The sequence below is a fragment of the Bacillus sp. DHT2 genome, assembly GCF_026241455.1.
Taxonomy (GTDB): Bacteria; Bacillota; Bacilli; order Bacillales; family Bacillaceae_G; genus Bacillus_A; species Bacillus_A pseudomycoides.
In genome coordinates this window covers 57,672-115,342 of sequence record NZ_JAPHWH010000008.1, presented here as the reverse complement: position 1 = coordinate 115,342, position 57,671 = coordinate 57,672, and the positions used below count along the sequence as shown (strand labels likewise).

At 35.3% G+C, this 57,671-nt stretch carries 50 protein-coding genes, 1 pseudogene and 2 riboswitches (2 of these 53 cut by a window edge); of the genes and pseudogenes, 13 read left to right on the top strand and 38 right to left on the bottom strand.

Going from position 1 to position 57,671, the window contains the following annotated elements; all coding sequences use genetic code 11:
• The 6 genes from thiE to ORL93_RS18895 all read right to left on the bottom strand — a co-directional run.
• Positions 1-36 carry the 5' portion of a thiamine phosphate synthase gene (thiE, locus tag ORL93_RS18920; RefSeq protein WP_097795259.1) on the bottom strand. The gene continues 639 nt to the left of window position 1, outside the view, so the window shows 36 of its 675 coding nt (coding positions 1-36); its start codon is at positions 34-36; its stop codon lies beyond the left edge, outside the window.
• Positions 37-42: 6 nt separating this feature from the next.
• On the bottom strand, positions 43-861 hold the full coding sequence (thiM, locus tag ORL93_RS18915) for a hydroxyethylthiazole kinase (protein WP_368493498.1): 819 nt from the start codon (positions 859-861) through the stop codon (positions 43-45).
• A gap of 60 nt (positions 862-921) precedes the next feature.
• A riboswitch (TPP riboswitch) is annotated at positions 922-1,031 on the bottom strand.
• Positions 1,032-1,332: 301 nt separating this feature from the next.
• Positions 1,333-2,280, bottom strand: coding sequence for a siderophore ABC transporter substrate-binding protein (locus ORL93_RS18910; protein ID WP_018782593.1), 948 nt, complete (start codon positions 2,278-2,280; stop codon positions 1,333-1,335).
• 73 nt (positions 2,281-2,353) lie between these two features.
• Entirely contained in the window at positions 2,354-3,112 is a 759-nt protein-coding gene (locus tag ORL93_RS18905) for an iron ABC transporter ATP-binding protein (RefSeq protein WP_018782594.1), read from the bottom strand.
• Positions 3,106-4,008 carry an iron chelate uptake ABC transporter family permease subunit gene (locus ORL93_RS18900; RefSeq protein ID WP_371389030.1) on the bottom strand — a complete coding sequence of 301 codons (903 nt, stop codon included), beginning with the start codon at positions 4,006-4,008 and terminating at the stop codon, positions 3,106-3,108. Before ORL93_RS18900 ends, ORL93_RS18905 begins: the two co-directional genes overlap by 7 nt.
• 58 nt (positions 4,009-4,066) lie before the next feature.
• Positions 4,067-5,020, bottom strand: a complete 954-nt coding sequence (locus tag ORL93_RS18895) for an ABC transporter permease (RefSeq protein ID WP_033796964.1) — start codon at positions 5,018-5,020, stop codon at positions 4,067-4,069.
• A gap of 663 nt (positions 5,021-5,683) precedes the next feature.
• Here ORL93_RS18895 and ORL93_RS18890 point away from each other — a divergent pair.
• Positions 5,684-7,876, top strand: coding sequence for a DNA topoisomerase III (locus tag ORL93_RS18890; protein ID WP_097795256.1), 2,193 nt, complete (start codon positions 5,684-5,686; stop codon positions 7,874-7,876).
• 34 nt (positions 7,877-7,910) lie between these two features.
• On the opposite strand, the gene ORL93_RS18885 is transcribed toward ORL93_RS18890, so the two are convergent.
• The 11 genes from ORL93_RS18885 to argR all read right to left on the bottom strand — a co-directional run bounded on the left by ORL93_RS18885 (position 7,911) and on the right by argR (position 22,930).
• Positions 7,911-10,679, bottom strand: a complete 2,769-nt coding sequence (locus ORL93_RS18885) for a YhgE/Pip domain-containing protein (protein WP_265959373.1) — start codon at positions 10,677-10,679, stop codon at positions 7,911-7,913.
• A gap of 310 nt (positions 10,680-10,989) precedes the next feature.
• A complete protein-coding gene (locus ORL93_RS18880) occupies positions 10,990-11,781 on the bottom strand; it encodes an endonuclease/exonuclease/phosphatase family protein (RefSeq protein ID WP_265959372.1) in 792 nt (263 codons plus the stop codon).
• Between the two features lie 3 nt (positions 11,782-11,784).
• A complete protein-coding gene (locus ORL93_RS18875) occupies positions 11,785-13,422 on the bottom strand; it encodes a PTS transporter subunit IIBC (RefSeq protein WP_006093301.1) in 1,638 nt (545 codons plus the stop codon).
• Between the two features lie 189 nt (positions 13,423-13,611).
• A complete protein-coding gene (locus tag ORL93_RS18870) occupies positions 13,612-15,276 on the bottom strand; it encodes a glycoside hydrolase family 13 protein (RefSeq protein WP_265959371.1) in 1,665 nt (554 codons plus the stop codon).
• 445 nt (positions 15,277-15,721) lie between these two features.
• Positions 15,722-16,405, bottom strand: a complete 684-nt coding sequence (locus ORL93_RS18865; RefSeq protein WP_003194745.1) for a hypothetical protein — start codon at positions 16,403-16,405, stop codon at positions 15,722-15,724.
• 138 nt (positions 16,406-16,543) lie between these two features.
• Complete coding sequence (locus tag ORL93_RS18860) at positions 16,544-17,233, bottom strand: Crp/Fnr family transcriptional regulator (protein WP_018766527.1); 690 nt, start codon at positions 17,231-17,233, stop codon at positions 16,544-16,546.
• Positions 17,234-17,431: 198 nt separating this feature from the next.
• Complete coding sequence (gene arcC / locus ORL93_RS18855) at positions 17,432-18,394, bottom strand: carbamate kinase (RefSeq protein WP_018782601.1); 963 nt, start codon at positions 18,392-18,394, stop codon at positions 17,432-17,434.
• Positions 18,395-18,431: 37 nt separating this feature from the next.
• On the bottom strand, positions 18,432-19,847 hold the full coding sequence (gene arcD / locus ORL93_RS18850; protein ID WP_006093297.1) for an arginine-ornithine antiporter: 1,416 nt from the start codon (positions 19,845-19,847) through the stop codon (positions 18,432-18,434).
• Between the two features lie 95 nt (positions 19,848-19,942).
• Positions 19,943-20,941 carry an ornithine carbamoyltransferase gene (gene argF, locus ORL93_RS18845; protein ID WP_026008635.1) on the bottom strand — a complete coding sequence of 333 codons (999 nt, stop codon included), beginning with the start codon at positions 20,939-20,941 and terminating at the stop codon, positions 19,943-19,945.
• Positions 20,942-20,971: 30 nt separating this feature from the next.
• On the bottom strand, positions 20,972-22,204 hold the full coding sequence (gene arcA / locus ORL93_RS18840) for an arginine deiminase (RefSeq protein WP_265959370.1): 1,233 nt from the start codon (positions 22,202-22,204) through the stop codon (positions 20,972-20,974).
• A gap of 276 nt (positions 22,205-22,480) precedes the next feature.
• Positions 22,481-22,930, bottom strand: a complete 450-nt coding sequence (gene argR / locus ORL93_RS18835; protein ID WP_018766526.1) for an arginine repressor — start codon at positions 22,928-22,930, stop codon at positions 22,481-22,483.
• Positions 22,931-23,327: 397 nt separating this feature from the next.
• Here argR and ORL93_RS18830 point away from each other — a divergent pair, with 397 nt between their 5' ends.
• From ORL93_RS18830 to ORL93_RS18815, 4 genes are all read left to right on the top strand, one after another.
• The gene (locus ORL93_RS18830; protein ID WP_097795246.1) at positions 23,328-24,662 is read left to right on the top strand and encodes an FAD-binding oxidoreductase; all 1,335 of its coding nucleotides are present in this window, start codon (positions 23,328-23,330) and stop codon (positions 24,660-24,662) included.
• A 192-nt stretch (positions 24,663-24,854) separates the two neighbouring features.
• Positions 24,855-25,577: an amino acid ABC transporter ATP-binding protein gene (locus ORL93_RS18825; protein ID WP_265959369.1), complete on the top strand. Its 723-nt coding sequence runs from the start codon at positions 24,855-24,857 to the stop codon at positions 25,575-25,577.
• Between the two features lie 145 nt (positions 25,578-25,722).
• A complete protein-coding gene (locus tag ORL93_RS18820; RefSeq protein WP_097795245.1) occupies positions 25,723-26,508 on the top strand; it encodes an ABC transporter substrate-binding protein in 786 nt (261 codons plus the stop codon).
• Positions 26,509-26,623: 115 nt separating this feature from the next.
• Positions 26,624-27,316, top strand: a complete 693-nt coding sequence (locus ORL93_RS18815; protein ID WP_003194725.1) for an amino acid ABC transporter permease — start codon at positions 26,624-26,626, stop codon at positions 27,314-27,316.
• A 163-nt stretch (positions 27,317-27,479) separates the two neighbouring features.
• Here ORL93_RS18815 and desB read toward each other — a convergent pair whose 3' ends face one another.
• On the bottom strand, positions 27,480-28,565 hold the full coding sequence (gene desB / locus ORL93_RS18810; protein WP_097795244.1) for a Delta(10) desaturase DesB: 1,086 nt from the start codon (positions 28,563-28,565) through the stop codon (positions 27,480-27,482).
• Between the two features lie 621 nt (positions 28,566-29,186).
• Here desB and ORL93_RS18805 point away from each other — a divergent pair.
• The gene (locus tag ORL93_RS18805; protein WP_265959368.1) at positions 29,187-30,713 is read left to right on the top strand and encodes an FAD-dependent oxidoreductase; all 1,527 of its coding nucleotides are present in this window, start codon (positions 29,187-29,189) and stop codon (positions 30,711-30,713) included.
• A gap of 28 nt (positions 30,714-30,741) precedes the next feature.
• On the opposite strand, the gene ORL93_RS18800 is transcribed toward ORL93_RS18805, so the two are convergent.
• From ORL93_RS18800 to ORL93_RS18760, 9 genes and pseudogenes are all read right to left on the bottom strand, one after another.
• Complete coding sequence (locus ORL93_RS18800) at positions 30,742-31,515, bottom strand: nucleotidyltransferase domain-containing protein (RefSeq protein WP_006093288.1); 774 nt, start codon at positions 31,513-31,515, stop codon at positions 30,742-30,744.
• A gap of 173 nt (positions 31,516-31,688) precedes the next feature.
• On the bottom strand, positions 31,689-32,798 hold the full coding sequence (locus ORL93_RS18795; RefSeq protein WP_098161233.1) for a PRK06851 family protein: 1,110 nt from the start codon (positions 32,796-32,798) through the stop codon (positions 31,689-31,691).
• Between the two features lie 107 nt (positions 32,799-32,905).
• Entirely contained in the window at positions 32,906-33,286 is a 381-nt protein-coding gene (locus ORL93_RS18790) for a hypothetical protein (protein WP_003194716.1), read from the bottom strand.
• Positions 33,287-33,552: 266 nt separating this feature from the next.
• Positions 33,553-34,133, bottom strand: a pseudogene (locus tag ORL93_RS18785) (ATP-binding protein); the annotation flags it as partial.
• 300 nt (positions 34,134-34,433) lie between these two features.
• Positions 34,434-35,699, bottom strand: coding sequence for a hypothetical protein (locus ORL93_RS18780; protein ID WP_018766517.1), 1,266 nt, complete (start codon positions 35,697-35,699; stop codon positions 34,434-34,436).
• Positions 35,700-35,982: 283 nt separating this feature from the next.
• Entirely contained in the window at positions 35,983-36,651 is a 669-nt protein-coding gene (locus ORL93_RS18775) for an LSm family protein (RefSeq protein ID WP_098161235.1), read from the bottom strand.
• Positions 36,652-36,878: 227 nt separating this feature from the next.
• Positions 36,879-37,334 carry a spore coat protein gene (locus ORL93_RS18770; protein ID WP_373926171.1) on the bottom strand — a complete coding sequence of 152 codons (456 nt, stop codon included), beginning with the start codon at positions 37,332-37,334 and terminating at the stop codon, positions 36,879-36,881.
• A gap of 22 nt (positions 37,335-37,356) precedes the next feature.
• Positions 37,357-37,893, bottom strand: a complete 537-nt coding sequence (locus ORL93_RS18765; protein ID WP_098161237.1) for a spore coat protein — start codon at positions 37,891-37,893, stop codon at positions 37,357-37,359.
• Between the two features lie 485 nt (positions 37,894-38,378).
• On the bottom strand, positions 38,379-38,618 hold the full coding sequence (locus ORL93_RS18760; protein WP_006093276.1) for a helix-turn-helix domain-containing protein: 240 nt from the start codon (positions 38,616-38,618) through the stop codon (positions 38,379-38,381).
• 179 nt (positions 38,619-38,797) lie between these two features.
• Here ORL93_RS18760 and ORL93_RS18755 point away from each other — a divergent pair, with 179 nt between their 5' ends.
• The gene (locus ORL93_RS18755; protein WP_003205643.1) at positions 38,798-39,166 is read left to right on the top strand and encodes a hypothetical protein; all 369 of its coding nucleotides are present in this window, start codon (positions 38,798-38,800) and stop codon (positions 39,164-39,166) included.
• A 308-nt stretch (positions 39,167-39,474) separates the two neighbouring features.
• Here ORL93_RS18755 and ORL93_RS18750 read toward each other — a convergent pair whose 3' ends face one another.
• Positions 39,475-40,524, bottom strand: a complete 1,050-nt coding sequence (locus ORL93_RS18750) for an NAD(P)/FAD-dependent oxidoreductase (protein WP_265959366.1) — start codon at positions 40,522-40,524, stop codon at positions 39,475-39,477.
• A 337-nt stretch (positions 40,525-40,861) separates the two neighbouring features.
• On the opposite strand from ORL93_RS18750, the gene ORL93_RS18745 reads away from it, so the two are divergent.
• The 3 genes from ORL93_RS18745 to ORL93_RS18735 are packed head-to-tail and all read left to right on the top strand — an operon-like array spanning position 40,862 to position 43,866.
• A complete protein-coding gene (locus ORL93_RS18745) occupies positions 40,862-41,785 on the top strand; it encodes an iron-hydroxamate ABC transporter substrate-binding protein (RefSeq protein ID WP_006093271.1) in 924 nt (307 codons plus the stop codon).
• Between the two features lie 48 nt (positions 41,786-41,833).
• Positions 41,834-42,868 carry a FecCD family ABC transporter permease gene (locus ORL93_RS18740; RefSeq protein ID WP_029427565.1) on the top strand — a complete coding sequence of 345 codons (1,035 nt, stop codon included), beginning with the start codon at positions 41,834-41,836 and terminating at the stop codon, positions 42,866-42,868.
• Positions 42,865-43,866 (top strand): FecCD family ABC transporter permease, encoded by a 1,002-nt coding sequence (locus ORL93_RS18735; protein ID WP_018782613.1) that lies wholly within the window; start codon positions 42,865-42,867, stop codon positions 43,864-43,866. Before ORL93_RS18740 ends, ORL93_RS18735 begins: the two co-directional genes overlap by 4 nt.
• 57 nt (positions 43,867-43,923) lie before the next feature.
• Here the strand turns inward: ORL93_RS18735 and ORL93_RS18730 are convergent, their stop codons facing one another.
• The 6 genes from ORL93_RS18730 to ORL93_RS18705 all read right to left on the bottom strand — a co-directional run bounded on the left by ORL93_RS18730 (position 43,924) and on the right by ORL93_RS18705 (position 50,105).
• Positions 43,924-44,565 (bottom strand): L-fuculose-phosphate aldolase, encoded by a 642-nt coding sequence (locus ORL93_RS18730; protein ID WP_006093266.1) that lies wholly within the window; start codon positions 44,563-44,565, stop codon positions 43,924-43,926.
• Between the two features lie 36 nt (positions 44,566-44,601).
• Positions 44,602-45,387, bottom strand: coding sequence for a DeoR/GlpR family DNA-binding transcription regulator (locus ORL93_RS18725; protein WP_018782614.1), 786 nt, complete (start codon positions 45,385-45,387; stop codon positions 44,602-44,604).
• A 265-nt stretch (positions 45,388-45,652) separates the two neighbouring features.
• Positions 45,653-46,693: an S-methyl-5-thioribose-1-phosphate isomerase gene (mtnA, locus tag ORL93_RS18720; protein WP_097795234.1), complete on the bottom strand. Its 1,041-nt coding sequence runs from the start codon at positions 46,691-46,693 to the stop codon at positions 45,653-45,655.
• 12 nt (positions 46,694-46,705) lie between these two features.
• A complete protein-coding gene (mtnK, locus tag ORL93_RS18715) occupies positions 46,706-47,935 on the bottom strand; it encodes an S-methyl-5-thioribose kinase (RefSeq protein ID WP_040119090.1) in 1,230 nt (409 codons plus the stop codon).
• 366 nt (positions 47,936-48,301) lie between these two features.
• The gene (locus ORL93_RS18710) at positions 48,302-48,910 is read right to left on the bottom strand and encodes a class I SAM-dependent methyltransferase (protein WP_098161242.1); all 609 of its coding nucleotides are present in this window, start codon (positions 48,908-48,910) and stop codon (positions 48,302-48,304) included.
• An 88-nt stretch (positions 48,911-48,998) separates the two neighbouring features.
• Positions 48,999-50,105 (bottom strand): M20 peptidase aminoacylase family protein, encoded by a 1,107-nt coding sequence (locus ORL93_RS18705; RefSeq protein WP_018782618.1) that lies wholly within the window; start codon positions 50,103-50,105, stop codon positions 48,999-49,001.
• Positions 50,106-50,341: 236 nt separating this feature from the next.
• Here ORL93_RS18705 and ORL93_RS18700 point away from each other — a divergent pair, with 236 nt between their 5' ends.
• A complete protein-coding gene (locus ORL93_RS18700) occupies positions 50,342-51,451 on the top strand; it encodes a mandelate racemase/muconate lactonizing enzyme family protein (protein ID WP_098161243.1) in 1,110 nt (369 codons plus the stop codon).
• 14 nt (positions 51,452-51,465) lie between these two features.
• Entirely contained in the window at positions 51,466-52,161 is a 696-nt protein-coding gene (locus tag ORL93_RS18695) for a GNAT family N-acetyltransferase (RefSeq protein ID WP_265959365.1), read from the top strand.
• Positions 52,162-52,231: 70 nt separating this feature from the next.
• On the opposite strand, the gene ORL93_RS18690 is transcribed toward ORL93_RS18695, so the two are convergent.
• From ORL93_RS18690 to rlmD, 4 genes are all read right to left on the bottom strand, one after another.
• Positions 52,232-52,939 (bottom strand): M48 family metallopeptidase, encoded by a 708-nt coding sequence (locus ORL93_RS18690; RefSeq protein ID WP_097795232.1) that lies wholly within the window; start codon positions 52,937-52,939, stop codon positions 52,232-52,234.
• Between the two features lie 121 nt (positions 52,940-53,060).
• Positions 53,061-53,594, bottom strand: a complete 534-nt coding sequence (locus ORL93_RS18685) for a YehS family protein (protein ID WP_003205667.1) — start codon at positions 53,592-53,594, stop codon at positions 53,061-53,063.
• A 597-nt stretch (positions 53,595-54,191) separates the two neighbouring features.
• Positions 54,192-55,181, bottom strand: coding sequence for a tRNA dihydrouridine synthase (locus tag ORL93_RS18680; protein WP_265959364.1), 990 nt, complete (start codon positions 55,179-55,181; stop codon positions 54,192-54,194).
• Between the two features lie 261 nt (positions 55,182-55,442).
• Positions 55,443-56,819 carry a 23S rRNA (uracil(1939)-C(5))-methyltransferase RlmD gene (gene rlmD, locus ORL93_RS18675; RefSeq protein ID WP_265959363.1) on the bottom strand — a complete coding sequence of 459 codons (1,377 nt, stop codon included), beginning with the start codon at positions 56,817-56,819 and terminating at the stop codon, positions 55,443-55,445.
• A 121-nt stretch (positions 56,820-56,940) separates the two neighbouring features.
• Positions 56,941-57,042, top strand: a riboswitch (purine riboswitch).
• 399 nt (positions 57,043-57,441) lie between these two features.
• Here rlmD and ORL93_RS18670 point away from each other — a divergent pair.
• On the top strand, positions 57,442-57,671 hold the start of the coding sequence (locus tag ORL93_RS18670) for a NupC/NupG family nucleoside CNT transporter (RefSeq protein WP_018766499.1). 967 nt of this gene lie beyond the right edge of the window; the window shows 230 of its 1,197 coding nt (coding positions 1-230); it begins with the start codon at positions 57,442-57,444; its stop codon lies beyond the right edge, outside the window.

Sequence of the window (57,671 nt, the reverse complement as noted above, 5' to 3'; positions counted from 1 at the left end):
CATTTGCTGTTGATTAATGCGCGCCATTTCCCTCATCCTTTCTTACTGCACCTCTTGGATATTTCCATATTGTTCAATATCATCCACAGTAATGTTTGCTAGCTGATTCAAAAATTCGATTTGGAAACTGCCCGGTCCTAGCTCCACGGTTTTTGCAGCAGCGATTTCTGCTGCTACCCCATAAAACGTTAATGCAGCAACTGCTGCTTTCACATAATCTTTTTCAACCGCTGCAAATGCTCCCATTACAGAAGTTAACAAACATCCCGTCCCTGTAACTTTCGTTAAGATTGGATGGCCGTTACGAATGATAAAAGTTCGCTCACCATTTGTTACAACATCTTCTTTTCCGGTAATAACCACGACTGTATCTAGTTCATCTGCTGCTTGTTTCGCAATTCCTACAACATCTCCATTTCCAGCACCAACATCAACACCTTTAATTTCCCATTTTTCATTGATAACATTAGCAATTTCCGCTGCATTCCCGCGAATCATTGCTAATTTCACTTCACTTGGAATATGTCTTGCTACTTCAGTTCGGTAAGAAGTAGCTCCAGCACCAACTGGATCAAATAATATTGGTACATGATGTGTATTCGCAGACTTTCCAGCAATTAGCATTGCTTCTACTTCTTCAGGGCGAAGCGTACCCATATTTAAAACAAGTGCTCCTGCAATGCTAGCCATTTCAGCCACTTCTTCTTTTGCATACGCCATAACTGGTGATGCTCCTACTGCAAGTAAACCATTGGCCGTAAAATTTGTCACAACAACATTTGTAATATTATGCACAAGTGGATTAGACTCTCTTACTACTTCTACTACTTTTGCAATTTCTTTTATATTCATTCTTTTCATCTCCTAATTTAGTAATGGGAGATACACAAAAAGACACTTCGCGTATGCAAAGTGCCTGAATATGTGCTTTTACACTCTCCCTACGCTGGCATTATCCAACAGGTTCAAATGGTCAACGACAGATTAGCCGTACTCTCAGTTTGCTTCCGCAAACTCCCATGTGTTTTCTTATTCATCTAATTCAGAGTCTACTCTTATTCTCTTAAAATAACAAGTTACAAGTTTTTGTCATCTTAATATGTAAGTACAAATTGAAAAAACGATAAAAACCCTTTTTTTAGGTGGGAGAGACCATCCGGCCATACATAGAAGCGGTCAAGTCCTCTTTTAGCCCCATGCCAAGTTCAAACAAAATGAGAGCGGGTCACTTTTTGTTCTTCGGAGCAGCGACTTATATATTGAAAAATCAAAATGGATTTATATATATAAAATAGTGATAGGAAATTAAAATCCCTACCACTATCTTTCATATTATTTTAAGCCTTTAGATACTTCTTTCACCATTTCTGATACAGACTCAAGTCCGCCACCAGATAGGTACCAGTAGTTTGCATCTAAATAGATTACATTGTTGTTTTTCGCAGCATTTGTTTTGTTAACAAGTTCATTTTCAACTACTTGCTTCGCAGAAGATTTACCACCAGTAACAACACCGCTATCGATTACGAATAAGTAATCAGGGTTCTTTTCGAGAATATATTCAAATGATACATTATTACCATGAGTAGATGCTTGAATCTCTTTATCCGCAGGAATTACTCCAAATACATCATGGATAATACCAAAACGAGATTCCGGACCATACGCACTTACTTTACCGTCATTTGCTTTAATAACTAAACCTTTTTTGTCACTTTTCGTAGCTTTTTCATTTAATGCTTTTACATCCTTTTCAACTGCTGCAATTTCTTTTTTCGCTTTATCTTCTTTTCCAAAGATTTTTGCTAACATTTCTGTGTTGTCTTTAAATGATTTCATATAATCTTTAGTATCTTGTTCTACATAAATTGTTGGAGCAATTTTTGAGAATTCTTTATATGAATCAGCTTGTCTTGCAGAAATAATAATTAAATCTGGTGCAATTTCGTTAATTTTTTCAAAATCTGGCTCTTTTAAACCACCAACGTTTGTATACTTTTTATCTTTATATTTAGAAAGGTACTCTGGTGTATTCTTTTGTGGTACACCAGTTACTTCAACACCTAATTTATCTAATGTATCTAAGGAACCAAAGTCAAATACGACAACTTTTTTCGGGTTAGTTTTAACTTTCGTTTCTCCTAATTTGTGCTTAATCGTCATCTCTTTTGATTTACTTTCACTCGCTTCTGTCTTCTTCTCAGAAGAAGCGTTATTGCTACATGCTACCGCGACGATAGCAAGCATGAAAGTTAATAGTAGCATCGCTAATTTCTTCACTTCAATCACCTCTATAAATTTTTTAAAATTAATTAAATCGATAGCAAGCTAGTACTATCAAAATAACTTCCTCTTATGAAAAATAAATACAAATATTATTTCCCGCTATTTCTTCAATATGAATATCCATATCATAAATATCCTTCAAAACAATCGGGTCAATGATTTCATTTGTTGCTCCCTCTTTCATTACTTTTCCATCTTTTAAAGCAACAATATAATCAGAGTAACAAGAAGCAAAGTTAATATCATGGATTACAATTACAACTGTTTTACCCAGTTCTTCAACTAAGCGTCTTAGCACTTTCATAATTTGTACGGAATGCTTCATATCTAAGTTGTTCAATGGCTCATCTAGCAAAATATATTCTGTATTTTGAGCAATAACCATAGCGATATATGCCCTTTGCCGCTGCCCACCACTAAGCTGATCTAAGTACTTATATTGAATATCTTCAAGCTCCATATAGTTAATGGCTTCCTCGATATGATTCCAATCTTCTTCGGACAGATTTCCTTGTGAATACGGAAATCTCCCAAAACTAACTAATTCCCGAATCGTAAGTCTTAAATTGATATGATTCGTTTGCTTTAAAATAGAGATTTTTTTGGCAAGCTCATTACTCTTCCATTCGCCAATTTCTTTATCCTCTATATAGATTTCACCAGCATCTTTTTGTAACAGCCTACTCATCATAGAAAGAACCGTACTTTTTCCAGCTCCATTCGGTCCGATAAAAGATGTGATTTTACCTTTTTCTATTTTAATAGAAACATCTTCAACAACATTGTTATTTCCATATTGCTTTGATATATTTCTTACTTCTACCATGCCTTGCTCTCCTTTAATAGAAGATAGATGAAGTATACTCCACCAACAAAATTCACAATAACGCTTAAAGTTGTATTAAATTCAAACAACCTTTCAACAATTAATTGTCCCCCTACTAGGGCAATAATACTAATAAAGATAGAACCTGCTATTAAATATTTGTGCCTGTATGTACGTAAACATTCACGCGCAACGTTTACTACAAGTAATCCTAAAAATGTAATTGGTCCAACTAGCGCTGTAGAAATAGAAACTAGAATTGCAATTACAATTAAAAGCTTTTTCACAACTTTATCGTAATCTACACCTAAATTAATAGCCTCTTCTCTTCCTAGCGATAGTACATCTAATAACTTCAGTTCTTTATATACGTAAGCGAGAACTAATAGAATCCCAATGATAGACGTTACAAGTAACTCTGTTCTCACGTTATTTACACTTGCAAACATTTTCCCTTGTACAATTTGAAACTCATTTGGATCAATGAGTACTTGCATAAAAGAGGATAAACTTTGAAAGAACGTTCCAAATATTAATCCAATTAACAATAAGAAATAAATATTGTTTCCTTCTCTCTTAAAGAGAAATTTATAAAGGAACAGTGAAAAAATAACCATTAAGCTTACTGATACAAGAAAATTAACATTTGTATTCATCATTGTGATATGTTTTGAACCGAATACAAACACTACAAATGTTTGCATAAACATATAAAGTGAATCTAGACCGATAATGCTTGGTGTTAAAATACGGTTGTTACTAATTGTTTGAAAAATCATAGACGAAAACGCAATTGCTCCGCCCGTTATGACCATTGCCAACAATTTCTTACCTCTTCTTGGCAATGCATAATCTAATGTATTCATATTTAAGTTAATAAATAAAAATATCCCCATGGCTACAACTGATGCAATGGCAAGCACTGCCAACATTTTTTTATGACTTGTTTGTTTTCTATGCTGCATATGCGTTTCTCCTCACCAATAAATAAAGGAAGATTCCGCTTCCGATTACTCCCACTGTAAGACCAATAGAAATCTCGTACGGATAAATAACGACGCGGCCAAGTATATCGCAAGCAAGTACAAAGACCGCTCCTAGTAAAGCAGTATGAGGTAAACTATTCTTTAAATTATCTCCACGATAAATAGAAACAATATTCGGAATAATAAGCCCTAGAAATGGAATCATACCAACAGTCAAAACAACTAATGCGGAGATTAAAGAAACGATAATTAGTCCGATATTTAGCACTCGGTTGTAATTCATCCCTAAGTTGGCCGCAAAATCTTCACCCATTCCAGCAACTGTAAATCGATTTGCATATAAGAAGGCGATAATGACAAGTGGGATACTTAAATATAAAATTTCATATCTTCCTTTCATCACCATTGAAAAATCCCCTTGTAGCCATGCAGAAATGTTCTGAATTAGGTCGTATTTATAAGCAAAGAATGTCGTTATAGAGCTGATAATGTTTCCAAACATAATTCCCACAAGCGGGATAAAAATCGCATCCTTAAACTTAATTCTCTTCAAAATTTGCATAAATAAAAATGTACCAGCTAATGCAAAGACAAATGCAACAAACATTTTTTCAAGCGGGCTCGCTGTCGTGAATAGCATCAATGAAACTAAAACCCCTAGCTTTGCACTATCCATTGTCCCCGCAGTTGTCGGGGATACAAATTTATTTCTGCTAAGTTGCTGCATAATTAAACCACTTATACTTAAGCTAACACCAGCAACAATAATACTGATTAGACGTGGTAATCTACTAATAAATACAATTTGCATTTTTTCTTGATTCCAGTGCAAAATATCTGCTAGATTAACCTCTTTTACACCGATAAAAATAGACACAATTGATAAAACAATAAGCATGATAAACAAATATCTCTTTTTCATAATTTCTTCATGGTGCAGATTATGTTCTGTCGCCATCATTTGATTTCATACAGATTATAATCCTATCATTTTATCCCCCTTTGTCTATTTATAAGATAATAGAAAAGAAAATGATTCTCTTTATCAATTAAAGGTATACTTTATACTTTCAATCTGACGTTTTGGCAATAATTAGATCACCCTCTTAATGATAATGAAATTCATTAACAATGTCAATGAATTCCATTATTGTTTATATCGCTTTTTTATTCATATTAGGAAACTTATTATATCTATAGAATTAATAAAAAGCCCAACTTCCCTTTGAGATTAGAAAAATTGCACTTTCTTCTTTTTCTTTTGAACCAAATTTCAATTTTGCCAAAACTTCCGCTAACGCAGGATTACGCGGCTCATCATCTTGATTTTATTGTTTCATATACTTCGCAACATCGCGTTTTGATACTTTTCCGCCTTGTGAAATAATGGTTTGTCCTTTTAAAAAAGGACAAAGATATCCTAATATTTTGTTATATCCGAAATACTAAAATTTTCACCCTCTTAACTAGTCAAAGATATAGAGTATTTAATTCATAACAAAAGGTTAGAATCTTCGGCATAACTGAATCCGCAAAGGATGTATGCTATATTTAACTTACGGAAACTTGAAAGGATGTTTTAAATATGGCAAAAAGTGTTGTAATTGCTGAAAAACCTTCTGTTGCACGTGATATTGCACGTGTATTGAAGTGTGATAAAAAAGGAAATGGTTATCTTGAAGGTAATAAATATATCGTTACTTGGGCTTTGGGGCATCTTGTTACATTAGCAGACCCAGAAAGCTATGATGTGAAATACAAAAAGTGGAATCTAGAAGATCTGCCAATGCTACCTGAACGTTTGAAATTGACAGTGATTAAGCAAACTGGCAAACAGTTTAATGCCGTTAAAAGTCAACTGATTAGAAAAGATGTTACTGAAATAATAGTGGCTACAGACGCAGGAAGAGAGGGAGAATTAGTCGCGCGTTGGATTATTGATAAAGTTAAAATTAATAAACCTATCAAGCGTCTATGGATTTCATCTGTTACCGATAAAGCAATCAAAGATGGCTTCGCAAACTTAAAGCCAGGTAAAGCATATGAAAATTTATACGCTTCAGCTGTCGCACGTTCGGAGGCTGACTGGTATATCGGGCTTAATGCAACACGTGCATTAACTACTCGATTTAATGCTCAACTAAACTGTGGTCGTGTACAAACACCTACTGTGGCTATCATTGCAGGTCGTGAAGACGAAATTAAAAACTTTAAAGCTCAAACATACTACGGAATTGAAGCTCAAACAACAGATAAGTTAAAGCTAACTTGGCAAGATGGGAAAGGCAATGGTCGTAGTTTTGATAAAGAGAAAATCGATACGATTGTGAAAAAACTCGATAAACAAAATGCCACTGTCACGGAAATTGAGAAAAAGCAGAAAAAATCATTCGCTCCTGGTCTTTATGATTTAACTGAGCTACAACGTGATGCGAATAAAATCTTTGGTTACTCTGCAAAAGAAACATTAAACATTATGCAAAAATTATATGAGCAACATAAAGTACTCACTTACCCTCGTACAGATTCGCGCTATATTTCATCTGATATCGTCGGAACACTTCCAGAGCGTCTAAAAGCGTGTGGAGTAGGAGAATACCGTCCTTTAGCTCATAAAATTTTAAATAAGCCTATAAAATCCACTAAAGCATTTGTTGATGATAGTAAAGTAAGCGATCATCACGCAATCATCCCAACGGAAAGCTATGTGAATTTCTCAGCTTTCACAGATAAAGAACGCAAAATTTATGATTTAGTGGTAAAACGTTTCTTAGCAGTTTTATTCCCAGCCTTTGAATATGAACAACTAACATTACGCACGAAAATTGCTGATGAAACGTTTGTTGCACGTGGCAAAACGATTTTACATTCTGGTTGGAAAGAAGTATATGAAAACCGCTTTGAAGATGACGATGCAGTTGAAGATTTAAAAGAGCAAATTTTACCTCGCATTGAAAAAGGCGATACATTAAGCGTAAAACTAATTGCTCAAACATCAGGTCAAACAAAACCACCTGCACGCTTTAATGAAGCAACGTTACTTTCAGCAATGGAAAACCCTACAAAATACATGGATACGCAAAATAAACAACTTGCTGATACGTTAAAATCAACTGGTGGATTAGGTACTGTGGCTACACGAGCTGACATTATTGACAAACTATTTAATTCATTCTTGATTGAAAAACGTGGTAAAGATATTCACATTACATCAAAAGGTCGCCAGTTACTTGATTTAGTACCGGAAGAACTAAAATCTCCTACACTAACTGCTGAATGGGAACAAAAACTTGAAGCTATCGCAAAAGGTAAATTAAAAAAAGAAATTTTCATTTCCGAGATGAAAAACTATACAAAAGAAATCGTTGCTGAAATTAAATCAAGCGATAAAAAGTATAAGCATGAAAACATTTCAACAAAAACTTGTCCAGACTGTGGCAAACCGATGCTTGAAGTAAACGGCAAAAAAGGTAAAATGCTTGTATGCCAAGACCGCGAATGTGGTCATCGTAAAAATGTATCCCGTACGACAAATGCAAGATGCCCTCAATGTAAGAAAAAGCTAGAACTTCGCGGTGAAGGAGATGGGCAAATCTTCGCATGTAAATGTGGATATCGTGAGAAGCTTTCTACATTCCAAGAGCGCCGCAAGAAAGAATCAGGAAATAAAGCAGATAAACGCTACGTGCAAAAATATATGAAGCAGCAACAAAAAGAAGAAGAAGAGCCATTAAATAACGCACTAGCAGAAGCATTAAAAAAGTTAAAATTTGAATAAAAAAAGTTCCTACCGCTCTCGGTAGGAACTTTTTTTAATGAATAATTTTACTTCCTTTTGCATTCTCAACAAATTTCTCACTCGACTTGTTAATCGGTGTTTTCAGTACCAATGCAAGTACAAGCATGATTACCACAAAGACACTTAACACGAGAAGATCTCTTATCACAATATCCCAAAGCATTCCGCCCACTGTTTCACGAATCACGCTAATTGCATATGTGAACGGTAAGAACGGATATATCGATTGGAAGAATTTTGGAAGCATTTGAATTGGGAATGTTCCGCCTGATCCAGCTACTTGTAGTACGAGTAAAATGATTGCCATCGATTTCCCAATGTTTCCGAAAACAGAAACGAGTGAATACACGATACAAACAAAGACTCCACCAATGAATAAGCTGAATAGAACAAACCAAAACTTATCAACTACATACGTACCAAGTAAGAAAATATCTCCCATCGATACGATAAACGCCTGTGCAAGACCTATCGTTAAGAATGTTAAAAAGCGTCCGAAGTAAATCTCATGACTCTTATAATTTGCCCCTGGCTCATGTACTTCTACTGTTAATAATGAAACCATTAAAAGTGCCCCTACCCATAATGCAAGCACTGTATAGAATGGTGACATCCCCGAACCGTAGTTTGGCATCGCAAATAATTTATTTTCTTTTAATTTTACTGGATTTGCAAAGTAATCACTTTGCTGTTCAACATCATTTTTCAATAACTTGATGATATCTTTTATATCTTCTTCCGATTCAAATTTACGAATTTTATCTGCTAATTCTTTAATCTTTTTCTCAGTAGCTGGCATTTCTGCTTTAATATCTTCAACTTTCTTCGTACCTTCTACTAAGCCTTTTGATGAATCTTCAAGCAATTTTTTAACATCTGGAAGACTTTTATTTGCTTCACCTAGAATTTTAGCAGTATCTTTTGACATTTGCTTTGTACGTTCAATTGCCGTATTAAAGCTCGGAACGATTTCAGAATCATATCTTGCTAAAATGTCGCCTAATTGTGCTGAAGTACTTTTTGATACTTGGTTAATACTTTCAATTACATCTTTTGCTGGCTGCTGTCCTTTATCAATCGCAGCAATTCCTTTATTCGTTAAATCCATCCCTTTTTGAAGATCAGCTTTTACTTTGTTTAGCTTATCAATCTGATTGTTAACATTTTTATCGCTATTAACATCACCTAAAATCTTATTCAAATCATTTAAGACAGGTATCATATCGTCAATCATATTTATAGTTGCTTGAAATTGACCATTTAAGCTGTTTAAAGCTGTTTTCGTAGTAGCTAATCCATTAATACCTTTATTTTGTAAATCTTCTTTTGCCTTTTTGAAATCTTCTACTGTATTTCCTGCCTGATTTTTCAACTGCTCTGCCGTGCTCACTGCTTTTTGGAAATCAGTTACAAAAGTTTCGTTATAATCTTTTTCAGCTTGATTAATTAAATCATTTGTTGCATTTAATTTTTGATTAACAGCATCTCTCACATCTTGTTTTACTTCTTGACCTGTACTAATTAACTCTCCAACATGCTTAATTCTATTATTTACATCTTGCATAGAATCTCTAATAGCTGTTAAATGTTCTTTTCTGTTCTTAAAGAAATCTCGCCCGAATTTAGTTGGTGCTTTCCCTTCTAAATTAGCCATGGTATCAATCAGAGAAGACACATTATTAATATCAGTCTGAAAATTATTAGAGACGGTCTCTACATTTTTCTTTGCTATCTCTGGATCAATCTTTCCATTTTGTAACCCAGCCATAACACTTTGTGCATATGCAGTTCCCACACGCGCGGAGTTAAAAACATTGTTCACAGTTTGATTAATACCGTTCGCTATATTTTTATATCCCTCTGTATTAACTTGTGGAAGATCTGGGAGGGCTATATTTAAATCAAACCCTGGATGCATTAAGAAGTCTGTAGCCGTCGCTGCACCATCCATTCCTTTTTTCAATACCGTTAAGTTATTTTTCATAACGTCAGGCGCATTTTCTAAAGTTTGACCATTTCTTGCAAAGAATGCATCCAAATCTTTCGTCATTTGTTGTCCATCACGAATCACATTTTCTACTGTCGGTAATGTATCTTGTGCAGTCTTCACAAGCCCTTGCGCTCTACCAGCATCATCTAACGCTGTATCCACAAGTTTATACATTTCTGGGAACTCTGCTTCTAACTTAAACACAAGATCTTTTACTTTTTCAATACTTGGTAAGTTTGTTTCTAAATCGATTCCAAGGTCATTGAAGATTTCAAAGATCTCACCGTTTGCTGTTTTAACGAAGTTTTTACTGATTTCTTCTGTTATACCTGATGCACCTTTCGCTGTAATTTTCGGTGCAATGGCATTAACCTTTTCATTCACAAAATAATCAAGTTCTGGCTTTTGCGGATTATCGCTAATTACCGTTGCAATTTTTTCAGAGAAATCTTTCGGAATCGTAATACTTGCATAATAATCCCCGTGTTCTACTCCATAAATTGCTTGCTTTTCATCAACGAATTTCCATCCCATATTTTTATTCTGTTTGAGCGAATCTACAATTTCATTCCCGATGTTAATATCTTTTCCCCGTAAATTTGATCCAGCATCTTGGTTGGAAACTGCAATTGGAACATCTTTCGTGTTCCCATATGGATCCCAGGAAGCTTTAATGTTAAACCATGCATATAACGATGGCAAAATCATAAGTCCTAATACAATTACAATCGCAGCCCAATGTTTGGCTACATTCCGTAAGTCTGTCGTATAAATACGCCATATCTGTTTCATATAAGCTATCACCTAATTATATATTTTTCCTTCTTTAGAAAATGATGCATGCATTTTGCAATTATATCATTTTCCTCATCGTGGATTAAACGAAAATGTACTATTTTTCCAAACAAAACACTTCACTTACTTCATTATATAACGAAGTCGATAAAGTATTCATACAAAATGACCAAATCGGTTTTACATTCAGTAATAACAAATATATAGGAAATGTCATAAAAAATACAAGTATTTTATCTTGGAAATACTTGTATTCACAAAAAAAATCCTCATAGCGCTTACATTGCTATGAGGATTTCTTCTATTATTATATATCTAATTGAACTTCTACTCCGAAATGATCTGAAATAATATTTCGATTTATACCATTGAAAATGACCTTTGAAGAAATAACTGTTTTTGGTTTGTTACTTAAAATAAGATCAATTCGTAAATTTTGCTTATTTTCATCCCAACCAGCAATTTTTCCTTGTACAGTTGTTCCTTCATCTTTTTTAAAAGCTAGTTCATATGTGTCATAAAGCCCTTTTTGCATGAGATAATCGTATCCTTCTCCTTGTAAACGGGCATTATTATTAAAATCGCCCATTAAAATTGAAAGTTCGTTTTCATTCACATGCTGCGTTAAACAATCCACTTGGCCTTGAAACGTTTCTTCCTCATCATTCCACCACCCAAGGTGACATGAATAAAACGTCATATTCTTTCCTTTATAAGAAACTGTTGCACTTACAATTTTACGTGCTTTCCAATAAGAAGTATCCTTACTTTCTGATACAAAGAAAGAATCTTGTTTCACAATAGGATGTTTCGTTATGATAGCTGAACCTTCTTCATATATGTCATAACCAATATGCGAGTAATCCCAAACAATATTGTAATTTCCTGAACCCAACTTCTCAAGCTCTGCAAGTAATACAAGGCCAAAGTTATCCTTTTTCTTATTACCGCATACATTTTGAGCTTTTATAGACTGACTAACCTCTTGCAAGGCAATAACATCGTAACCTTCCTCTTGAATCGTTTTAGCAAGATGTCTTATTTTTCCTATTTGATTCTCTTCTTGCCAAGAGTGGCAGTTTAAAGTGAGTAATTTCATTTATTATGCACCTAACATATCTTGGATGTCTGATTTCAACACATCAGCTTTCGGACCATATACTGCTTGAACACCTTTGTCTTTTACAATGAGACCTAAAGCACCGTTTTGCTTCCATTGTGCCTCTGGTGCAACAGCTTCTAAATTTTTCACTGTTACACGTAAACGTGTCATACAAGCATCTACATCCGCAATATTATCTTTTCCACCTAAAAGTTCAATAACCTTTGTTGCTAATGAACCCTCTTTTACATTCGTTGTGCCTTCTTCTGATTCATCTTCATTATCAATATAGTTCCCTGCACGACCTGGCGTTGGTAAATTGAATTTTTTAATTAAGAAATTGAATAATGTAAAGTTTAAACCGAAGAATACCGCTGACACAACAACAAAGTTAATTAAATCTCTTGTTAACCCCGCATTTATCATCATTGGTGTACGTGTAATTAACTCAATAAATCCAAATGCATGAACGCGTAAGTTAATTAAATCCGCTAATGCAAATGCAAGTCCTGTTGTAATCGCGTATACAATATATAATACTGGTGCAATAAACATGAACATGAATTCAATTGGTTCCGTTACACCTGTTAAAAATACTGCTAATGCTGCAGATAAGAACATTGGTTTATATTTTGCACGTTTATCTTTATCGACATTACGGAACATCGCAAATGCAATACCAATTAATGATGCAGTTGAACCAATAACTTGCCCAACTTTGAAACGAGCTGGAACAACATTATTTAATAAATCGTTATATGCTTTTGTATCCCCATTCGCTAACAAGTTATTTAAATCAGTAATCCATGCAAGCCATAATGGGTCTTGTCCCGCAACAACCTGACCAACTTTTGCTCCAGTTAACATCGTGTATGTTCCACCAAGCTCCGTATAGTTCATAGGAATCGTTAACATATGATGTAATCCGAACGGTAATAGTAAACGCTCTAATGTCCCGTATACAAATGGTGCAACAATTGGTGCACTATCTTTAGATGCTGCGATCCAGCGACCAAACTCATTTAATCCGCTTTGGATAAATGGCCATAAAAGTGATAAAGCAATCGCAGTAACTGTAGACCATACAATTACAACAAATGGTACAAATCGTTTTCCGTTAAAGAACGCTAATGCTTGTGGTAATTTATTATAGTTATAGTATTTATTATATAAGGTAGCTCCTAAGAACCCTGTAATAATCCCTACGAATACTCCCATGTTCAATGCTGGTGCACCAAGTACAGAAGTGAAATAATCCTTTACAAGTAAATCTCCTGCTAATAATGAAGAAACTTTCGCTTTTGAATCCGTTAACATTTCAGCGTTAACACCAAATATAGCTCCCGTAATTCGGTTCGTTAAGACGAATGCTAACAGTGCTGCGAATGCACCACCTGCCCGGTCTTTCGCCCAAGATCCCCCAATTGCTACTGCAAATAAAATATGCAAGTTTGTAATAATTGCCCAACCGATGTCTTCCATTACTCTAGCAATTGTATGTACTGCATTTACATCCCCAGCAGACATACCAATTAGCTTACCGATGGAAATCATTAAGCCAGCAGCTGGCATAACAGCTACAACAACTAGCAATGCTTTCCCGAACTTCTGCCAAAAATCAAAAGACGTAATTTTCATCTGTTTTTTCCTCCTCTTTATTTATAAAATCCCTAATAATATAGATAATAATTTCTTTTTGCTTACGAAAACGATACCTTTTTTAACGCAAACGTTTTCATAAATCTATTTTAATAAAAGCGTTTTCATATTGCAATATAAATTTATTATTTTTCATAAAAAAAGATGCTACGAGAGCATCTTTTTTTATTAAGAAATACGATAAACCCTTGTTTCATAAGGTTTTAAAGTAATTGTAGTACATTTATTATGTTCCGCTACTTCATAGTTATTTAAAAGCAAACGTTTGCGTTCTAAAGAGAATGTATCCTCATTATACACAGCATTTTCTTTAGATATATTACTAATCACAACAACTTTTTCATCATTTAACGTACGCGTATACGCATAAACCTGCGGATCATTCTCTAAAATCAAATCATATGTGCCATAATTAAATACATCATGCTCTTTTTTTAGTGCAATCATCTTTTTATAGAAATTAAAAATAGAACTAGCCTCTACTTGCTGCTTTTGAACATTAATTTCTTTATAATTTGGATTCATTCCAAACCACGGTTTCCCTGTTGTAAAACCAGCGTTTTCTTCATCATTCCATTGCATTGGTGTACGTGAATTATCACGACAAGATGCCCAAATAATTTCCATCATTTCTTGATGTGATACGCCTTCTGCAATTTTCTCGCGATATAAATTCTTAATTGCTACGTCATCATAATCTTCAATATTTCGGAATTGAACATTTGTCATACCAATTTCTTGTCCTTGATAAATAAACGGTGTTCCGTGCATAAAGAAGTACATTGCTCCTAAAGCTGTTGCACTTTCACGCCAATACTGTTTATCATCTCCCCACGTAGAAACAATCCGTGGTTTATCATGATTTTCAATATACAACGCATTCCATCCCTTATTTTCTAAACCTTTTTGCCACTTCGTTAACACCTTTTTCAGTTCCACAACATCAAGTTCCTTTTTCTTTTCTGCATCCCATAAACTTAAATGCTCAAACTGAAATACCATATTAAATTTACCGTTTTCTTCTCCAACCCACAGATCAGCATCTTCAACTTTGACACCATTGGCTTCTCCAACAGTCATAATATCGTATTTTGAAAATGTATTCTCCTTCAACTCTTCTAAAAGTGGTTGAATTCCATTTACATTCATATGTTTATCAAAAGAAGGCACATACTTTAATCCTTTTGGATTTGGCATGTCTTTTAGGCCTTCTTCTTTTTTGATATGACTGATTGCATCTACACGGAAACCATCAATTCCTTTATCTAGCCACCAGTTTACAGTATCATATAAAACTTCACGGACCTGTGCATTCTCCCAGTTTAAATCTGGTTGTTTACGTGAGAATATGTGTAAGAAATATTGATCTGTTACTTCATCATATTCCCAAGCAGAACCGCTAAAGATACTTTCCCAATTATTTGGCTCTTCTCCATCCTTACCATCGCGCCAAATATACCAATCACGTTTTGGATTATCTTTAGACGAACGCGATTCAATAAACCAAGGATGTTCATCACTCGTGTGATTAATAACTAAATCAATAATGAGCTTCATACCACGTTTATGCACTTCATCTAGTAATTCATCAAAATCAGCCATTGTACCAAATTCATCCATAATGTCTTGATAGTCACTAATATCATAACCATTATCATCATTCGGTGATTTATACATTGGACAAATCCAAATTACATCGATACCTAAATCCTTTAAATAATCAAGTTTTGTAATAATACCTTGTAAATCTCCAATACCATCACCATTGGAATCCATAAAGCTACGTGGATAAATTTGATAAGCGACAGCTTCTTTCCACCATGTTTTATTCATAATAATTCTCTCCTTTTGCATCCATCTTAAAAATTTATGCAAACGTTTTCGTAACACTATCATAACAAAATATAGAGAGTTTGCAATGAGAAATTTCATCTTATTACTAAATATCTACTTTTCTTTAAGAAACAATACTCCATTTCATTAACCTTACATATTTTTATGGTGTACATACTTGGTGGGAATTTCTCACTCCCCTTTATCATTAATAAAGTGAAACTTTAATCAGTGGGGGATTCTTCATCCCCCACTGATTATTAGCCCTCACCAATCGGGCTTTTACGGACAGTTGGTTCCCTGAATTTTGATGTATGGGTCTTAATTACAAATAAAAAATCATCCAATTTATGCCCGATTATTCGCAACATTTTGGATGACTAAAGTTTACTTTTCTTTTTCATTTCTAATTCTTTCTCCTAATAACAAACCTCATTTTCATAAACTAATTATCTGTCTTATGATTTTTATTTAATGACCGCAATTTAATATTTGGTGCTTTATTTTTCACTACGACGTCATCATAAACAACTGGAACTTGAAACTCAAATTGCTTTGTTTCATGTCGCTGTAGGTAAATAGGTGTTGGTACCTGATAACTCTTTAATTTTTGATTTGCATCTTGATATAAAACAAGTTGTAATGCTTGTGAATGATTGCGATAATTTTTTAAAGTGACGACGCAATTTTGTTCAAAATTATCCCCCTTTTTCTCCATCGTACATTGGCTATCCTCTTTTTTGTATTCAATTGCCTCTAGTCCTTTTTTCCCTGTGTAATGCCATGTTTTATCAAGAGTTTGAAGTATTTCATTTAAAGTAAATGGCATTATGATAATCAAGACACTCATACACACTACTTTTATGTTATTTAGCTTTTTTAACCAATTAGAATCCTTCTTTTCTAACCACTTTATAAGAAATAGAAAAGAAATTGCTTGTAATGCAAAAGAACAAATCCAGATATTCGAAATCTTATACCCCATATAAATATATGTATCTACTGGAATCCCGTATGCGTGAAATAATTTTTCTCCAATTAATTCATTATCATTTGGCATTTTTATTAATAGTAATACTCCGACACTGTAAAAAATGGCTACTAATCGATCATATTCAATCCGAATCATTCTTTCTCCCTTCTCCTTTGTTTTTTATTATCGATTTTAGCTAACATTATCGGAATATACAATCTTTTTATAGGGAATAACATAAAAAAGTTCCTTATAAATATATAAAGAACTCTATTAATATACAATATGAAGTTTTCACATCGAAATTTCCTCAAAGTACGTTGGATTATGTATAGTAATTTTTTTACCTAGAACCGTAACAATACTATCATTTTTCAATTGTTTTAATACACCGCTAACAGTCTCTCGAGATGTTCCAGATATCTTTGAAATTTCAATTGTTGTAAGTGGACATGCGATTACAATTTCCTCACCATCTTGTTCTCCTAAATCATTCATTAAATAATTTAATGTCTGGATAACACGATCTTGTGCATTTGGGATTGTAATATTTTGCACCCGATTTTCGTTAATTTTTAATATAGAGGATAACTGCTGAACAACGTACATTAGCTGTGTCCGACTTGCTTTTACCATATCTTCAAAAATCACTGTAGGAATATAGTAAACATCCACATCTGTCATTGCCTCCGCTGTATAATTATATGCATTGTCTGTAAACATACCACCATAAGGAAAAATAGAAAGTCGCTTTACATAGTCTTCATATAATAAATTCCCGTTTTGATTTACTCGCTCTAACTTTACAAAACCATCTAGCATAAAATAAATTCTTTCTCTTGAATCACCTTCTAAAAATAAAAACTGACCTTTCTTATAAGTTCGCCAATAAACAAACTCTGATAGGCTTTTTAATTTTGTATCTGTTACATGAGAAAATAATTCAAACTGCTTCAAGTCTTTAACTACGTTCCGTCTGTTCATAAAATTCCTTCTCTCTTGCTATATATCGGAGTGAAACATCGAGAAAGCGTATTCAATTTTATTTTATCACACTTAACCTACACAGCTTTTTCTTATCATGAATACTTTATGAACATTTTTCCTAAAAATTAACAAACAAAAAGAATGAAGTTACTAACCCCATTCTTTTTGAAATTACTAGTAATAGAAGAGCTATGTTTATACACAAGCATATACGTCCTGCTTAGAAATAATCGTACCAGCTTTTTCTTCTAATGCTTCATATACTTTTTCTAATGAAGTAATAATTGTTTTTCGCTTTGGATCTGCATTTGCAAAACTAATAGCAGCTTCAATTTTTGGAAGCATACTACCTGCTGCAAATTGTTTCTCCTGTATATACCCTTCTAATTCATCGACTGTAACAGCCTCTAATCTCTTTTGATTAGGCTGATTAAAATGCACATAAACATAATCAACTGCCGTTAAAATCACAAGTGTATCAGCATCTACTAGTTCTGCTAACTTTTGAGCTGCAAAGTCCTTATCAATGACAGCTTCAGTACCTTTTAACCCTTCCTCAGAGTCAATAACGGGGATTCCTCCACCTCCAACAGCAATAACTATATTTCCATCCTCTACTAATGAATTGATTATTTTATGCTCATGAATACTTACAGGCTTTGGTGATGGAACAACGCGTCTCCATCCTCTTCCTGCATCCTCTTTAAATACAGCTTTTGTTTCTTCCATTAACTTTCTTGCTTCTTCTTCTGTGTAGAAAGGCCCAATTGGTTTTGTTGGATTTTTAAATGCCTCATCCTTTTCATCCACGACAACACGTGTTATAACCGTGGCTACTTCTTTTTTTATTTTACGCTTTTTCAAAGCCTTCTCAATTGCATTTTCCATCCAATATCCGATCATCCCTTGGCTCATTGCACCACAAGTATCTAACGGCATTGCCGGTGTTTTTTCCGTATCTGCTGCTTTTTGTTGCAATAAAATATTACCTACTTGCGGGCCATTTCCATGTGCAATAACAATATCAACGTTATTTTCCATAATTTTAACAAGTTGTTCTGCTGTTCTTTCTAATGCTTCTTGCTGCGCCTCGGCAGTGGCATTTCCAGATTGTATAGCATTTCCCCCTAGTGCAACTACGATTTTTCTTCGTTTCATATTTCAACCCTCCAATTGATTTCATTTTCACAAAATTTTATAAAGTGATACTCCCTGTAATTAATCCGTAAATCGCAAAAAATGCTAAGGCACCAATAGCTACAGAGGATGCCAGTTCCACACGAGTAAATATTTGTTTTGGATTCGTTTGCTTTTGAACATTGTAAAAGATGAAAATACCAGGTGCATATAATGTCATTGTTAGTAATAAGTAATCTAAGCCAGCTGCATACACTAACCAAATTCCATAAATACTTGCTACCAAACCAATGATTATATTTTTTGTTCGATCTTTTTCTTTAGATTGTAAACTGTGCTTAAATTGATAGAATGCTGAAAAAGCATACGGAATTAAAATAGCAGAGGACGCGAGAGAAAATGCAAAATTATATGCTTGATCTGAAACAACAAATGTTAATAAGAAAACTTGAATTAAACCATTTGTTATCCATAATGAATTTATAGGAGCTTTGTTTTTGTTTTCTTTCGCAAACCACTTTGGAAACACTCCGTCTTTAGCAGCTAAATACGGAATTTCAGATGCGAGTAGCGTCCATCCTAACCAAGCACCTAATACAGAAATGACTAAACCTAAGTTAATAAAAATAGCGCCCCATTTTCCGACAACGCTTTCAAATAAATACGCCATAGATGGATTTTTCAAATTAGCAACATCAGCTTGTTGCATAAGACCAAGAGATAGTAATGTAAGTAGGATATAAATGATGAGTGTACCAATTAATCCGATGACTGTTGCTTTCCCCACATCGCTTCGGCTTTTCGCACGACTTGATAAGACAACAGCCCCTTCTACACCAATAAATACCCAAAGAGTTACAAGCATTGTGCTCTTAACTTGACTACCTACTGCTCCCCAAGAAAAGGAACCAGCTTGTCCCCAAAAACCATCTAAGAAAATATCAATATGGAAGGCGAAAATTCCTACAACAATAAAGACAAATACAGGCACTAATTTTGCAATTGTTGTTACTAAATTTACAAGTGCTGCTGATTGTACCCCACGTAAAATTAGCATGTGAACACACCATAGCAATATACTCGCTCCAATAATCGAAGCTACATTTTGTCCACCTTCAAAAACTGGGAAGAAATAACCTAATGAAGAGAATAATAATGTACCGTAAGCTACATTACCAAGCCAAGCAGATAGCCAATATCCCCAGGCACTATTAAATCCCATAAAATTACCAAATCCTGCTTTTGCATAACTAAAAATACCACCATCTAAATCTGGTCTTTTTACAGTTAAATTTTGAAATGATAATCCAAGAGCAATCATCCCAATCCCTGTTATAACCCATCCGATAATAATGGCTCCCGCACCAGCGCCTTTTGCCATATCACTTGCTAAGTTAAATGCTCCACCGCCTATCATGGAACCAACGACAAGAGCTGTTAAAGTAAATAGTCCTAGTTTCTTTTCTTCACCCATTACACTCACCTCTCTTTAATTGCAATAAGAAGAAAACAACAATAGTGAATGATAGTGTCTAAAGGAGGAGAAAGAAGGAAGATTACCTTCCTTCTTTACTCCATATTTCCTAAAGTAGCTGCCATAACCGCTTTAATTGTATGCATTCTATTTTCTGCTTGATCAAATACTTTTGAATGCTTACTACGGAAGACTTCGTCACTTACTTCCATTTCTTTTATTCCATATTTTTCATAAATCTCTTCTCCGTACATTGTTTCCACATCATGAAATGCAGGTAAACAATGTAAGAACATCACATTTTCATTTCCAGTTGCTTTAATCATTTGCATATTTACTTGATAAGGCGTCAATAATTCAATACGTTCAGCAAACTTATCTTCTTCCCCCATAGATACCCATACATCTGTATAAATTACATCCGCATCTGCAACAGCCTCTTGAACATTACTTGTTACCATTACTCGATCATTATATTTTTTTGCTAAGTCAATAACTTCTTGTGCTGGCCATAATGATTCTGGTGTACAAATACGGACTTCCATTCCAACAATTGCACCGCCGACTAATAAGCTATTTGCTACATTGTTCCGCCCGTCCCCAACATAAACGAGCTTAACGTCTTTTAAACGTCCCACATGCTCTCTTATTGTTAATAAATCTGCAAGTGTTTGTGTTGGATGCCACATATCTGTTAAGCCATTCCATACTGGCACACCAGAATTGTTTGCTAAAGATTCTACTGTCGCATGATCGAAACCACGGAATTCAATCCCATCAAACATACGCCCTAAAACTTTTGCTGTATCTTCAACAGATTCTTTTTTTCCGAGCTGAATATCACCTTTACCTAAGTATTCAGGGTTGGCACCTAAATCTGTACAAGCTACTGTAAATGCACACCGTGTACGAGTTGAAGTTTTTTCGAATAAGAGTGCAACATTTTTACCTTCTAAATAACGATGCGGAATACCATTTTTCTTTTTCTCTTTTAATTCTGCTGCTAAATCTAGAAAGTATAATAATTCTTCTTCCGTAAAATCTTTTTCAGCAAGAAAACTTCTTCCTTTTAAGTTTGGTTTAGTCATCAACATGATTCATCCCTACTTTCTCCGTTTTTTATACTAAATATCTTTTCGAACAATCGGCATACTCATGCAACGTGGACCCCCACGACCGCGAGATAATTCCGAGCTGAGTACTTCAATAACTTCTATACCATGCTCACGTAATAAAGCATTAGATACATAGTTGCGATCATATGTAACAACTACTCCTGGCGCAATCGCCAATGTATTAGATCCATCGTTCCATTGTTCACGAGCAGAAGCGATCACATCTCCTCCTCCGCAAGGGATAAGTACTAATTCACTTAAACCTAATACTTCTTTTAAAGCTTCAGTTAAAGATATACGATGGGTAATTTTAAGAGTTTCTTCATCCTTCCCTTTTTCTAATATATATATATTCATATTTCCTTTTGGTCCTTGAATAGCTGGGTGAATTGTAAATTTGTCATAATCGACCATTGTAAACACTGTATCTAAGTGCATAAAAGCACGACATTTTGGAATTTCTATTGCTAGCACTTTTTTAATTTTATTTTGGCGACTAAATAAGTTTTTAGCTAAACGCTCAATTGCTTTAGCTGAAGTACGAGCAGATACCCCAATTGCAATTGTTTCCTCATTTAAAATCAGTTCGTCGCCACCTTCAATCGGAAATTTATAATCACGATCTAACCAAACTGGCACATCATGACTTGCAAATCGTGGATGATGTTTAATGATATATTCCATAAACAATGATTCACGTCTCCGTGCCGGTTCTCTCATTTTGTTAATTGTTAAACCATCACCTATACTAGCTGCTGGATCACGAGTAAAATATAAATTTGGCATTGGATCTAAATAAAATGGATAATGATCTTCCATTAATTCATACAGATGCGTTTTTTTACTAGTTTCAATTTCGTTTTTCCGCACGCCACCCATAATTTTTTGAATCAATTCTTCATTTGAAAAGGAAAGTAAATATTCTTTTAAAGTTTGATGTGCAACATTTACGTCAGTCTGTCCTTCTTTTAAAATACGATCAACAAATTCTTCACGAAGTTTTTTATCAACTAACGCCTCAGCTGCTAGTTTTTCTAAATAAAGAACTTCAACACCCCGATTGCGTAATGTTTGTGCAAAATAATCATGTTCTTTTTGAATAATTGGTAAATATGGGATATCGTCAAATAATAATTGTTGCAAATAATCTGGCGTTAAATTTTCCACTTCTTTACCAGGACGTTTTAATAAAACCGTTTGTAATTCCCCAATTTCTGAAGTAACATGTATCGGATGTTTCATTTGTTGTACCTCCTTTTAAATTTGTTTGATGTCTACAAATACATAATAAACGGTACGTACTTCCTTCTTTGTGAAAGCGCTAACATTTCCAAGTGGAATATTTCACAATTTATTTTTTAAAATAATATATATTTGTATTTTTATAAGGTTTTTTGCTCCATATTTTGCAAAACAGCTATATATTACGTATATATAATGAATAACCCTTTACTAATTCATATTAAAATTTCAAAAAAAGATCCTATTTCTAATAAAAATTAGAAATAGGATCTTCACTTACATAATCAATTTCAATCTTTCTTCTAGAACCTTCCTATCCGATTGTGATCGAGAAATCACAAGGCACGTATCATTTCCACATATACATCCTACTTTTTCTTTCCAATCTAAAGAATCCAATAATACACCAATAACATGGGCATTTCCCGGTAATGTTTTAATGATTGTTAATTGCTCTACACAATCAATTTTCACAACAACTTCTTTTATTTTTTTCTTTAATTTCATATCCGTTTGTAAACTGTCTTCTGAAAAAATCTTATATATTGTTAATCCACTTGCAGAGGTTACCTTTATTAAATTTAATTCACGAATATCTCGTGAAATCGTTGCTTGTGTAACTACTACACCATGTTCCTCTAACAATTCTACTAATTTCTCTTGTGTATCTATTTCACACTCTCTTATCAATTGTTTAATTAGCCGTTGTCTTTTCTCCTTTTTCATAAAAGACATCCTTTCGAATATTATAACTTTATTATATCTTGCTATAATTTCCATTCGAAAGAGATAAAGGTAAATGTTGCGGAAACGTTCATAGTTTATAATTATCCCTCTTATATGATTTCATCCTGGACTATGTCCTGCACGTACTTGAGAAAGGGGACTTCTGTTTGAGTACTGCTAAAAATTTCTATAGTATCTAGTATGGCAACACTAAATACATACTGCTGAATACACATCCATATGTTTCTAATTTTAATTAAATTTCCTAGAAAAATATACTAACATTTTAATCAGCCTATTCATTCTTCATATACATACTATTTATAATTCAAACACTCTTAAACAAGCTTTCTCATACAATAATAAGAACCAATCTCATATGGAAAGGAACAATATAATGAAAAAAACAAAATTAACAGGGCGCATTGTAACTCCAGAAGATCCTGAATATGATGTAGCTCGCATAAACTTAAATTTAAGTCTTCCAAAGCTCCCCTGCATAATTGTCTTCTGTCAAAATACTCAAGATGTATGCAATGCCTTGAAGTGGGCACGTGAACGTCATATACCATTTCGTGTACGAAGTGGTCGCCATAACTATGAAAACTTTTCCCTTGTGAATCGTGGACTTATTATTGATGTAAGTGAAATGAATCGAATTATAGTCCAGCAGGACAGCTTAACAGCAACCATTGAGGCTGGAGCAGACCTTGGTGCTGTTTATAAAGAGCTGTGGAAATATGGCGTCACATTACCAGCTGGCACCAGCGCCAGCGTTGGAATTGTTGGATTAACACTTGGTGGTGGCATTGGTATGTTATCACGCTTATTTGGATTAACTTGTGATCAACTATTAGAAATAGACATGGTGCAAGCAGTTGGTAAAAAAGGGGCAAGATTTATTCGTGCCAGCGAAAGAGAAAACGCTGATTTATTTTGGGCATGCTGCGGCGGTGGCGGTGGGAACTTCGGAATTGTTACATCTTTAACATTTCGTGTTCACCCCATTCAAAACGTCTCGATTTTTTCACTCACTTGGGAATGGAAAGACTTTATTACCGCATTTCAAGCTTGGCAAAACTGGGCACCTTATATAGATGAGCGTCTTACTTCATCTATTGAATTATTTTCTAAACAGAGAAATAAAATTGAAGTAAAAGGAGAATTTGTTGGTCATCCTTCGGAACTCCTCGATTTACTGGCACCTGTATTACAAGCTGGAACTCCTTCTCTGTTCATAGAAGAAGTTCCTTATATACAAGCAGTTGAATTCTTTAATAGTGGTAACTTCCCAGAAAAATTCAAACGTTCTGGTTCTTATGTATATAAGACAATTCCGCTTAAAGGGATTCAAGTTCTAAAGCATTTTCTTAGTCATGCTCCAAATTCTTCAGCGAGCGTTTGGCATCAATCACTCGTAGGAGCTGTAGAAGACATTGCTCCAAGTGAAACAGCTTATTTCCATCGAAAAGCAATTATTGCTCAAGAATACCTTACATCTTGGAAATGCGACAATGAGGAACAACAAAATATACGTTGGATTAAAGATTTACGAAATGCTATGGCACCTTATACATTAGGTGATTATGTCAATTGGCCTGATATTGATATTACAGATTGGCAAAACACTTACTATGGCACAAACTTTACAAGGTTACGTAAAGTAAAAACAGTATATGACCCTTGTAATGTTTTTCGATTCCCACAAAGCATCCCTCCCTTCCATAAATAAAATATAAATTCCTCTCACTTTTTTATTTTCTTCAAAGCCTCTTTTTATCACCTTACTAACCGAATCATCTTCCTAATTTCACGTCCTCTAGACAATGTTTTTCGCAAAAAATAAAGGGTTTTGGCACTTTATGACTAATAACAAAAATAAGGGGAAACATTTGTAAAATACAAATTTGACTGGGGGATTGGTATGATTCAAGTTCAAAATCTAGTAAAGTCATTTGGTTCATTAGACGTTTTAAAAGGGATCAATTTAGAAGTAAAAGAAAAAGAAGTTGTTGTTTTAATTGGCGCGAGCGGCTCAGGAAAAAGCACTTTACTTCGTTGTCTCAACTTTTTAGAAATGTACGATGAAGGAGAAATTCACTTACAAGGGAAACGAATTAATCCTAAAAGTACAAACTTAAATAAAGTCCGCGAAAATGTTGGAATGGTATTTCAACATTTTAACCTCTTTCCACATATGACCTCATTAGAAAACATCATAGAAGCACCTATTCATGTAAAAAAAATGGACAAAACAAAAGCGAAAGAAATTGGAACCGACCTATTACAAAAGGTTGGATTACAAGACAAAGCAAACGTGACACCTCACCTTTTATCTGGTGGACAAAAACAACGTGTTGCGATCGCACGCGCACTTGCAATGAATCCTAAAATCATGCTATTTGATGAACCTACATCTGCTCTTGATCCTGAACTTGTTGGAGAAGTACTCCAAGTTATGAAAGAGCTTGCTGGTGAAGGAATGACAATGGTAATCGTCACCCATGAAATGAACTTTGCACGGGATGTAGCAGATCGCGTCATTTTTATGGATAATGGACAAATTGTAGAGGATGCACCACCAGAACATTTTTTTTCAGCACCGTCAAATGAGAGAGCAAAACAGTTTTTACGAAACATTTTATAGAGAGGGACTTCTCTCCCCACGAATACTTAAACCATTAAAACTCATACGGGTGGCCTAATTGCCCCACCCATGGAAACTTTCCATAGCAATTAAGATACGGCTGTTTACCCCGTATGTGCAGGATGAATATATAGGAGGGGTTTTGATGAGAAAGAAAATACTTACTGCTTTTGCAGCAATTACACTATGTGTATCCTTCGTCCTTGGAGCCTGTAGTAAGGAAACTTCAACAAATGAAGGGAAAGAGTTTCGCTACGCAATGAGCGGCTTATATAAACCTTTTAATTTCAAAGAAAATGACGGAAAACTAGTTGGTTTTGATGTCGAAATTGGTGAGGCACTCGCAAAAAAAATGGGAATGAAGCCTGTTCCAGTTACAAATCCTTGGGAAACATTGATTCAAGGTCTAAAAGCAAAAAAATATGACGTCATATTAGGAAGTATGGCAATTACAGAAGACCGCCTAAAAGCCGTTAATTTTACGAATCCATACTATCGCTCTGGTGCACAAATTTTCGTAGCTAAAAAGAACAATTCCATTTCTTCAGTAGAAGACTTAAAAGGAAAAAAAATCGGTGTTGTAAAATCTAGTACATTTAAAAAACTTGTGGAAAAACATACAGATCAAATCACAGAATACGACAGTGACATTACAGCTCTTATGGATTTGGAACCAGGCCGAGTAGATGCTGTTATTACGGATCAAATGGTTGGTCTTCGTATGATAAAAGAAGGAAAATCAAATATAAAAGAAGCTGGAAAACCATTAAATCTTGAGGAAATGGGAATTGCAATTCGCAAGGATGATAAAGAGATGGTGAAGAAAGTAAACAAAGCATTAGAGGAAATTATTAAAGATGGCACATATGAAAAAATCAGTAAAAAATGGTTTGGAAAAAATATTCTTGGAGAAGAGGAAAAGACAAAATAAAATGATTTACCCTTCTAAAAAACAAATCATTTTTAATCCATAAGCGATGCCCCACCTCAGCCGTGGGGTATTTGCATCTATTTCCTAAAATAAATTCTATATTGAGGTGACGTTGATGATTGAAATTTTCATATCTACATATCCAACATTTCTAAAAGCAATTGTCATGACTTTACAATTAACATTAACTTCATTATTACTTGGTTCATTAATCGGACTTCTATTCGCCTTTTTTCGTATTTCCAATAATAAAATTTTAAATAGTATTGCACACATATATATTGCTGTTATCCGAGGCACACCATTAATCGTTCAAATCATGATTCTTTATTTCGGCATTACGTCTATTATCGTTCTGTCTCCATTTTGGGCTGGTGCCATTGCTTTAGCAATTCATAACGGTGCATATATTACAGAAATTTTCCGTGGCTCCATTCAATCGGTCGATCGCGGCCAATTAGAAGCGGCTCGTTCTTTAGGAATGTCCTATCCACTCGCTATGCGCCGTATCATTTTACCACAAGCATTTCGATTATCAATCCCTCCGCTCGGAAACCAATTTGTCATTGGATTAAAAGATTCTTCCCTTGTCGCATACGTAGGAATGTCTGAGCTTTGGGGATCCGGTTTATCTATAGCTGCTGGAAACTTTAAGCAACTTGAAACATACATTGTTGTTAGTGCCTATTATCTTGTACTCGTCCTTTTGTTTACTTACCTCGTAAATCTCTTAGAGAAAAAACTTCAGCGTAAACAAAGTAATTCTATACAAGTAAATAAAGAGAAAGAAAAAGCAGTCTCTTTATAGGAAGAATTGTAGCAACCCTTTCATCTATTAGATTGAAAAAGGAATCAATGAAAAGTTACTATTACATGCAAAAAAACAATCAAAATACAAACTAAAAAAAGCAAGCTACTTTTTAGGTAGCTTGCTTTTTTAGTTAAAGGGTTCTAAATAATCTATTCCAGAATCATGGATTCACTTTTTTGATAGTTTCCTGTGCTTCTATATGCTCCTCACGATATGCAATATTATCAGGGTCTAACCCATTCCCTAAAGAACCATAGAAATGTTCCCTATGAGGATCAACTAATTCACTGCCTTGATAATATACGCGAGGTGTGTTCCAAAGTGCTGCCATTGCTTTCGTCATCGGCATTTCATGATAACGCTCCGGCCACATTTCTTTAATTTTTTCTTTTACTAATGGGTAATACTTAGAACTCATAGCAGGGAACAAATGATGTTCCGTATGATATGAGAAGTTAAAATGCAAAACATCAACCCAGCGCGGCACTGTTACAGATAAACAGTTAGCTAATGGATCATTTACGGGAACAATTGGATTTAAACGGTGATTTGTTGCAATATAGCCCATTACAATAAAGTTTGCAATGAGTAATGGAATCACATAAGCAAACAACCACTTCGTAGGCCCCATAATAAATAGCAAACTAATCCAAACCGTCCATGGCAAAAGAAGTTGAAGCCATACAGACTTCTGATTCGATGACTTAAATTCTTTTATAAAATGAAAGAACATACGAGTTGAATGTATTGTAAATTGAATTGTTAGTGACAGAAAACTGAAGAAAGAACGCACATGCAAGGGCATACGATACACCCATCTTAAAAATTTACTCTTCTTCATCTTTTCAAGTGTTGGCCACGCATCAGGGTCATGTTCTTCATGCTGTGTATGAACATGGTGCGTCGCATTGTGCCATTTTCTCCACAATTTCGGTCCTGTAGATAATGGCATAAATGCAATTGCCCCTAAAAAATCACGAAGCCATGCTTTTCTTACAACTGTTCCGTGCAAGATTTCATGTCCTAAAAATCCAAGTGAAGCAAAACATAACCCTAGAACAATTGCAATTCCAAGATTTGCCCACACATTCAAATCGAATAAACCAATCGCTATTAACCCAGCTACCGCCACAAGTAAATAAGCCAGTCCACCAAACAAACGAGTTGGAACTGGTTTAAATGCTTTTTTTGGCAAATGCGGCGATACACGTGCTGCATACCATCCAAACGTATGAAGCTCCTTCATCCTTTTGCCCCTTTCTTATGCCGCGCTTACGCAACTTGCATAAATCAATTCTTGTTTCCAGATTGATAATACTAGTTAATTACAAAAAGCATTTATAATAAGTAAATCATACTCACTCTATCGTCACTCATTTTCGCTTTTATTATCAATGAAAAACATTTCTCTTTTTACTCTTTATCAACCTTTCCACATGATGAATCATATCAATAGACTTTCCATATTGTCAATAACTTTTATGACCTAGTAATAAAATGTGGTTATATTTTTATAATAATATTTTATTTCACCAAAGGAAAAGCATAGGTTTTATAAGCTTTTATCCATTATATATATAAATACTTTCACATATAAGAAAGTCTGCTTCACTCAAGAAAAGCTTATATATGAACATCAATAATTCTTTATAGAATCGACTGTCATTTAAAATAACCTTATAAAGGAATACTCATTTTTATTATATTAGAATAATATTTATGTTTTGTAAATATTTAAAACTCATTCTTAATTTCTTCTGTTCACTGTACAGTATCTCCTTCTCCTAGATTGAAAATAAGCTACATGAATTTTATATAAATTGGAAAAAATAAGTAGTAAATTATTTTAAAACAGGAGGGACATACGATGACAAACAATTCATTTCCCCAATTTCCAGAACCGTACTGGCGCGATTCTACTTCATTCCCTATTTTCCCCAAGCTATCAGAAAATATAAAAACAGAAGTTGCAATTATTGGTGCTGGAATTACAGGCATCACAACTGCTTATTTACTTGCAAAAGAGGGCATGAAAGTTGTTTTAATCGATTCCGGAAATATTTTAAATGGAACGACAGGCCATACGACTGCAAAAATCACAGCACAACACGATCTCATTTATGATGAGCTCATTGATCATTTTGGAGCTGATCAAGCGCGCCTATACTATGAGGCAAACGAAAAAGCATTGCAATTTATAAAAGAAACAGTCCGAACAAATAACATTGATTGTGACTTTACTGAAGAGGACGCCTACTTATATACAACTTACAATGACGGATTACGGAAATTAACAAAAGAATATGAAGCTTATAAAAAACTAAATATTCCTTGTGACTATGTAGAGTCCATTCCACTTCCTATCTCAGTTCAGGGAGCACTTGTTATGAAAAAACAAGCACAGTTCCATCCTCTTCATTATTTAAAGAACCTTGTTGAACAGTTTATTGAAGCAGGCGGAACAATCTATGAGCAAACCACTGCAATCGATATCGAGAAAGGATTCTATCCGCAAGTCATTACAAAAGATGGCCATCGTATTACATGTGGATATGTCGTCTCCTGTTCTCATTTTCCTTTCTATGATGCAAATAGCTTTTTCTTCACAAGAATGTATGCAGAACGTTCCTACGTTCTAGCTATAAAAGCAAAAAAAGATTATCCCGGAGGCATGTATTTAAGCATAGATACTCCTACACGCTCCTTACGTTACACAACAGTAAATGGAGAAAAAATTATTCTTGTTGGGGGTGAAAGTCATAAAACAGGACAAGGAATCAATACAATGCTTCATTATGAAGCATTGCACTCTTTCGCAGAAGAAACATTTGGAATAGATGCAATCCCTTACAGATGGTCAGCACAAGACTTAATTACCCTAGATAAACTACCTTACATCGGCCATATTAATGAAAATAATCCAAATATATTCGTTGCAACAGGTTATCGAAAATGGGGGATGACAACAGGAACTGCTGCAGCTCAACTACTAAAGGACTCTATTACAAAAATAGATAACCCGTATAAAGAACTCTTTGCCCCATCACGATTTCATGCAGATCCAGATATACAAACATTTGTTTCTCAAAACCTTGATGTGGCAAAACATTTGATCGAAGGCAAGTTAGAATTTGCTCTGCGTAAACCAGAAGATCTTGAAAATGGTGAAGGTGCCGTTGTAAGAGTACATGGAAAACGTGCAGGCGCTTATAAAGACAAAGAAGGAAATTTGCATATTGTTGATACGACCTGTACACACCTTGGCTGTGAAGTAGAATGGAATAGCGGTGATTGTACGTGGGATTGTCCTTGTCATGGATCACGCTTTTCAATTGAAGGAGATGTAATTGAGGGGCCGGCAGATAAGCCGTTAAAACGGGTTGATGGAGAATAAAGTTAACTAAAACAAACAGAGCACCAATCTACTGGTGCTCTTTCTCAAATAACATATCCCGAAACAAGCCATTCAACCTCTCAACCTCAATGCCCTTTCCCTTTTCAATACCTTTCACATACTCTTGATAATACTTTATCTGCCCCTCTAAAAATTCATTTAATACGATAATCTTCGGACCAGCGTCTAACTCAACACCATCCTTTTTCTTTAGTAGTAAATCTTCAATTTCATCAAAAAGCTCTTGTTCTAGCGACAATTCAGTAATGAATCGTTCAAATTCTACAGGCGGCAATGTCCCTTTCTCTTCTAACCATTTGCAAGCTAAAATAGGGCGCAATACATAGAAGTACTTTTTCAACTTCACGCTCTCTCCTTGTAGAAATTCACGATAGTTTTTTGAAGCCATATGTAAGTAGTGATACATCGTTGCTTTAGGATCAAAATCATTTTCGCTCATTTTCTGTAGACGCTCTGGAAGATCAGAGTTCTTAGAATAAAAGATTGGAGAACGGATCCATTCTAATAGTGCTGGATTTGATTTTGCAAATAACTGCAGAGCTTTTCTAATATCCCAACCGCTTATGTCTAAAGCATCACTAATTGGATACTCAATCACATCACGTTTTTCATTAATAGATAAATACCAGTCTACTGAATGAATGTATACAAATCTAACATCATAATCACTATCTTTCGACTGAAATCCCCATGCACGACTTCCAGATTCGACAGCAAATAAAATTTTCACATTGTTCTCTTTTTCAATTTTCTGTAATTCTAATTGAATTTTATCCCTCATATATATCATCCTCATTTTCTGATCATTTCCCTGGAAATTCGACAAATATAATCTACTTATTATTGGCGTGCTATTCTACTTTTAACATCAATATCTCAGTAACTCTATAGTATGTATCATAACTAAATTTAAAAGGAAGCTGCTAGGCCTTCCCTGGCAGCTCTATAAACATTTCATTTTTGTTGCTCGCTAACAAGCTTTGCAATTCGCTCAAACTCACCCTGAATTTCATTTTTATACATATCTACTTTTGTAAAATCCATCGCAGCAATATAAATCCGTTCTAATTTATCTCGAACTGCTTTTGCCTTCGCTAAGAACGACATTGCTTCACTCATTTTTGTTTTGTATTGAATGGAAACATCCCGAATTTCTGTTGCATATTTTTCATCCGTTCCTGGCATAACGATGAGATCATACATATCAATAATCTCATCACCTTCTCGCTCTGGAAAATATTCATGTGGCGCGGTGCTGTCAAAGATCGCAAAACCTAATTCTCTTACAATAATCATATCTAGGCTATTTGGATCAAAGCCGCAATGATATACTTCAACTTCAAATCCTTTCTCTTCCGCTGCCTCAGCTAATTTTTTTAGCATCGTTGATTTTCCTGAACCCGGGCGCCCTTTTATAAAATAACGATGCGGAATATCTTCTGTTAAATTTGGAACGAAATCAACCGCCCCTTTTGGTGTTGCTGCCCCTAAGAAACGGTGCTTTACCACCGCTTGTTTTCCTTTGTTATCTGCAAATAACTTTTGTATAAGCTGGCTTGTTAATTCATTCGCTTTTTGAAAATCAATATTATTAATATAAACTCTCTCCCAATCATCATGTATAGCTAACGCCTCTTTAAAACAAGCATACGCTGATTGAAATGCACCACTCGCTTCAGAAATATAATGTGTAATTTCACCTTTATGTTTTCGTAATTTCTCTGAATCCCATGCAACTCCTAAGTTCACGTATTCCTCTACAACTCCAGGTGTTTTTGGCTCAATGACATGTGGTGCTGTTCCATCTACAATTCCTACTTTTAATTTTGGAATAATAATACCATCGATGGATTTATTATCAGAAGAACAATGTAACAGTTCAATATCATATCCTCTTCCAACCCACTCAAGCCCAATTGCTTTCATCAATGAGGATTTCCCTGTCCCTGGACCACCTTTCAAAATGAAAAGTCTTTCCAATCCCCTTACATTTTCCTCATATAAACTATAAAAACCTCTCGCGGTATTTCCTCCAGCATAATAATTTAGAATTTTCCCTGTCACTGCCCTCACTCCTTTATAGCAGTCTACTTACATAAGTTACAATATGCACGACGCTTCAATTGGGTGAATACCTATTTTTTATTCTTGCAACAAAAAAGCAGAGATCATCATTGACCTCTGCTTCGATATTTTCGATTTAAATTAAGAAAAAACTGTTCAATCCGAGGACGAACCCATGCAAAATAATCTTTATCTTTCTTTTTCTTACAAATAATTTCTTTTCCATCAACCATTCCGACAAGCTCTAGTTCCAACAATTGCCTCGTAAATTCTAGAATATTCACTTCTTCTTTTGGATACTCTTCCTTTAGCTTTTCTTCAATTTCTCCCAATAAAAATCCGTCACGCATCATTGCAAGTGCATCAATCCAAAGTGGCGGCATTTCATATTTTTCTCCTGTAATTGTATCCTTTACAATATAATTCTTTTGATCTTTTCGAAATTGAATAGTGTGTAAACATACGGTCGAATTTAATGTTAGTTCCATCGTACCACCTCTGTCATAATATCAGCATAGAAAAAAGGATGCATGTGCACCCCTCTTTTTTAATTCACATAAAACCCAATTCAATATAAACATTCATACAAGTAAAAACTACAAACCGGTACATGAGTAATAAAACTACATGTCGATATTTTCCTCCATTATAAACTAAGTTTTTTATAAAAAAAAGCATTCTTGAAGCTTTTTATAAAATGTTTATATTTACACAACAAGAGCACTTTTCTGAAAAGTACTCTTGTCTTTAAATTCTATATAGTTGGCAATGTCACTTCTACTTTTGTCCCTGTGCCAATGTTACTTTTGAATTGAATCATCCCTTGATGTTCTTCAATAATTTTATTTGTAATGATTAAACCAAGACCAGTTCCATTTTCCTTTGTCGTATAAACAGACTTTCCAAGTCTCTCTATTCTTTCGCTATCCATACCGCATCTCTCATCTTGAATGCAAATAAACAATTTTTCTTCTATCGTTTTATAGGCAGAAATTCTCAAATCTCCCCATACATCATCGATTCAATCCCATTTTTCACAAGATTTAATAAGACTTGCTTTAATTGCTTTTCATCACCCTTTATATCAGGTAAAGCCTCATCTACTTGTATATGTATTTTTACAGCGTACTGCATTGCATAACTTTCCATCAAATGAACAACATATAACAGAACTTTTTGCATATCACACAATTGATACATTGTTGGTTTCAGCTTTCCAAATAACATTCACTCACTAACAAATCCATCAATTCTCTCAATTTCCTGCAGCATAATATCATAACTAGCATTATCAGCTAGATTGCGCTCTTTTTGAATTTGAGTAAAGCCCTTTAAAGTCATTTCTATCTAACTTTTACGTCATGTGAAATTTCTAGTAGTATTATCCTATATAAAATGGCTATACTATTTTTATTCTAACTTCCTTTCATACCATAACACTAAAAGAGGGAGTGAACAAACTCCCCCTGTTAACAATTACACAAAATGAAACCTTAATCAGTGGAAGCCTCATTCCACACTGATTATTAGTCCTCACCAATCTGGTTTTTACAGTCAGTTGATCCATCACCTAACCTCTTCGCTTTCGCTGAAGTTTGAGGTGGAGGTCTTACTGCCCACAAATGGCGGGATAAATTATATCCACTTCACCCGCTCATGAAGCAATCCATCCGTAAATGAATTATCACCCATCACAAAATCTTTCATATAAACATGTAAATATTCACCATACTTACTTTTTGTATTAAGTAATAATTCCTCAACATAATACACACCTGGTGAAAATATATCTAGCAGTAAACTGGACAAACCAGCATAGATTCCGCAACCAACTTGAAAATAAGTCGCGTTTGTCTTATATTTCTGGAAAACTTCACTACTATTCATTACATTGTACATATATTTTTCATTGTCTTCATAGACAAGTAACACACCAACTAAATCTTCTCCGGCTATTTCTTCCTCTGCTGGATTAAAAACTTTTCGATTCCAATTCCATAATTTATCCACATCATCTAGATTTTTTCGAATTAAATCTGTTGTATATTCATTAATACGATAAAGAAAACCCACTTCCATATCAAATGTTTTACCAAGAATCAGAACTTCTTCATGTGGCATTAGGCAACCATGAAACTCTTTCTCTCCTAATCTCACTTTATATTCCGAAGCATATACATCCTCATAAAAATAGATGGGCCGATGATGACTCACATACATTGGATAACTTAATATTGCTTCATCAAGAAAACGTTCTACCGCCCATGAAGCATAAAGTGTATTAGGTTTTATAAGACTTTGGTCTGCAAAGAAAGAATAATCATGCTCTATAATATAACACGCACGTGGCTTTTTTCCCGGTTGTTCTTTCATAAGCTGTACAACCATCCATTGAACAACACCAGGATTCATTCCCGATCCTATGATAGCTCTTGTATTTGTAAAATTATTTTTTTCCTTTTCAAATCTCGTATAACGTTCTGTAAGCTGAAACCCCTTTAAGCTATCATCCTGATCCACCTGCTCATTCTCCAAAGCTGAATTTACATACGAAATACCTAATTCATTACAACAACTAAGTATACGAATCGTATCTGCTCCGGAAACGTCGATAACTACACCAGCATCCGTTTTCTGTAAATGCTGTTTAAACAGTATTGTATTTTGAAGATCCATTTCATGAAGAAAGAATTTCCCCTTTAAATTCGGAAATAATTCGTCATAATAGCTTTTTTCCTTTTGCTTTATATCAACGAGATGAAACTTTAAATCTTTTATCATAGAATAGATGGGATCATTTATATTCGCCACAGTTTGATTTAAAACTGCCAATACTGCTTTAGCGGCTCCTCCCCCACTACCAAGTAATGTAATTGAAAAAGAATGTCTAAGCTGACTCACCCTGAAAACCCCTTTAATATTTAGTTAGATAATACATAATCTATTCAATTTTGAAAGGATAGCTTGGACATAATAAACATGCTCGTACACATTTTTTATTATAAAAATATACCTTCCTCTCTTACTAATCCATGATTAAATAAATTAAATATTTAATCAGTGAGGAGATGTCTTCATCCCTCACTGATAGTTAGCCCTCACCAATCGGGCTTTTACGGGATAAAAATAGACTCGACCTTTTCTTTTACACACATAAAAGAAAAAGCAAGCCTTCTTAACAAGCTTACGGAAAATGAACCGATTTTACATGTTGAATATTTAAATATACTTTTTCATCACGCGCCTTGATCAATTCAATATGACCATCTTCAATTTTCGTCATCTTCCCAATTTTATTTGAATGTTCGCCTAAATCAAACACCATAATTTTCCTTGCCATTTTGATTAGTTGTTCTTCAAATGTTCTAGCTAGTGTAATATTTAATGGATTAACTGAAAGCTCATTTTTATTGAGGGAATACGGAATTTGATTTTCTTGATAGGGGATTAACCATTTTAGATGTTTTAAAGAAATATATACTGTTTTGTACACAGGGCTATAGAATACTAAATAATCATTCATAACACTTGCAACATAACCATGAATAGGATAACCACCAGCTACATAAATCTCCGTAAAAATCCCTTTAGATGTGCTCAGTACTTTTCGAAGGGAAATTGACGGTGACTCTCTTTTAATAACAGAATCTGTTTCTGGCTTGTGTATTTCGGTCACAAGACTCGCGGTAAATTTATAATATTGAATATGATATAAGGAAATATAGATGTAGTCTTTCCCATCATAAATAACAACAATATCATTGCCTACATCAATTAATAATCCTTTAAACCTTTTCTCGCCAATTAATTTAACATAGATATATTCTCCAATATTTTTGCTTAGTTCGTTCACCTGTATCCTCCTTTCTCCAAAGCGTAACTTCCTCTTTATCTCTCATTCACATGTAGCTAAAAAAGAATAATAGGGGGCTAAAACATGTATGCAAAGTGACACAATGCTCTCTTTCTATCTGTATGAATAGTAGAGGAGGGCATTTAGGCTATAGTAAAATAATAGCAATTGAACAAAAAACATTCACCACTACCTATTCCATACTGCCCCCTCTTATTTATCAAACATTACTCTTCTTCATCTTTAGTAGTTTTAACGATTTGATTTACGTTTTTAATGTGAAAGTTAATAACGTAAATTACCTCATCACGGTTCACTAATGTAACGTATTCTTCATTTACATCACTTAATAAACCTTCTACGCTTTCTGGTCCACCGCGATTAATTTTGACCCATTTATACTTAAGACTACCTAGTATCTCTTGAAACGTTGCACCATCCGCATAGGATTGCTCAATAAAATAAGGATTTAACCCTATCTCTTTTGCCTTTTTTACAACACCCTTTACATGCTTCTGTTGATAATAAATGACCTCTCCTGTATTTCCTTGAAGAACGAGATAATCATCACCTACTGCCAGCAACACACCTGTACGGCTTTCTGGTCCACCAAGGTTTACTTTTACACCTTGATAAACCAAGCTTTTTATTTGATTTTCAGGAAATATATTTTCCAATTTCATCCCTCCTTCCCCTCTTTTGTTATTATTTGGATCGATTATATCGACTTGATTGTCTTGTTGCTCTTGCTCTTGAATATTGAACATATGCTGTCTGATCGGATTTTTGGTTATTTGACTGATAAGCATCTTCTTCTAGTGCTTGCAGACCATAATTCATACTTTTAATATGGAAATGTGGAATCTGTACAACTTCCTCTTTTACAATTAATGTCACATATTCAGAAGAAACATCTTGTAGAATTCCTTCAATCTTTTCTGGACCGCCGCGGTTAATTTTCACCCAACGATACTTTAAATTTTGAAGTAAGCCTTGAAAATCTTCACCTTGTGCAAATGTTGGTAAAACTCCAATGTCTGCAGCAACATCTTTCGCATTTTTTGTAATACTTTTTAGATGTTGAAACTGATAATAGTAAAACGTTCTGTTTTCACTCAATAAAATAAAATGATCCGAATACACTGCGACCACTGTACCTTTTTGAGACTCTGGTCCACCTCGATTCACTCTAACACTCTCTCCAATCAATCCATACAGCAAATCACTACTAATCGTGCTCATGAGAAAACCCCTTTCATTGTTTTATAAGTCGTTTGCACTGATAGTATATGTATCTGTACAGGTTACGTTCTCTATGATTGTCCCATTATATAAAAATATGTTTTTAACACGGGGGTACATCTATCCAATATGTATATCTCTGATGTACAAAAGACTAGCATGGCTTCTATCAATACCCAGCATGTCATTAGCCGCCATTTATGCACACAATTTTACTATTTCATCATAAAAAAATACCGTTTCAAGATACTTATCCTACAGATCTTGAAACAGTATTTATAAAATGAAACTTTACTTAGTGGAGGATTTTTCATCCTCCACTAGTATTAGCCCTCACCAATCGGGCTTTTACGGGCAGTTTATTCTCCACCTAGCTTCTTTACTTTTGTTGAAATTAAAGTGGGAATATTACTGCCCACAAATAGCAGGATAAAAATGATTCTGTATCATTTTTCATAGAGTACTACGCTATAGGCCCATGAGTTTTAATCTTCGTCTTTTACATCCATATCCTCTGGAATTGGCTCATTTAATATTTCTTCTACTAACTGTTTATATTTTTCCATTTGCTCTAAATGCGTATTGAACTGTTCTTTATTCAGCAAATATTGCTCACCGTCATACACGGCTCGAATTCGTTTTTGCTGAACCAATTCTTCAATGTAAGATTCCGGAATATTTAAATATTCTGCCGCTTCTTTTACCGTTATATACAATCGTTTCATTCCCTCATTATTTTTTATGTCTACATTATTATAAAAGATTTTTATAAATAAAATAAAAAGATTTTGTAAATACAAATCAAAAAGCAGGTAGATGCATTCCATATATTGTATAATAATATAGTAAGTATTAAAAAAATATAGATGGCATTTATCCATTTACACAAAGGAGAGTTAAACATATGGCTACTCGTCACATCATTACAATGTTAGAGCAATCATTACAAACTGAAACAACAAATACTGCTTCTCAGCTTTCTAAAGCTTTACCAAAAAGAATCATTGAGCAAACAAAGGCTGCAAATGAAAGCGTAAACTATAATACAATTGGAGAATGGTATAAACATCATTTCATATTTCAACAAGATGATTTCCTTTGGGCTAAATATGCTTACTATGATGCATACTGTGAAGCGTTACAAAACCAGGGACATCTTACAAAACGTGTACGTCACATACTAGAATCTATGGCTAGAAAACACGGGAAACAATATATTGCCTCTGTGCAAAATAAGCAGTTTCCTGATCAGTACGCACAAGGAACAGCATAATTTTCCTTGTCTATAAAAAATATGAACCACAAAAAAAGATTTACAAATCCAACGTTCACGTCTTTTACATGTATTCTCTTCTCAAAATACATGTAAAAGACGTGAACTGAAGAAACCAGTGTAATACAAATGATAAAAAACATAGTAATTATATAAACACCCAGCCTACTTCCTTACTTAATAAAGATTAGGAAAGTAACTGGGTGTTTATCTATTAAAAAGATATTTATTTCAAATCTCTCATAATTCATTTACATATTCTTCTCTATTTATTTCTTTCCACTCTTTAAACTTCTCAACACGACCCATTATTTCATCATTTGCTTAATAATTTCTCGGTTACGCTGCTTGAAAACATCATTATGGGAAGAAACCATTCCATATTCACTCGCATCTGGTTGAATAAATTGTTTTGCTTTATTTACAGCATTTCCAGCATCTTGGAAAGCACCCGCAATTAAATGCAATTTCCCTTCATGCTTTAAAATATCTCCAGCAGCATATAGCCCTTCTATTGAAGATTCACTGTTCGCACTCCCGGCAATAAAATAATTATCAACGATTTCAACATTTAGTTCACTATTTTCCAATAATGTTATATCACGTTCATACCCATGATTAATAATGACTTCGTCAATAGGTAAATGAGAAACTTCACCTGTTTCATGATTCGTTAACTCAATATATTCAATTGCTTCGTGATTATCATCAGCCATCAACTTTGTAATCGACGTATTAAAGAGACAATCCACTGAACTATTCATAAGCTGAGTAACTTGTGCTTCATGACCAGCTAAGGCATCTTTTCTATATGTTAAATAAACCTTTTTCGCAATGGGCTCTAATTCATTTGCCCAATCGATCGCTGAGTTTCCTCCACCTGAAATAATTACAGTCTTATCTTTAAAACCCTTTAAAGATTTGACAGTATAATTTAAATTTGATACTTCAAACCTTTCTGCACCTTCAATTGCTAACTTTTGTGGTTTTAATATTCCACTTCCAGTAGCTACAATAACTGTTTTTGAAAAGTGCTTTTGACCAGAGAAAGTTGTTAGCGCAAAAACTCCCTCTTCATTCCGATTGATTGACTCTACCTTTTCATTCAACACTACTTCCGGATGAAATGTTAACCCTTGCTCCACAAGCTGCTCAATTAACTGCGCTCCAGTAACTGGTGGCAATCCCCCGATATCCCAAATCATTTTCTCAGGATAAACATGTACTTTCCCACCTAACTGTGGTTGAAATTCAATTATTTTTGTTTTCATTTCCCTAAGCCCACTATAAAACGCTGAGTAAAGCCCTGCTGGACCTCCTCCAATCACGGTCACATCAAATAATTCTTCTGGATTCATTTATGTTCACTCCCAGGCATCAAATATAATTGATTATCATTCTCAATAAAATATAACCTTTTCCCTTCAGGTTTTCAATCAAAATAACTATTGACAATAGAAAAATATAAAATTATATTATTAAAGAATCGATATTGATAATCATTATCATTTTGTAAACTATTAACAAATTTGTAGGGAAAATAGCGGCTCGTTTATTTATAGATCCCTCAAGTATTTTATTATAATAAATCTCAATATCAAGATTTATAAGATTCCTTAACTACTAAGTGTAAGACATCTATCCCGTTAGAAAGCTATATACTACATACAATTTTATAAAAAGGAGAAAGAAAAAATGAAAAAGTTATTCATTTCACTTACAGTTCTATTCGTACTCGTTATGAGTGCTTGTAGCAACGGTTCGACAGATAAGAAAAACGATTCAAATGCAAAGGGAAGCAAATCAGAAACAATTACATATCAATCTGAGAATGGTAAAGTTGAAGTTCCTGCAAACCCAAAACGCGTTGTTGTACTATCATCATTCGCAGGTAACGTAATATCTTTAGGTGTAAACCTTGTTGGTGTAGATTCATGGTCTAAAATGAATCCGCGTTTTGAAAAAAAATTGAAAGATGTTACAGAAGTATCTGATGAAAATGTTGAAAAAATTATCGAATTAAATCCAGATTTAATCATTGGTTTATCAAACATTAAAAATATCGATAAGTTAAAAAAAATCGCTCCTACTGTAACATTCACATATGGGAAAGTTGACTACTTAACACAACATTTAGAAATCGGTAAACTACTAAATAAAGAAAAAGAAGCAAAAGCTTGGGTTGATGATTTCAAAAAACGTGCGCAAGCCGCTGGAAAAGATATTAAAACAAAAATTGGTGAAGATACAACCGTTTCTGTTATTGAAAACTTCGACAAACAAATCTATGTATTCGGCGATAACTGGGGCCGTGGAACAGAAATCCTGTATCAAGAAATGAAATTAAAAATGCCGGAAAAAGTAAAAGAAAAAGCGCTAAAAGATGGCTACTATGCACTATCAGCTGAAGTTCTACCTGAGTATGCTGGGGATTACTTAATTATAAGTAAAAACAACGATACGAATAATTCATTCCAAGAAACAGAATCGTACAAAAACATTCCAGCTGTTAAAAACAATAAAGCATTTGAAGTAAACGCGAAAGAATTCTATTTTAATGATCCAATCACATTAGATTTCCAACTAGATTTCTTCAAGAAAAGCTTTCTTGGTAAATAACACAACAATGAGGAATTCTTATTTAAAGAATTCCTCTTCCTTTATTCTATGAAAAGAAAAGATGTGAAACTAATGACAAAAGACAATCTACGTTCCACTTCCTTTGTATACAAGCTCATTTTAGGAATCATTGTGTTCTTTATTATATTTATGGTTGCCATGGTATTTGGCGCAGCAGATACCTCTATAAAGGATGTATGGATAGCGCTGACTTCTAACGTTAATGGAGAAAAGTTCTCCATTATCCGTGAACTTCGCTTCCCACGTGAAATTGCAGCCATTTTTGTTGGAGCTGGGCTCGCTGTTTCTGGTGCGATTATGCAAGGTATAACGCGAAATCCACTCGCTGATCCAGGATTACTCGGGCTAACTGGTGGTGCCAACGCTGCCTTGGCAATTACACTTGCCCTTATTCCTTCTGTAAACTATTTTTATATAATGATTGCTTGTTTTATCGGTGCTGCTATCGGCGCCATTATGGTCTTCGGAATTGGTATGATGAAAAAAGGCGGGCTTTCTCCTCTTCGTATTGTACTTGCTGGCGCCGCGGTTTCAGCATTTTTAGTCGCGATTTCAGAAGGAATCGGGATTTATTTTAAAATCTCACAAGATGTATCCATGTGGACTGCCGGAGGCGTAATCGGAACATCATGGAGCCAATTACAGGTCATTGTTCCAGTTATTTCAATCAGTATATTCATTGCAATCTTATTTTCAAAGAAATTGACGATTCTTAGCTTAAGCGAAGAAGTAGCAATAGGACTCGGTCAAAAAATCATCGTCATTAAAATCATTCTTTTTATCGTTATCATTTTACTTGCCGGTGCTTCTGTTTCACTTGTTGGAAATATGGCATTTATCGGTTTAATGGTACCTCATATGGTCCGCCCTATTGTCGGACCAGACTATCGATTTGTGCTACCGATGTCTGCCATTGCTGGTGCTTCTTTTATGCTATTAGCTGACACACTTGGACGCACAATCAACGCTCCATATGAAACACCAATAGCGGCCATTATCGCAATTGTAGGTTTACCATTCTTCCTATTCATCGTACGTAAAGGAGGAAGGTCGTTCTCATGATTCAACAATCTAAAAAACAACGAGTAATCGTACTTGCCTTACTCCTGCTTATTGCAGCAACCATTACAATTGGAATGGGCCTAGGAGCAGCTTCATTGTCCTATGATAGACTGCTACCTACACTTTTTGGCCAAGGTACATTTAAAGAAGAATTTATTTTATTTTCTCTTCGATTACCACGAATTGTGATTACACTATTAGCTGGTATGGCACTTGCCTTATCAGGAGCTATACTACAAGGTATAACGCGTAATGATCTAGCCGAGCCTGGTATTATCGGTATTAACTCAGGGGCAGGCGTTGCAATTGCCCTTTTCTTTTTATATTTTCCAATAGACGCAGGCTCATTTGTTTACTTGCTACCAATCGTTGGATTTATCGGTGCCTTTATTACAGCCTGTCTCATCTATGGATTTTCATACAGTAAAACTGCTGGGCTTCAACCGATAAGACTGACATTAACAGGAATTGGATTTACGTTCGCTCTTTCCGGAACGATGATTGTACTTATTTCATCTGCTGAACGTGCAAAAGTAGACTTTATCGTAAAATGGATTGCCGGAAACATTTGGGGAGATGACTGGGTTTTTGTTTTCGCACTCCTTCCATGGCTAGCTGTACTCATTCCATTTACTTTCTATAAAGCAAACCGATTAAATCTCCTTGCATTAAATGAGCATGTAGCAATTGGTGTTGGTGTCGCACTCGAAAAAGAACGCCGCTCACTCCTTATAGCAGCCGTTGCATTAGCAGCTTCTGCCGTTTCAGTCACAGGGGGAATCGCCTTTATCGGACTTCTGGCTCCTCACATCGCAAAATCTTTAGTCGGGCCGAGGCATCAATTATTTCTTCCTGTTGCCATTTTAATCGGGGGATGGCTATTGTTACTTGCAGATACAATTGGTCGTCATATTGTAGAGCCAAGTGGAATTCCAGCGGGGATTATGGTCGCTTTGATTGGTGCTCCTTATTTTATGTATTTGTTACTTAAGAAATAAAAATAAAATCCCTTGAGAATCGATTTGTTCTCGAGGGATTTTTTCTATTTACTAATTCTAGTGTTGCCCATACCCATCAAACTTCTTCGCCAATCTTGCCATCTCTTCCTCTGGCAACAATTTTGGCTCTCCAATGCACTTCGTTTGATAATAAATTTGCGCGCAAAATTCAATTTCCTCCGCAACAGTAAACGCCATTTTTATATTGTTCCCACCGGCCATTAAGCCGTGATTAGCAAGTAAAACCGCACGGCGATCAATCATTCCTTCAAAAGCCGCTTCTGCTAGTTCCTTTGTTCCGAATGTTTCATACGGCGCACAACGTACATTCGGCCCTGCGAAAGCAATCAGATAAGATACCGCAGGAAGTTCCCATCCTAATGATGCTATTGTTTTTGCGTAAGGGGAGTGCGTGTGAACAAGTGCGTTGATGTCCTCACGCTTTCTATAATAAATAAGATGCATATCTAGTTCACTAGAAGGCTTTCTATCACCTTCCACAATTTCACCATCTAAATTCAATATAGCTACATCTTCAGGCACTGTTTCAAAATAATCTAAACCACTTGGACTTATTGCAATAAGACCTTGTTCACGATTAAAAATACTAATATTACCGCCAGTCCCCTTTGTTAATCCGCTAGCGATCATTTTCTTTCCATACGCTACAATCTCTTCTCTTTCTTTTTGTAGTAACATATATATACATCCCCCTTGGTGTGAACTCTGTGACGACTAGTTTGCTAGAATAATGGGTGTACCATATTCTTTATAGCTGTTAATACATTCTTGCTGCAGTGGTGTCAACGGTATGAGCTCATCTGTGATAATTTTTGTAATACCCTGTTTATCACAAACCTTATAGAAAGCAACCTTTCCGAGCTTCGTATGATCTGCTAAAACAATGACTTCATTCGATTTACTAAGCATCGCTTGCTTCGCTTCTCCTTCATCAATAGCTGTATCTGTTAAGCCTTCATGAAAACTAAGTGCTTTACTTGAAATAAAAGCTTTATCAATATAAATTGCCTCTAAATACTGTTTCAAAGAAGCTCCCATAACAGATAATGATTTCCCACGTAAAAAGCCACCGAGTACAATGACAACAATCTCTGGCACATCTGCTAGTTCAATCGCAATGCTCAGGTTATTTGTCACAACCGTTACATCTTTGCGATCCTTAATAAGTTTACTTACCTCAAGGGCTGTTGTACTCGCATCAAACGCAACGACATCACCATCTTCAATTAACCTAGCAGCTTCACGTGCGATTGCTAACTTCTCTCTCTTATTACTATTTAGACGCTCTTCCATCGAATATTCATATACCCGCTTTGTTTTTAGTTTTACACCACCGTACATCCGAATGACTTTGCCGTCTTTTTCAAGCTTCTCTAAATCTCTTCTTATTGTCATTAATGATACTTGAAATGCATCGCTTAAATATGAAACTTCCACGTGCTCCCTTTGTTCAAGTATCTCAATGATTTTATTTCTTCTCTCTACCGGTGAATTAGACATGATAATCGGTCCTCTTTTTCGTTATTTTCTTATATGTCTAATATACATAAGCAATTTTCTATATAAACCCATCTTGATTTTTCAACATATAAGTCGCTACTACGAAGAACAAAAGATGATCGCTACTTGTTTTCTCTCTGTTTTCACTTGGCATGAGGCAGGAAGAGGACCTGACCGCTTCTATGCATGGACAGGCGCTCTCTCCCATCTAAAAAGAAAGGTTTTATATCAGTTTTTCAATTTGTACTTATATATTTCATAATTACTAAAATAACTTTCTTAAATTCTCGGTAAATGGAGCCCTAACAATTCCCTTTTCCGTAATAATTGCTGTTACATTCTCATGCGGCGTTACATCAAACGCTGGATTATATACTTTACTTTCTTTTGGAGCTGAATATTGCCCAAAGCGGTTAATCACTTCAGAAGCATCACGCTCCTCGATCGGAATCTCCTTACCTGTTGGTGTTTTTACATCAATTGTCGGAGTCGGTGCTGCAACATAAAATGGAATGTTATAATATTTCGCTAAAATGGATACACCAAGCGTTCCAATTTTATTTGCCACATCACCGTTTGCCGCTACACGATCGCAGCCAACAATAACTGCATCAATTTTCCCTTGTGACATAACCATTGCCGCCATATTATCCGTAATGACTGTTACATCAATCCCAGCTCGCTGCAGTTCTAGTGCCGTTAACGTAGATCCTTGTAATCTAGGACGTGTCTCATCAGAATAAATCTTTAAATCCCATCCCTTTTCTTTCGCTAGGTACATCGGCGCTGTTGCAGTACCATATTTCGTTGTTGCTAAAGCACCTGCATTACAATGCGTTAGTACACCCATGCCATCTTGGAACAATGTTAATGCATATTCCCCAATTTGGCGGTTAATCTCTTCATCTTCTTTATGAATTCCTTTTGCTTCCTCTAATAACCTATTTTTCAAATCAGCGATAGATAAATGGGAATGTTCTTTTGCCGCATTTTCCATTCTCTCAAGTGCCCAAAATAAGTTCACCGCTGTCGGTCGAGATGTCGCTAAGTACGTGCAGACTCTACTTACTTCTTCTATAAATGACTCCACTGAATCTTCGGATGTCTCTTTTACGCCTAAATACACACCGTAAGCTGCTGAAACACCAATCGCCGGCGCCCCGCGTACTTTCATTACTTGAATGGCATCCCATACACCCTCAGCTGTTGTAAAAGATTCATAGACTACCTCATTCGGTAATAGAGTTTGATCTAATAAAACTAAAGCATCATCTTTCCACTGAATTGGTATTAATTGCTCTGTCATCATCTTCTCTCCTTACTTTGCACTATGGACAGACTGCTCTTTTAACGTTTGTAAAAAACTAGCGCCTGTTTTATATTCATTTGCTCGTAAAATAAACTTCTTCGCTGCCTGTAAACAAATCCGTTCTGCTCCCGCCCGAGCTTCATCACTTGAAATCGATGTAATATCTTTCACCTTTGCTAATCCAACAATGCGGCGAATCAACTCTAAACCCGTCACAGCCGCTGTATCCACTAACACAGATTGTAAATACCAACGATCAAAGCCAGTTTCCTTTGCCATAATCTCTGTTACATGCGTGCTCCACGCTTCTAAAAACTTCTTCTTAAACAAATCGATTACATCTATAATCGTAGACTCCAGCCAACTCATATAGGTATCTTTTTCCACTCCATCAACCATCGCTACATCTGCATTCACCCAAGCAAATATTAAATTTGCCATCACATTCCCAACGTCGTATCCCATCGGACCATAGAAAGCAAATTCTGGATCAATGACCTTTGTGGAGTCCTTTCGTACAAACACAGAGCCAGTATGTAAATCACCATGAAGTAGTGCCTGCGCATTCGTCATAAACGAAAACTTAAGCTTCGCTACTTCCATACGAAGTGCTTCATCTCCATATATATGCTCCCGAATCCAACCTTCATTTATCGAAAACAACTCATTGCGCTTGTTATGATCTGTAAATGGCTCCGAGTACACAAGATCCTCTGTAATCTCACATAACTCTGGATTGATATAATTCTTCACAAGTTCCTTTTTCTCTTTAGGATTCATCACTACATCAGATGTTAATAAAAGTGTGTTTACCATGAAAGTAGTTAAATCATCCGCAAGCTTTGGAAACATTTGATGGTTAATCAGTGCCGTCCGTAAAATCGTATGGTCTGATAAATCTTCCATCACACAGCAATTCATCATACTATCAAATAAATACACATCTGGTACAAGCCCAGATGCCAGCTTCCCCTCTAACTGTAAAACGTTTGACTCAATGCGAATTCGATTCGTAGACAACTTAAACTCATCTGAAATACGCGCCGTATCTCCGGCTTGCTTCACAATGACAGAAGTTCCTTTCTCCTTATCCCAAACACGAAACACATAATTTAAATTGCCATCCCCAATTTCCTTGCACTGCAAATCTTTTGCGTTTTCAAACATTGGTAACTTCTCTTTCACATACTCAATAACATTATTAGCTTCCATTAAAAAATACTCTGCGAACTTAGACATGGTTTCTCCCTCCACACTAAATGTAAGCGTTTTCTAAAAGCCGTAAAAATAATAGATTGAAAGTATTTTTTCAATCTATGTTATATGTTCTTTTTGTATCATATTTTGTTTGAAACGAACATCTAGTTTTTATTATAGCTTGTTGGGGATGGGAGTCAATGTTTTCCTATATGAAAATGAGAAGCTACTTTTGTATTTTAAGAGCTTCTTGCTTCCTTTTTATTTAATACGCTTTAACCCCTATCCATCTTACATAATGAGCAAAGTTCAAACATCCTGTACTCCATTGTGTTTTATTTATGGTACGGTTCACCGTATTTAATTCTAAATACTCACTGACATTTACTATTTATCTTTTTACTCCTTCTAGCTTCTCAATCCATAAACCAAAAACCTCTCGTTCCCATTCCGCTCATACACCCCAGGCAATCTAACTTCCTCTTTCAATTCAAATGCCGTTTGATTCTCTAAGAAAAAGATATAATCTTCCGATGGATAATATAAAATAATCTCTATTTCTCTCTCTACTTCCTCCACCGAAAGCAATATATTATTGATTACATTCATAAACACTTGCACTGAAAATGGATTAAAGAAATAAAATCGATTGTCACGCGGATCAATCTCATATTCTTGCGCTAAGCAACATTGAAATTGAATTTTATCTTTACTATTTCTCGATTTCTTCGCATAACGTTCTAAATTTCCCATTGCTTCTTTGTAGAACATCTCGTTCATTTCTATTCCAACAGCTGACGCACCACATGCATGATGAATATAGAAATTCAGCCGGCCTTTTCCGCATCCAAAATCAACAATCCGATCACTGCTTTTCATTTCATATTGATCTAATAATATTTCTAGCCCGCTATATGGCGTTGGTTCATAGCGATGATAATGCAGAGACTCATTGAATCCCTTTTGCTCTCCTACTGTTTTTATATTTAATATCGCATCATAATATTGTTCGTTCATTGATTTTCTCCTATTAAGAAATAATACTTTTTATTATACAACATAGAAAAAAAGCCTGATAAAATCAGGCTTTTACTTTAAACCAATATTATTTTAAAGCTTCCAACACAGTTTGCTTCATTATCTCTACTCCATCGATTATACAAGCGTGATCAAACTTCATATAAGGGTGGTGTAACCCGGGCTTTAAATTTGCCCCTAATCCTAACATAACAGCTTTTAAATGCGGCCTTTTGACCGTATAGTAATGAAAATCATCACTTCCTGTAGTAAAAAGTGGCGGTGTGCATCCGTCTTCTCCGTATATTTCAAGAATTCCTTTCCGCATGAGTTGTTCTGCCTCTTCCGATACCTCTGCCCCAGGTGCAATATCAACCCATTCGTAAGAAATCTTCGTTCCCATTGATTCAGCTGATTGAATGACATGTTCTATCTTGTTCGTTAACTCCTCTAGCAATACATTGCTCTCCGCCCTTACATCTAAACCGAATTGCCCATTTCCTGGAATGATATTTAAATTATCTCCACCAGCTTGGCATTTCGTCATTTTGACAGAGTATGATTTTTGCGGTGAGAGCCAGATGTTTTTTAATCCGATATTAATCATAGAAATAACATCAATTGCGTTCACACCTTGATGTGGTCGTGCCCCATGCGCATCATCCCCATGTATATTCGCTTCTAAAAATCCCGCTGCCCCATGCCAAATAGATGGTGCTGCTTTTTTTAAAGGTAATTCTTCAATTGGTCGTAAATGAACACCAAATAAGAAATCAGCGTCATCCACCGCTCCCTTCTCCACCATCTTTAAAGCACCATTTCCTTTTTCTTCTGCAGGCTGGAAAATAAATCGGACAGTTCCTTTTTGCCAATGCTCATTTTTCAACTGCAAAATAAGTCCCATCGCAATCGTCATATGAGCATCGTGACCACAAGAATGATTTGCTTTAAATTTCCCATCTACTTCTTGCCATAATGCATCCATATCAGCACGAATGGCGATAACTGGTTTCCCGTTCCCCATTTCAGCTATAACTCCAGGGCAATCATCAAATACTTTATATGAAACTCCTTCTTCTTCTAGAAATTTCGTAATATAGGCCGTTGTATTATATTCTTTCCAACTTATTTCAGGATTCTCGTGTAAATGCTGAAAAATTTCGTTTAAACGATCTTGAAGCTCTACTGTTTTCACTTTCCCTTTCTCCTTCCTAAATTCGAAGCAGTTTTCTCATTTATAAAAATCCTATTTCGAAAAACATATTGAATATTCACGCAAATGTCAAGAGATTGTCCCTTCATTTCTTTTGAAATATAATAAGGTAATTAAGATCAGAATTCTGAAAATTCTTTTAAAAAATTACTCATCATTAGTCTAATTAAGAATATATGCAACTTTAAATTTATGATACAAAGGACGTGGATTATACAATGAAAATTACAGCAATTCACCTTTATGCAATCCGTTTACCACTTCGTGATCCATTTATTATCAGCTACGGCACTTACCATGATATGCCTTCTATTATTATAAAAATTGAAACAGATGAAGGTATTGTCGGTTACGGTGAAGGAGTAGCCGATGATCACGTTACAGGCGAAACATGGGAAAGTACCTTTCAAGTTTTAAAACATACATTAGCTCCTGCCTTGCTAGGTGTGAATCCAATGAATATCGAGAAGATACATGACATCATGAATCAAACTATTTATAGTGTTCCTACCGCAAAAGCTGCGATTGATATTGCTTGCTTTGATTTAATTGGGAAAAAGTTAGATCAGCCTGTTTATCAATTGATTGGTGGCCGTTACCATGAAGTGTTTCCAATTACTCATGTTTTAAGTATCGCCTCCCCAGAAGCTATGGCAAAAGAAGCTGCTTCCATGATCAATAAAGGCTTTCGCTCTTTTAAAATGAAAGTCGGAACAGATGTCCAAAAAGATGTTGAGAGAATTGAAGCTGTACGTGAACGAGTAGGGAATGATATCGCAATTCGCGTGGATGTAAACCAAGGCTGGAAAAATAGCGCTACTACGTTAACTGCATTACGCTCACTCGGACACTTGAACATTGATTGGATTGAACAACCAGTTATAGCTGACGATATTAATGCAATGGCCTATATTCGCTCAAAAACAGACCTTCCACTTATGATTGACGAAGGACTAAAAAGTTCACGTGAAATGCGCCAAATTATTCAAATGCAGGCCGCTGATAAAGTGAATATTAAATTAATGAAATGTGGCGGTATATACCCCGCTGTGAAACTCGCTCATCAAGCTGAAATGGCCGGAATTGAATGCCAAGTTGGCTCCATGGTTGAATCATCTGTTGCATCTTCTGCTGGATTCCATGTTGCTTTTTCGAAAAAAATCATCACAAGCGTTGAACTAACAGGACCGTTAAAGTTCACGAAAGATATTGGAGATTTATATTACGACATACCATTTATTCGTCTAAACGAAAATCCAGGATTAGGCGTCGATGTCAATGAAGATATACTAAATGAATTAACCGTTTTTCAAGACGTTGTTCGCTAAAGGAGGACCACCACATGAACATTCTTTATGAAGGAACATTAAAACAAAACGAACAAAGATTCAAGGTCGCACCATTATCTTTCGATCACATCCAGCAAATTTTATCCTTACAAAATGTTGTAATTGAAGCATTAGAAAATACAGATAGCTTGCAACCTCTTACATTAGAAGAATATCAATATATATTAAACGGAAACGGCTTAATAATTGGTGCATTTGTAGATCAAGAGCTGATTGCGTTTCGTGCACTCTTAGTCCCATCTATTGATGACGAACATTTAGGGTTTGATATTGGTTTAACTGAGGATGATTTAGACCGTGTTATTTACCAAGAAATCTCAAATGTTCATCCAAAGTGCCGTGGAAACGGCATGCAGAAAATATTAGCAACAGTGATTATGGAACAATTAACACAAACAGACAGCAAATACGATTACGTTTGTTGTACAGTTGCGCCATTTAATATTCCGAGTTTGAAAGATAAGTTTGCGCAAGGGATGGAGATTGCGACGCTGAAGGAGAAGTATGGCGGGAGTATGCGGTATGTATTTGTGAAGGAATTGCGCAAGGATAAAGAAAGAGATTGGACGGATGTTAAGAACATTTCGATGAGTGATGCTAGCGAACAGCAGGCATTACTTTCAGAGGGTTATCGTGGATATGAGATGGAGAAAGTGGATGAGGCTTTCATTGTGAAATTTGGACGATAATATATATACAAAAAGAACCCTAATTCATTAGGGTTCTACTTTATTTCAAGCCACATATCCAGAGTAATAACTAAACCGTCATTTTCCAACTTGATAACGCTAACCAGTTTTCCATCTCCTTATAATCAGGCATTATCTTCCCAACAAGACGCCAAAAAGATCGATCATGATTTAAATGGACCATATGGCACATTTCATGAACAACTACATAGTCGATCACCCTCTGAGGTGCCATTGCTAGCTTCCAATTAAACGTTAACTGTAGATTTGAATCACAAGTTCCCCATGTACGGTTACTATCTGAAATACGGATTAAACGCGGCTTTGTTTTAAAGTTACTTTGATACGATTTAATACTCTTCTCTACTAACGCTTTACACTGTTTATAATAAAATCGTTTTAAAGCTTGTTGTATTTTCTCATTCTTAAGCTCTTTCACATAAATATGCAGCTTATCTCCTTCAAACACCGCATTATCTTGCTCAATACTTGTATCTTGAGAAATCTGTATCGGGTACGTGTTTCCTAAATACAGAAAGCCCTCTCCTTGATCATAAGCCTTTTCCTGTGACCCAAGCACTCTCTCCTGCATTTCCTTACGTGTTTTCTGAATCCAATCCCATTTCTCCTCTAACAACTGGATTATATATTCAACAGGCGTCCCTTTCGGAGCTTGCACCTCAACATTTCCGTAAGAATCTACAAAAAGACGTACTGATTTTTTCTTCTTGCAATTTATATGAAAATTGATTGTCTCACCTAAATATGTATGTATCATTTCATCACCTAGCGTATTTGTTCTTGTTATTTTTACAAATAAAAAAGAGTAGGCTACAAACTCCCTACTCTATCTATTATATCATTTACTGCTTTATCATAAATGCTACAATACTTATCCCTTATCCTCTATATTTAACAGCTAGTCCCTTTAAGAAATTCCTTGCGTATCTATCGCCGCACTCTTTGTAATTTTTATGACCTTCTTTTCTTAATAGAGCGCTTAATTCTCCTTTTGTTACGATGACTCCTACGTCTTCTAATATATCCAGCATATCTTCACTTGTTAATGATAGTGCTATCTTCAATTTTTTTAGAACGAGATTATTAACACTTCCATTACTCTTTAAAGACATCGCTTGTCTATCCGATTGCCCTGGTTTTGGATCTTGTTTTCCTCTTTTAAAAGTAATCAAACCATTCAAAAACGACTCTAACATAACATTATTGCATTTTATTTCGTAATCATTTTCAACTACATCACTATCATCGTCAACTTCATCATAGTAACTGTTTTTTAATTTTGTCAGCATCTTTCGCACTTCTTCTTTTGTTACTTCAACGCCACCAAGTTTAAACATCTCCACCATATCTATATCTTTTATATCCAGAGCATATCTTACTCTAATTAAAATATCATTATTGCTTATAGCCATTGTTTGTCCTCCTAAAATGTTGGTTATTTATCCAGCAGTCAAAGCGTATCCTCTAACATGCTTTAAACTATCATGTTTAATATAACTTTTTAGTTAATGTCCGCTAAATTAATACTTTAACACTTTACAGACATGTTTTATAGTCTTACCCAAATTAATACTTGTGAAGGTCATACTAAAAAACTCAAGAGGACCTTGAGTCTGAGGAAAGATCCAAATGATTTTTTGATTTATTCTCTTCTCCTTCCTTGCGCCTATAGATCTGGTCTATATTTATTAAACCCTGAGGTACGCTTATAAGACTCTTTCCACCGTTGCGTTAACGAAAAGAAAAAGCAGTACTTTGATCTCTCAAAAACACTGCTCATTTTCTGCTTTAAATTTATTTTAAACTCAACCAAGCCACACACTCCACATATGCAGAGTATATGTGGCAACACAAGGGTGCTGGTGGGTTTATTACATTCTTAAGACCTTTTTCTTTCAGAAAACAGACTTTATCAAAACAAAAGTTGTTGGCTGCAAGGGAACTTGAAACTGAATAAAATAAGCACACGTGAGTTGATGTGAATCATTTTCCCTCTAACTTTTTGAGAGTTACATCATTTCACTGTCCTCTGTCCCATCAACACTCTTTTCAAATTTATCAAGCAATGCACGCACTTCATCTGTTGATTTCGTGCTCATCAATTGATTTCTTAATTCAGCAGCTCCATGGAATCCTTTGACATAAATTTTGAAAAAGCGATGAAGCCCTGTGATTGAACGTGGCAGTACTTCCGCATATTGATCTTGAAGATCAAGCTGTAGTCTTAAAAGATCAAGGTGTTCTTTACTGGTATGCTCTTTCGGCTCTTTTTCAAAAGCAAAAGGATTTTTAAAGATACCTCGTCCGATCATAACGCCATCAATACCATATTTTTCAGCAAGCTGTAGCCCAGTTTGACGGTCAGGAATGTCTCCATTGATTGTTAGTAGCGTATTTGGTGCGATACGGTCACGTAATTTTTTGATTTCGGGAATTAGCTCCCAATGCGCATCTACTTGGCTCATTTCTTCTCTTGTACGTAAATGAATAGAAAGGTTCGCAATATCCTGTTTTAAAATATGCGTTAACCACTCCTCCCACTCATTTAGCTCCTTAAAGCCAAGTCGTGTTTTCACGCTGACAGGCAGTCCGCCCGCTTTTGCTGCTTGAATAAGTTCTGCGGCAACGTCTGGACGCAGAATAAGGCCACTACCTTTTCCTCTTGATGCCACATTCGGTACAGGGCAGCCCATATTAATATCGATGCCTTTAAATCCTAGCTCTGCCATGCCAATACTCATTTGACGGAAATATTCGGGATTATCCCCCCAAATATGTGCCACCATTGGCTGTTCATCTTCTGTAAAAATCAAACGGCCACGCACACTTTTCATACCCTCTGGATGACAATAGCTATCCGAGTTTGTAAACTCTGTGAAAAATACATCCGGTCGACCGGCTTCACTTACTACGTGACGAAAAACAACATCTGTCACATCTTCCATTGGTGCAAGTACAAAAAATGGTCGTGGTAAATCACGCCAAAAATTATCTATCATTTCAAACTCAAATCCTCTCACTATGGATACAACTTCAAACTCTCGGTCAAAAAATATAAAGCCAAATGTTCCACTTCTTTTACACTTATATCATGCTTAATAACTTATTATCAAACACAAGTACATTTGGACATTTATAATTTGTGAAAAACTATCGTGAAAATCGGCAATGTTTATTTTAACTAAAGTCGGTCCTGAATGGTATTTTTATAAACAAAAAAGCAGATGGTATAGATTTTTTCTATATCAACTGCTTTTCTATTATACCAACTCCAACCAAGCCACACACTCCACATGCGTAGTATGCGGGAACATATCCACAGGCTGTACTTCCTGCGTCTTATATCCGCCTTCTTCTAATACTTTTAAGTCACGTGCTAGTGTTGCTGGATTACATGATACATATACAACGCGTTTTGGCTTCATATCGATGATCGTGTTTAATAGTGCCTCATCGCAGCCTTTACGCGGCGGATCGACGACGATTGTATCAGCAATTACGCCTTCTTTATACCAGTTTGGAATGACTACCTCTGCTTCTCCTACTGCAAATTCAGCGTTTGTCATGTTGTTTAATGCAGCATTTCGATTTGCGTCTTCAATTGCTTCTGGGACGATTTCAACGCCGTATACTTTTTTCGCTTTTTGCGCTAGGAATAGCGAGATTGATCCGATTCCGCAGTATGCGTCGATTACTGTTTCATTTCCATCTAATTTTGCATATTCTAATGCTTTGTCATATAGCACTTTCGTTTGTTCTGGGTTTACTTGATAGAAAGAACGTGCTGAGATAGCAAATTTAATATCACCGATAAAATCATAAATATATTCTGATCCATATAGGACTGTTGTTGTGTCTCCGAAAATTACGTTTGTACGTTTCGTGTTTACGTTTTGAACAATTGATTTTACATTTGGGAACTTCGCTGTAATTTCTTCGATGATCGCCTTTTTGTTTGGAAGCTCTGCCGTACGTGTAATGAAGACAAGCATAATTTCCCCTGTTACTTGTCCGTACCTAGCCATTACGTGGCGAAGTGTTCCTTTATGACGTTCTTCGTTGTACGCTGTGATGCCATGCTTTTCACAAATACGTTTTACTTCTTGAATTAATGCATCATTTTCTTCTGCTTGAATTAAGCATGTTTCCATATTAATGATGTCATGTGTTCCTTGGCGATAAAAACCAGCTACAAGCCCGCCTTCACGTTCTCCAATCGGTACTTGTGCTTTGTTTCGATAAACCCACGGATTCTCCATACCAAGAACAGGATGAACTGGTACGTCGTGCAGTCCACCGATGCGCTGCATTACGTCACGCACTTGTTTTTCTTTCGCCTTTAGTTGTCCTTCATATGTTAAGTGCTGAAGCTGACAACCGCCGCATTGGTTGTAAACTGGGCATTTTGCATCTTTACGATATGGACTTTCTGTATGAAGCTTCGTTAAACGGCCAAATGCGAAGTTCTTCTTTACTTTAATAATTTTAATTTGTGCTTCTTCACCTGGTAACCCGTTTTTTACGAAAATAGGATATCCTTTCACTTTCGCAACACCGGCACCATCATGTGTTAAATCTTCAAATACTACATCTATAAACTCGTTCTTTTCAACTGGTGGCGTCATTTTATTACTCATTTTCCGACCTCTCTTTTTCATAACACTGCGTTACATTTTACCATACTCATATGCTCTTTATCCATTGGAAGAAAAAAAGCTATTGACGAATTTTGTTGACTAATGTTACGCTACTAATAATTTAATACGGACGATGTTCCCTCATATATACTTGATAATATGGATCGAGAGTTTCTACCCGGCAACCGAAAATTGCTGGACTATGGGGAAAACTAATGAATATTAGCTTGTTTGTGTATACAAAGACTCATATTGATTAGCTTTCTCTCATAGATGAAAGTGAATCCATATGGGTCTTTTTTTATTTTTCACTTTTCTAAAAGGTCAGACATCTTACGTATGACATAAAACCTCTCCTATTTTAATTATATATATTCATTTTGACTTTTCAGTATATCGTTTAGCTATGAAGAATAAAAAATGGCCTGCTCTTGTTTTCTCTTTTTGGTTTCACTTGGCACGGGGCTAAAAAAGGCTCTGACCGCTTCTATGCTTGATCGGATCCTCTCTTCCATCTAAAAAGAAAGGGTTTTTATGTCGGTTTTTCAAATTGTATTTATATAGTTATATAATGAGCGTTTTATGTAAAAACTTTATACGAACTTCTGAAAGGGGCAACTACATGCAATATGTAATGAGCGTTATCGGCATTCTTGTCGTGTTAGGTTTATGTTTTGCTTTGTCAAACAACAAAAGTAAAATCAACTTCCGTGCAATTGCTATTATGATTGGTTTCCAAATTTTAATTGGTTGGTTTATGTTTGGCACAAAAATTGGTCAACAGATCATCATTTTAATTAGTAAGGTTTTCAACAAACTAATTAAACTTGGTACGACAGGTGTCGATTTTCT

Excerpts from the sequence above, each read along its gene's own strand:
- thiM (WP_368493498.1), bottom strand. The coding sequence starts at position 861 with ATGAAAAGAATGAATATAAAAGAAATTGCAAAAGTAGTAGAAGTAGTA.
- ORL93_RS18905 (WP_018782594.1), bottom strand. The coding sequence starts at position 3,112 with ATGGTAGAAGTAAGAAATATATCAAAGCAATATGGAAATAACAATGTT.
- ORL93_RS18900 (WP_371389030.1), bottom strand. The coding sequence starts at position 4,008 with ATGGGGATATTTTTATTTATTAACTTAAATATGAATACATTAGATTAT.
- ORL93_RS18895 (WP_033796964.1), bottom strand. The coding sequence starts at position 5,020 with ATGAAAAAGAGATATTTGTTTATCATGCTTATTGTTTTATCAATTGTG.
- ORL93_RS18890 (WP_097795256.1), top strand. The coding sequence starts at position 5,684 with ATGGCAAAAAGTGTTGTAATTGCTGAAAAACCTTCTGTTGCACGTGAT.
- ORL93_RS18885 (WP_265959373.1), bottom strand. The coding sequence starts at position 10,679 with ATGAAACAGATATGGCGTATTTATACGACAGACTTACGGAATGTAGCC.
- ORL93_RS18880 (WP_265959372.1), bottom strand. The coding sequence starts at position 11,781 with ATGAAATTACTCACTTTAAACTGCCACTCTTGGCAAGAAGAGAATCAA.
- ORL93_RS18875 (WP_006093301.1), bottom strand. The coding sequence starts at position 13,422 with ATGAAAATTACGTCTTTTGATTTTTGGCAGAAGTTCGGGAAAGCATTG.
- ORL93_RS18870 (WP_265959371.1), bottom strand. The coding sequence starts at position 15,276 with ATGAATAAAACATGGTGGAAAGAAGCTGTCGCTTATCAAATTTATCCA.
- ORL93_RS18865 (WP_003194745.1), bottom strand. The coding sequence starts at position 16,405 with ATGATTCGGATTGAATATGATCGATTAGTAGCCATTTTTTACAGTGTC.
- ORL93_RS18860 (WP_018766527.1), bottom strand. The coding sequence starts at position 17,233 with ATGAACAGACGGAACGTAGTTAAAGACTTGAAGCAGTTTGAATTATTT.
- arcC (WP_018782601.1), bottom strand. The coding sequence starts at position 18,394 with ATGAAACGAAGAAAAATCGTAGTTGCACTAGGGGGAAATGCTATACAA.
- arcD (WP_006093297.1), bottom strand. The coding sequence starts at position 19,847 with ATGGGTGAAGAAAAGAAACTAGGACTATTTACTTTAACAGCTCTTGTC.
- argF (WP_026008635.1), bottom strand. The coding sequence starts at position 20,941 with ATGTTGATGACTAAACCAAACTTAAAAGGAAGAAGTTTTCTTGCTGAA.
- arcA (WP_265959370.1), bottom strand. The coding sequence starts at position 22,204 with ATGAAACATCCGATACATGTTACTTCAGAAATTGGGGAATTACAAACG.
- argR (WP_018766526.1), bottom strand. The coding sequence starts at position 22,930 with ATGAAAAAGGAGAAAAGACAACGGCTAATTAAACAATTGATAAGAGAG.
- ORL93_RS18830 (WP_097795246.1), top strand. The coding sequence starts at position 23,328 with ATGAAAAAAACAAAATTAACAGGGCGCATTGTAACTCCAGAAGATCCT.
- ORL93_RS18825 (WP_265959369.1), top strand. The coding sequence starts at position 24,855 with ATGATTCAAGTTCAAAATCTAGTAAAGTCATTTGGTTCATTAGACGTT.
- ORL93_RS18820 (WP_097795245.1), top strand. The coding sequence starts at position 25,723 with ATGAGAAAGAAAATACTTACTGCTTTTGCAGCAATTACACTATGTGTA.
- ORL93_RS18815 (WP_003194725.1), top strand. The coding sequence starts at position 26,624 with ATGATTGAAATTTTCATATCTACATATCCAACATTTCTAAAAGCAATT.
- desB (WP_097795244.1), bottom strand. The coding sequence starts at position 28,565 with ATGAAGGAGCTTCATACGTTTGGATGGTATGCAGCACGTGTATCGCCG.
- ORL93_RS18805 (WP_265959368.1), top strand. The coding sequence starts at position 29,187 with ATGACAAACAATTCATTTCCCCAATTTCCAGAACCGTACTGGCGCGAT.
- ORL93_RS18800 (WP_006093288.1), bottom strand. The coding sequence starts at position 31,515 with ATGAGGGATAAAATTCAATTAGAATTACAGAAAATTGAAAAAGAGAAC.
- ORL93_RS18790 (WP_003194716.1), bottom strand. The coding sequence starts at position 33,286 with ATGGAACTAACATTAAATTCGACCGTATGTTTACACACTATTCAATTT.
- ORL93_RS18770 (WP_373926171.1), bottom strand. The coding sequence starts at position 37,334 with ATGAAATTGGAAAATATATTTCCTGAAAATCAAATAAAAAGCTTGGTT.
- ORL93_RS18765 (WP_098161237.1), bottom strand. The coding sequence starts at position 37,893 with ATGAGCACGATTAGTAGTGATTTGCTGTATGGATTGATTGGAGAGAGT.
- ORL93_RS18760 (WP_006093276.1), bottom strand. The coding sequence starts at position 38,618 with ATGAAACGATTGTATATAACGGTAAAAGAAGCGGCAGAATATTTAAAT.
- ORL93_RS18755 (WP_003205643.1), top strand. The coding sequence starts at position 38,798 with ATGGCTACTCGTCACATCATTACAATGTTAGAGCAATCATTACAAACT.
- ORL93_RS18750 (WP_265959366.1), bottom strand. The coding sequence starts at position 40,524 with ATGAATCCAGAAGAATTATTTGATGTGACCGTGATTGGAGGAGGTCCA.
- ORL93_RS18745 (WP_006093271.1), top strand. The coding sequence starts at position 40,862 with ATGAAAAAGTTATTCATTTCACTTACAGTTCTATTCGTACTCGTTATG.
- ORL93_RS18740 (WP_029427565.1), top strand. The coding sequence starts at position 41,834 with ATGAAAAGAAAAGATGTGAAACTAATGACAAAAGACAATCTACGTTCC.
- ORL93_RS18735 (WP_018782613.1), top strand. The coding sequence starts at position 42,865 with ATGATTCAACAATCTAAAAAACAACGAGTAATCGTACTTGCCTTACTC.
- ORL93_RS18730 (WP_006093266.1), bottom strand. The coding sequence starts at position 44,565 with ATGTTACTACAAAAAGAAAGAGAAGAGATTGTAGCGTATGGAAAGAAA.
- ORL93_RS18725 (WP_018782614.1), bottom strand. The coding sequence starts at position 45,387 with ATGTCTAATTCACCGGTAGAGAGAAGAAATAAAATCATTGAGATACTT.
- mtnA (WP_097795234.1), bottom strand. The coding sequence starts at position 46,693 with ATGACAGAGCAATTAATACCAATTCAGTGGAAAGATGATGCTTTAGTT.
- mtnK (WP_040119090.1), bottom strand. The coding sequence starts at position 47,935 with ATGTCTAAGTTCGCAGAGTATTTTTTAATGGAAGCTAATAATGTTATT.
- ORL93_RS18710 (WP_098161242.1), bottom strand. The coding sequence starts at position 48,910 with ATGAACGAACAATATTATGATGCGATATTAAATATAAAAACAGTAGGA.
- ORL93_RS18700 (WP_098161243.1), top strand. The coding sequence starts at position 50,342 with ATGAAAATTACAGCAATTCACCTTTATGCAATCCGTTTACCACTTCGT.
- ORL93_RS18695 (WP_265959365.1), top strand. The coding sequence starts at position 51,466 with ATGAACATTCTTTATGAAGGAACATTAAAACAAAACGAACAAAGATTC.
- ORL93_RS18690 (WP_097795232.1), bottom strand. The coding sequence starts at position 52,939 with ATGATACATACATATTTAGGTGAGACAATCAATTTTCATATAAATTGC.
- ORL93_RS18685 (WP_003205667.1), bottom strand. The coding sequence starts at position 53,594 with ATGGCTATAAGCAATAATGATATTTTAATTAGAGTAAGATATGCTCTG.
- ORL93_RS18680 (WP_265959364.1), bottom strand. The coding sequence starts at position 55,181 with ATGATAGATAATTTTTGGCGTGATTTACCACGACCATTTTTTGTACTT.
- rlmD (WP_265959363.1), bottom strand. The coding sequence starts at position 56,819 with ATGAGTAATAAAATGACGCCACCAGTTGAAAAGAACGAGTTTATAGAT.